The organism is Saccharopolyspora sp. ASAGF58 (assembly GCF_012277335.1).
Lineage (GTDB): Bacteria > Actinomycetota > Actinomycetes > Mycobacteriales > Pseudonocardiaceae > Saccharopolyspora > Saccharopolyspora hattusasensis.
The window spans coordinates 572,917-630,587 of the sequence record NZ_CP040605.1 but is presented as its reverse complement, the minus strand read 5'-3'; the positions used below and the strand labels follow the sequence as shown (position 1 = coordinate 630,587).

51 protein-coding genes (2 of these 51 only partly in view) are annotated in these 57,671 nt (G+C 69.4%); 40 read left to right on the top strand and 11 right to left on the bottom strand.

Going from position 1 to position 57,671, the window contains the following annotated elements; genetic code table 11:
* The 12 genes from FDZ84_RS02630 to FDZ84_RS02575 form a co-directional block, all read left to right on the top strand.
* Positions 1 to 55 carry the end of a DUF397 domain-containing protein gene (locus FDZ84_RS02630; RefSeq protein ID WP_168584552.1) on the top strand. The gene continues 170 nt to the left of window position 1, outside the view, so 55 of the gene's 225 nt are visible here — the last part of the coding sequence; its start codon lies off the left edge, out of view; it ends in the stop codon at positions 53 to 55.
* 177 nt (positions 56 to 232) lie between these two features.
* On the top strand, positions 233 to 631 hold the full coding sequence (locus FDZ84_RS02625) for a hypothetical protein (RefSeq protein WP_168584551.1): 399 nt from the start codon (positions 233 to 235) through the stop codon (positions 629 to 631).
* Between the two features lie 19 nt (positions 632 to 650).
* On the top strand, positions 651 to 1,217 hold the full coding sequence (locus tag FDZ84_RS02620) for a DUF3558 domain-containing protein (RefSeq protein WP_168584550.1): 567 nt from the start codon (positions 651 to 653) through the stop codon (positions 1,215 to 1,217).
* Positions 1,218 to 1,228: 11 nt separating this feature from the next.
* Positions 1,229 to 2,458 (top strand): PPE domain-containing protein, encoded by a 1,230-nt coding sequence (locus FDZ84_RS02615; RefSeq protein WP_168584549.1) that lies wholly within the window; start codon positions 1,229 to 1,231, stop codon positions 2,456 to 2,458.
* A 76-nt stretch (positions 2,459 to 2,534) separates the two neighbouring features.
* Positions 2,535 to 3,311, top strand: a complete 777-nt coding sequence (locus FDZ84_RS02610; RefSeq protein WP_168584548.1) for an ESX secretion-associated protein EspG — start codon at positions 2,535 to 2,537, stop codon at positions 3,309 to 3,311.
* 58 nt (positions 3,312 to 3,369) lie between these two features.
* Positions 3,370 to 4,392: an ABC transporter permease gene (locus FDZ84_RS02605; protein ID WP_168584547.1), complete on the top strand. Its 1,023-nt coding sequence runs from the start codon at positions 3,370 to 3,372 to the stop codon at positions 4,390 to 4,392.
* 355 nt (positions 4,393 to 4,747) lie between these two features.
* Positions 4,748 to 5,065 carry an integration host factor, actinobacterial type gene (mihF, locus tag FDZ84_RS02600; protein ID WP_168589747.1) on the top strand — a complete coding sequence of 106 codons (318 nt, stop codon included), beginning with the start codon at positions 4,748 to 4,750 and terminating at the stop codon, positions 5,063 to 5,065.
* Positions 5,062 to 5,664: a guanylate kinase gene (gene gmk / locus FDZ84_RS02595; RefSeq protein ID WP_168584546.1), complete on the top strand. Its 603-nt coding sequence runs from the start codon at positions 5,062 to 5,064 to the stop codon at positions 5,662 to 5,664. The genes mihF and gmk overlap by 4 nt, the downstream gene beginning before the upstream one ends.
* Before the next feature lie 80 nt (positions 5,665 to 5,744).
* Positions 5,745 to 6,038 carry a DNA-directed RNA polymerase subunit omega gene (gene rpoZ, locus FDZ84_RS02590; RefSeq protein WP_168584545.1) on the top strand — a complete coding sequence of 98 codons (294 nt, stop codon included), beginning with the start codon at positions 5,745 to 5,747 and terminating at the stop codon, positions 6,036 to 6,038.
* Positions 6,035 to 7,285, top strand: coding sequence for a bifunctional phosphopantothenoylcysteine decarboxylase/phosphopantothenate--cysteine ligase CoaBC (gene coaBC, locus FDZ84_RS02585; RefSeq protein WP_210435400.1), 1,251 nt, complete (start codon positions 6,035 to 6,037; stop codon positions 7,283 to 7,285). Before rpoZ ends, coaBC begins: the two co-directional genes overlap by 4 nt.
* An 81-nt stretch (positions 7,286 to 7,366) precedes the next feature.
* Positions 7,367 to 8,566, top strand: coding sequence for a methionine adenosyltransferase (gene metK, locus FDZ84_RS02580; RefSeq protein WP_168589745.1), 1,200 nt, complete (start codon positions 7,367 to 7,369; stop codon positions 8,564 to 8,566).
* A gap of 223 nt (positions 8,567 to 8,789) precedes the next feature.
* Positions 8,790 to 9,488 (top strand): TIGR02206 family membrane protein, encoded by a 699-nt coding sequence (locus tag FDZ84_RS02575; protein ID WP_168584544.1) that lies wholly within the window; start codon positions 8,790 to 8,792, stop codon positions 9,486 to 9,488.
* Positions 9,489 to 9,512: 24 nt separating this feature from the next.
* On the opposite strand, the gene FDZ84_RS02570 is transcribed toward FDZ84_RS02575, so the two are convergent.
* Positions 9,513 to 9,971, bottom strand: coding sequence for a tRNA (cytidine(34)-2'-O)-methyltransferase (locus FDZ84_RS02570; protein ID WP_168584543.1), 459 nt, complete (start codon positions 9,969 to 9,971; stop codon positions 9,513 to 9,515).
* A gap of 205 nt (positions 9,972 to 10,176) precedes the next feature.
* Positions 10,177 to 10,698 (bottom strand): LacI family DNA-binding transcriptional regulator, encoded by a 522-nt coding sequence (locus tag FDZ84_RS02565; RefSeq protein ID WP_246868746.1) that lies wholly within the window; start codon positions 10,696 to 10,698, stop codon positions 10,177 to 10,179.
* A gap of 1,098 nt (positions 10,699 to 11,796) precedes the next feature.
* Between FDZ84_RS02565 and FDZ84_RS02560 the strand changes: the two genes are divergently transcribed.
* Both FDZ84_RS02560 and FDZ84_RS02555 read left to right on the top strand, forming a co-directional pair.
* Positions 11,797 to 24,489 carry a protein-glutamine glutaminase family protein gene (locus tag FDZ84_RS02560; protein ID WP_168584542.1) on the top strand — a complete coding sequence of 4,231 codons (12,693 nt, stop codon included), beginning with the start codon at positions 11,797 to 11,799 and terminating at the stop codon, positions 24,487 to 24,489.
* Between the two features lie 373 nt (positions 24,490 to 24,862).
* Entirely contained in the window at positions 24,863 to 26,890 is a 2,028-nt protein-coding gene (locus tag FDZ84_RS02555) for a primosomal protein N' (RefSeq protein WP_168584541.1), read from the top strand.
* A gap of 6 nt (positions 26,891 to 26,896) precedes the next feature.
* Here the strand turns inward: FDZ84_RS02555 and FDZ84_RS02550 are convergent, their stop codons facing one another.
* The 4 genes from FDZ84_RS02550 to FDZ84_RS02540 form a co-directional block, all read right to left on the bottom strand.
* Positions 26,897 to 27,097, bottom strand: a complete 201-nt coding sequence (locus FDZ84_RS02550) for a hypothetical protein (RefSeq protein WP_168584540.1) — start codon at positions 27,095 to 27,097, stop codon at positions 26,897 to 26,899.
* A 66-nt stretch (positions 27,098 to 27,163) separates the two neighbouring features.
* The gene (locus FDZ84_RS38495) at positions 27,164 to 27,523 is read right to left on the bottom strand and encodes a transposase (protein ID WP_246868745.1); all 360 of its coding nucleotides are present in this window, start codon (positions 27,521 to 27,523) and stop codon (positions 27,164 to 27,166) included.
* The gene (locus FDZ84_RS38490) at positions 27,520 to 27,735 is read right to left on the bottom strand and encodes a hypothetical protein (protein WP_246868744.1); all 216 of its coding nucleotides are present in this window, start codon (positions 27,733 to 27,735) and stop codon (positions 27,520 to 27,522) included. Before FDZ84_RS38490 ends, FDZ84_RS38495 begins: the two co-directional genes overlap by 4 nt.
* Positions 27,736 to 28,306: 571 nt before the next feature.
* A complete protein-coding gene (locus tag FDZ84_RS02540) occupies positions 28,307 to 28,687 on the bottom strand; it encodes a GNAT family N-acetyltransferase (protein ID WP_246868743.1) in 381 nt (126 codons plus the stop codon).
* A gap of 21 nt (positions 28,688 to 28,708) precedes the next feature.
* On the opposite strand from FDZ84_RS02540, the gene FDZ84_RS39915 reads away from it, so the two are divergent.
* A complete protein-coding gene (locus FDZ84_RS39915; RefSeq protein ID WP_256413654.1) occupies positions 28,709 to 28,843 on the top strand; it encodes a hypothetical protein in 135 nt (44 codons plus the stop codon).
* Here the strand turns inward: FDZ84_RS39915 and FDZ84_RS02535 are convergent.
* Positions 28,831 to 29,883, bottom strand: coding sequence for a polysaccharide deacetylase family protein (locus tag FDZ84_RS02535; RefSeq protein WP_168584539.1), 1,053 nt, complete (start codon positions 29,881 to 29,883; stop codon positions 28,831 to 28,833). The two genes, FDZ84_RS39915 and FDZ84_RS02535, sit on opposite strands and share 13 nt — an antisense overlap.
* Positions 29,884 to 30,068: 185 nt before the next feature.
* On the opposite strand from FDZ84_RS02535, the gene FDZ84_RS02530 reads away from it, so the two are divergent.
* The 16 genes from FDZ84_RS02530 to FDZ84_RS02450 all read left to right on the top strand — a co-directional run bounded on the left by FDZ84_RS02530 (position 30,069) and on the right by FDZ84_RS02450 (position 45,066).
* Positions 30,069 to 31,670, top strand: a complete 1,602-nt coding sequence (locus FDZ84_RS02530; RefSeq protein ID WP_168584538.1) for a putative glycoside hydrolase — start codon at positions 30,069 to 30,071, stop codon at positions 31,668 to 31,670.
* 286 nt (positions 31,671 to 31,956) lie between these two features.
* Positions 31,957 to 33,750, top strand: a complete 1,794-nt coding sequence (ggt, locus tag FDZ84_RS02525) for a gamma-glutamyltransferase (protein WP_168584537.1) — start codon at positions 31,957 to 31,959, stop codon at positions 33,748 to 33,750.
* 212 nt (positions 33,751 to 33,962) lie between these two features.
* Positions 33,963 to 34,508, top strand: coding sequence for a peptide deformylase (gene def / locus FDZ84_RS02520; protein ID WP_168584536.1), 546 nt, complete (start codon positions 33,963 to 33,965; stop codon positions 34,506 to 34,508).
* A 1-nt stretch (position 34,509) separates the two neighbouring features.
* Positions 34,510 to 35,442 carry a methionyl-tRNA formyltransferase gene (gene fmt / locus FDZ84_RS02515; RefSeq protein ID WP_168584535.1) on the top strand — a complete coding sequence of 311 codons (933 nt, stop codon included), beginning with the start codon at positions 34,510 to 34,512 and terminating at the stop codon, positions 35,440 to 35,442.
* The gene (locus FDZ84_RS02510; RefSeq protein WP_168584534.1) at positions 35,439 to 36,851 is read left to right on the top strand and encodes an RsmB/NOP family class I SAM-dependent RNA methyltransferase; all 1,413 of its coding nucleotides are present in this window, start codon (positions 35,439 to 35,441) and stop codon (positions 36,849 to 36,851) included. Before fmt ends, FDZ84_RS02510 begins: the two co-directional genes overlap by 4 nt.
* Before the next feature lie 48 nt (positions 36,852 to 36,899).
* Positions 36,900 to 37,358, top strand: a complete 459-nt coding sequence (locus FDZ84_RS02505) for a nucleoside deaminase (protein ID WP_168584533.1) — start codon at positions 36,900 to 36,902, stop codon at positions 37,356 to 37,358.
* Positions 37,359 to 37,536: 178 nt separating this feature from the next.
* The gene (locus FDZ84_RS02500) at positions 37,537 to 37,944 is read left to right on the top strand and encodes an OsmC family protein (protein ID WP_168584532.1); all 408 of its coding nucleotides are present in this window, start codon (positions 37,537 to 37,539) and stop codon (positions 37,942 to 37,944) included.
* A 105-nt stretch (positions 37,945 to 38,049) separates the two neighbouring features.
* Complete coding sequence (locus FDZ84_RS02495) at positions 38,050 to 39,444, top strand: amino acid permease (protein ID WP_168584531.1); 1,395 nt, start codon at positions 38,050 to 38,052, stop codon at positions 39,442 to 39,444.
* A gap of 139 nt (positions 39,445 to 39,583) precedes the next feature.
* Entirely contained in the window at positions 39,584 to 40,264 is a 681-nt protein-coding gene (rpe, locus tag FDZ84_RS02490; protein ID WP_168584530.1) for a ribulose-phosphate 3-epimerase, read from the top strand.
* 75 nt (positions 40,265 to 40,339) lie between these two features.
* Positions 40,340 to 41,362 carry a bifunctional diaminohydroxyphosphoribosylaminopyrimidine deaminase/5-amino-6-(5-phosphoribosylamino)uracil reductase RibD gene (gene ribD / locus FDZ84_RS02485; RefSeq protein WP_168584529.1) on the top strand — a complete coding sequence of 341 codons (1,023 nt, stop codon included), beginning with the start codon at positions 40,340 to 40,342 and terminating at the stop codon, positions 41,360 to 41,362.
* A gap of 23 nt (positions 41,363 to 41,385) precedes the next feature.
* The gene (locus tag FDZ84_RS02480; RefSeq protein WP_168584528.1) at positions 41,386 to 42,033 is read left to right on the top strand and encodes a riboflavin synthase; all 648 of its coding nucleotides are present in this window, start codon (positions 41,386 to 41,388) and stop codon (positions 42,031 to 42,033) included.
* The gene (locus FDZ84_RS02475; RefSeq protein ID WP_168584527.1) at positions 42,033 to 43,331 is read left to right on the top strand and encodes a bifunctional 3,4-dihydroxy-2-butanone-4-phosphate synthase/GTP cyclohydrolase II; all 1,299 of its coding nucleotides are present in this window, start codon (positions 42,033 to 42,035) and stop codon (positions 43,329 to 43,331) included. Before FDZ84_RS02480 ends, FDZ84_RS02475 begins: the two co-directional genes overlap by 1 nt.
* Complete coding sequence (gene ribH, locus FDZ84_RS02470; protein WP_168584526.1) at positions 43,328 to 43,825, top strand: 6,7-dimethyl-8-ribityllumazine synthase; 498 nt, start codon at positions 43,328 to 43,330, stop codon at positions 43,823 to 43,825. The genes FDZ84_RS02475 and ribH overlap by 4 nt, the downstream gene beginning before the upstream one ends.
* A 41-nt stretch (positions 43,826 to 43,866) precedes the next feature.
* Positions 43,867 to 44,268, top strand: coding sequence for a PH domain-containing protein (locus FDZ84_RS02465; RefSeq protein WP_371812759.1), 402 nt, complete (start codon positions 43,867 to 43,869; stop codon positions 44,266 to 44,268).
* Positions 44,269 to 44,557: 289 nt separating this feature from the next.
* The gene (locus tag FDZ84_RS37610; RefSeq protein WP_210435831.1) at positions 44,558 to 44,917 is read left to right on the top strand and encodes a hypothetical protein; all 360 of its coding nucleotides are present in this window, start codon (positions 44,558 to 44,560) and stop codon (positions 44,915 to 44,917) included.
* Positions 44,908 to 45,066, top strand: a complete 159-nt coding sequence (locus FDZ84_RS02450; RefSeq protein WP_168584075.1) for a hypothetical protein — start codon at positions 44,908 to 44,910, stop codon at positions 45,064 to 45,066. Before FDZ84_RS37610 ends, FDZ84_RS02450 begins: the two co-directional genes overlap by 10 nt.
* A 116-nt stretch (positions 45,067 to 45,182) precedes the next feature.
* Here the strand turns inward: FDZ84_RS02450 and FDZ84_RS02445 are convergent, their stop codons facing one another.
* A complete protein-coding gene (locus tag FDZ84_RS02445) occupies positions 45,183 to 45,557 on the bottom strand; it encodes an FKBP-type peptidyl-prolyl cis-trans isomerase (protein ID WP_168584524.1) in 375 nt (124 codons plus the stop codon).
* On the opposite strand from FDZ84_RS02445, the gene FDZ84_RS02440 reads away from it, so the two are divergent.
* Together FDZ84_RS02440 and FDZ84_RS02435 are read left to right on the top strand one after the other, a co-directional pair.
* Positions 45,558 to 45,953 carry an aminotransferase class IV gene (locus tag FDZ84_RS02440; protein ID WP_246868742.1) on the top strand — a complete coding sequence of 132 codons (396 nt, stop codon included), beginning with the start codon at positions 45,558 to 45,560 and terminating at the stop codon, positions 45,951 to 45,953.
* Positions 45,954 to 46,122: 169 nt separating this feature from the next.
* Positions 46,123 to 46,491: a hypothetical protein gene (locus tag FDZ84_RS02435; RefSeq protein WP_168584523.1), complete on the top strand. Its 369-nt coding sequence runs from the start codon at positions 46,123 to 46,125 to the stop codon at positions 46,489 to 46,491.
* Between the two features lie 481 nt (positions 46,492 to 46,972).
* Here the strand turns inward: FDZ84_RS02435 and FDZ84_RS02430 are convergent, their stop codons facing one another.
* Both FDZ84_RS02430 and FDZ84_RS02425 read right to left on the bottom strand, forming a co-directional pair.
* Entirely contained in the window at positions 46,973 to 48,130 is a 1,158-nt protein-coding gene (locus tag FDZ84_RS02430) for an MFS transporter (protein WP_168584522.1), read from the bottom strand.
* Positions 48,123 to 48,878: a DeoR/GlpR family DNA-binding transcription regulator gene (locus FDZ84_RS02425; RefSeq protein WP_168584521.1), complete on the bottom strand. Its 756-nt coding sequence runs from the start codon at positions 48,876 to 48,878 to the stop codon at positions 48,123 to 48,125. Before FDZ84_RS02425 ends, FDZ84_RS02430 begins: the two co-directional genes overlap by 8 nt.
* A 135-nt stretch (positions 48,879 to 49,013) precedes the next feature.
* Here FDZ84_RS02425 and FDZ84_RS02420 point away from each other — a divergent pair, with 135 nt between their 5' ends.
* Together FDZ84_RS02420 and FDZ84_RS02415 are read left to right on the top strand one after the other, a co-directional pair.
* Positions 49,014 to 50,036: a dihydroorotate dehydrogenase gene (locus FDZ84_RS02420; protein WP_246868741.1), complete on the top strand. Its 1,023-nt coding sequence runs from the start codon at positions 49,014 to 49,016 to the stop codon at positions 50,034 to 50,036.
* 506 nt (positions 50,037 to 50,542) lie between these two features.
* Entirely contained in the window at positions 50,543 to 51,622 is a 1,080-nt protein-coding gene (locus FDZ84_RS02415; RefSeq protein WP_168584520.1) for a glycoside hydrolase family 172 protein, read from the top strand.
* On the opposite strand, the gene FDZ84_RS02410 is transcribed toward FDZ84_RS02415, so the two are convergent.
* Positions 51,594 to 51,938, bottom strand: a complete 345-nt coding sequence (locus FDZ84_RS02410; RefSeq protein ID WP_210435399.1) for a hypothetical protein — start codon at positions 51,936 to 51,938, stop codon at positions 51,594 to 51,596. The genes FDZ84_RS02415 and FDZ84_RS02410 overlap by 29 nt on opposite strands.
* A 136-nt stretch (positions 51,939 to 52,074) precedes the next feature.
* Between FDZ84_RS02410 and uvrC the strand changes: the two genes are divergently transcribed.
* The 5 genes from uvrC to gap form a co-directional block, all read left to right on the top strand.
* Positions 52,075 to 54,117 (top strand): excinuclease ABC subunit UvrC, encoded by a 2,043-nt coding sequence (gene uvrC / locus FDZ84_RS02405; protein WP_168584519.1) that lies wholly within the window; start codon positions 52,075 to 52,077, stop codon positions 54,115 to 54,117.
* The gene (gene rapZ / locus FDZ84_RS02400; protein WP_010310747.1) at positions 54,110 to 54,988 is read left to right on the top strand and encodes an RNase adapter RapZ; all 879 of its coding nucleotides are present in this window, start codon (positions 54,110 to 54,112) and stop codon (positions 54,986 to 54,988) included. Before uvrC ends, rapZ begins: the two co-directional genes overlap by 8 nt.
* Positions 54,985 to 55,953 (top strand): uridine diphosphate-N-acetylglucosamine-binding protein YvcK, encoded by a 969-nt coding sequence (yvcK, locus tag FDZ84_RS02395; RefSeq protein ID WP_305852028.1) that lies wholly within the window; start codon positions 54,985 to 54,987, stop codon positions 55,951 to 55,953. Before rapZ ends, yvcK begins: the two co-directional genes overlap by 4 nt.
* Complete coding sequence (whiA, locus tag FDZ84_RS02390; RefSeq protein WP_168584518.1) at positions 55,944 to 56,930, top strand: DNA-binding protein WhiA; 987 nt, start codon at positions 55,944 to 55,946, stop codon at positions 56,928 to 56,930. The genes yvcK and whiA overlap by 10 nt, the downstream gene beginning before the upstream one ends.
* 336 nt (positions 56,931 to 57,266) lie before the next feature.
* Positions 57,267 to 57,671, top strand: partial view of a type I glyceraldehyde-3-phosphate dehydrogenase gene (gap, locus tag FDZ84_RS02385; RefSeq protein WP_168584517.1) — the beginning only. Its footprint extends 606 nt past the window's final position; the window shows 405 of its 1,011 coding nt (coding positions 1-405); its start codon is at positions 57,267 to 57,269; its stop codon lies off the right edge, out of view.

Genomic DNA, 57,671 nt, shown 5'->3' with positions numbered 1-57,671 from the left:
TGCGACCTGGTCTTCCTTCGTCGATGGCCTCCGTGCGGGGCGGTTCGATGCATAGACGGCCTTGATCCGAAACCCCTCGGCGGCATCCGGGTGAGAATTCACCCGGATGCCGCAGTCTGTCTTCATCAACTCTTGCCTGCATAGCCGCTCGCGTGCGCTAACGTTTGCCACGCTGGCAAGTGGATGACCGTCGCCCTCGTCGCGACGGCACGCGGACGAGGGGAGTTCAGCGGTGGCAGTGGGGGATGGCGGCTTCTGGGGTCAGATTGGCCAAGCTGTCGACCGCATGGCGGACAACGTTGTGTTGGCCGCTGCGCAGAACGCAGGCGGTGCGATGCGCATCGACCCCGACCAGGTCGACGCTGTGGCAAATTTCTTCCAAGACGAAGCGGAGAATATGCAGAACCGTGCCGACAAGGTTCAGAAGCTTTCCGTGTTGAAACCGGCGGGCAAAGACCCGGTCAGTCAAGAGGCGACGAAGGTATACCGTCAGGTTGGCGCCGGTGATGGCCAAGCCTATATGGAAAATTACCTGAAGTTGGCAGATGTCTTTCATGAGACGGCTAAGAACTTGCGGGCGAGCGCCAAGCAGACCCGAACCGATGATCAAAACGCCGCCGAAAGCCTCTGAGTCTCTGAGGAGCGTAAACGTGCGAAAGAGCCTTGCTGCGGGCGCAGTCCTTGCCAGCCTGTTTCTTGCTGGTTGCAGTGCTGGCGGTGGTTCGACGCCGCCCAGCACCGGGGACGCAACGGCGACGCAAGCAACGGAGTCGAGCAAGCCGGCCTCTGCCCGAACTGCTCCTGCGAAGTCGCTTGACGTTACCGACAGTTGTTCCCTCGTCACTGAGCAGCAAGCAAAGGCTCTCGGTGTTGACCAGCCTCTGAAAGTGCGTGACGAGGATGGCCTGGTTGGTTGTGATTACCAGAGGGGCGAGGCTGGCGCGCTCGGCTGGGGGGCGCATGTCGCAATCGGTAAGACCACCTTCAGCTATGAGGTGGATTCGCGCGACGAAGCGACGAAGATGACAGATATCGAAGGCTATCCGCTTGCGGAGTACGACTCGGGGTTGGGCTGCGTGTTGTTCGCGGATGTGTCCGACAGCGGCCATCTGATGGTGAACATCCTGCGTACGAGCCCGGATGACCCGGGGATCGACATGTGCCAGCAGGCGGAGAAGTTCGCCGAGGCTGCGATTAAGAATTTTCCTAATGCGTGAGGGGGCAGGGGATGACTGGTACCAGGCAGATAGAACCCTCGGACTTTGAAGGCGCGTCGCTCGATCAGATGCGCAAGTGGGTTAGCGAAGGCGCTGGGTCTGACCCGCTGTTCGATCAGTCCGAAAAGTGGAGAGCGGAGGATCAGTACCTCCGGGACCTCAAGGTTCGAGTCGAGGACAAATTGAAGGCCGTTGGTGCGGTCATGCAGTCTGAGTCCGGCGAGGCGATGCAGAACCAGGCCATGCCGGTCGTGCTCTGGACTGAGGTCACTGCGGACAGTGCCATGGTGCAGTCACAGCAGTTGGCCTCCCAGGGTGATGCCTTCAGCAGGGTGCAGACGTCGATCCCTGGTAAGGGCGAGGAGCAGGAAGTTCCTGACGACTCTTGGTTCGAAGAGGGCTGGGATAAGTTCTGGACCGGCTCGACCGACGCCGAGGACGCCAAGGCGCATAACGAGAAGCTGCGCCAAGAGGCTGTGCAGGCGTTCCAGAACTACGACAGCGCATCCCAGAGCACCGTCGCCGCGAGCGCTGTGTTCACGCCGCCGCCGGACGGGGGCATGAACGTCGCCGTCACCGGGTCGCAGCATCCGCACGTTGGGAGCGTTCCGCAGGTTTTGCCGCGTAGCACCTCGAGCCAGTCGGCGTTTCCGGTGGTGGCGGACAGGATGGGGCCGCCGGGGCCGGGCACCGGTACGACCACCGGCCCCGCGAACACCAGCAGCAGCGGGTACGTCAGCAACACGAATCCCGTGTGGCAGCGGCCGGACACGTCCCGGACTCCCGGTCCGCAGCCGCGCGTTCCGGTCGGCGATGGTGGTCGGAGCTACCCCGGCGGGCCTGGTGGCCCGGGCGTGCCTGGTGGTCCCGGTGGTCGGCCAGGGCTCGGCGGCGGTGGCGGCGGTGCCGGCGGCCGCGGTGGCGGCGCCGGTGGTGTTGGGGGCCGGGGTGGTCTCGGTGCCGGTGGTCGTGGGGCCGGCGGTCCCGGTGCCGGTGGCCGGGCCGGGATCGGTGGTCCCGGTAGCGGCGCTCCCGGGTCCGGTCCGGGTGGCGCTGGTGGTGCCGGTGGTCGCGGCGGTGCCGCGGGGGCCGGTGCGGCCGGTGCTCGCCCGCAGGGCAAGCAGGGCGAGGAGGACCAGGAGCACGAGATCCCCGACTACCTCAAGGGCGACCACGGCTTCTTCGACGACGAATTGCCGAAGGTCGCGCCGCCCGTCTTCGGTGAGTGGGACCAGAACTAAGCAGTAGGCGACAACAGAAAACGCCGTGGGCGGCACCGGTTCGGTGCCGCCCACGTACTGGCCTGGGGAGAAACCGGTGAAATTCGAGCTGTCCAAGCAGGCGTTCTACGAGGCGTGGAGGCACTTCAAGCTGGGGACCAAGCCGTTGGTGCTGAACGTGCTCCCGGAAGGCATCTTGCAGTCCGAACGCCGCGAGGCGCAACGGCGGGCGTGGGAGGAGCTGCGCGCGCTCGGGTTCGGCAACGAGATGCGGGAAGACGACATTTACGGCGTTTTTCTGCCGCTGCAGCGCTACGAGCGGGCCTTCGACGTCACCTTCAACGACCGCAAGCCCGACGGTGCGAAGCGGGAGCTTTCCGGGCTCGTCGCCAACGTCCGGAATAACGCGACGCTGGCGGTGCAGGCCGAGCAGAGTGTCCGGCTGCAGGCCCTGCCCGCCGACGCCATGGTCCGGGCCGCGCTCAGCGTGCTGCCCGACGACGTCAAGGCCGGGCCCGGGCGGGCCGTGTCGCTGCGCAGCGAGGCGATGGGGCAGGCCGCCAAGGCTGCCGGGAAGTCCGACCGCGCGATGGCGGAAGGCCTTGCGCGGCAGGGGATCCGGCGCGACGACGCGCGGACGCTGGTGGAGATGGCAGGGGGCGAGCGAATCGCGTGGGTCCAGTACGGTGCGTCCGTCATGGACGGCCAGGGCAAGCGGCACCGGGCCCCGATGGTCACCAACTTCTTCGCCACGGTCAAGGGCTGGTATCTCATCGAGAACAGCCGCCGCAGCGCGGAAGCCTGGACGACGGTCGCCCCGGTCGACAAGCAGCGCATGGCCACCCGGGTCCAGGACCTCATGAAAACCATCTGACCTGGGGAGTCCGTCACCTCACGAACCCGCCGACCACGGGAGTCCGGTCGGTGCGCGAATGACCACTTACAGTCGTCGCATGGCGTCCGCTGAGGTGCAGCGCGGGTGGTGGCGGGCCTTCCGGGAGTCGCCGTTGCTCCCGGCGACCGTTCTCGTGCTCATCGTCGCCGCGGCCGCTGCGCTGTTCGCCGGCTCCTACACCTTCGCGATGGCCAATCCGACGCCGCACAGCGTCCCGCTGGCAGTCGTCGGCACCCGGCACGATCCCGCGCTCGTCGCCGAGATGGAGCAGGCCGCGGGCACCGCCTTCGAGCTCCACCAGTCCAACTACGACGAGGCGCTGCAGGCCGTAGCTGAGCAGCGGGTGTTCGGCGTGCTCGATCTGCGTGGTGACCTGTTCCGGCTCGATGTGGCCAGTGCTTCGGGTGCGTCCGTCGCGCAGCTCCTTGAGCAGGTGGGGCAGAAGGCCGGGGCGAGCCTCGGCATGGCGGTCGTCGTCACCGACCTCAAGCCGTTGCAGCGCGGCGACCCGCGCGGGCTCGCGCTGTTCTACGTGACGCTGGCGGCGATCGTCATCGGTTTCGTCGGCGCCATCCAGCTCAACGTGCACGCCAAGGCGCTCAAGCCCGCCGAGCGGATCGGGTTCACGGTCGCCTACTCGCTGCTCGGCGGCTTCGCCATCATCGCCGTGGTGGACTGGCTGCTGGGCGCGGTCCGCTTCCCGGTCGTCGAGGCCTGGCTGATCCTGGCGCTGACCATGTTCACCTCCGGGATGGTCTTCACGATGTTCAACACGCTGCTGGGCCGGTGGGCGATGGTCCCGACCTGGGGGCTGATGGTGCTGCTCGGCAACCCCTCGTCCGGCGGCGCGGTGTCCTGGCCGCTGCTGCCATCACCGCTGGGCCTGATCGGCGCCTGGCTGCCGCCCGGGGCGTCGGTGAACGCGATGCACACCGCCGTCTACTTCGGCGGCTACCAGCACGTCTTCCCGTTCCTGGTGCTGGGCGCGTGGGCGCTGGCGTCCTGCGTCGTCTTCTGGATCTGGCGCGACCGCCACCCCGGCGGCCGACAGGCCGCCTGAGCGTTACGGAACTTCCGCGTAGCGGAATTGTCAGAGTTCTTGATCACTTCCCGGATGAGGGGCATTTCACCCCGGTTTGACCTGCGAGGACGCCCCCGGCGTGGCTCAACTGTGCGGAAATCGGACACATTCGAAGAGTTTTGGCCGAGATTAGTGCACTTCAGCGGCTTTGTTGGTAGTACTTGCAGCGGCCCCATGCTCGTGCGTGCCTCGTACGAGCGGCGCTAGGCGGGCCTGGGCGGCGAGCCGGATGAATCCTGCTCACGAAAACGGGGACCCAAGTGGAACCCGGCGGAGCGGACTCGGTACCGTCGCCCGCACCGATCAAGAGAAACCCCACATCACGGAGGACATGGTGGCCCTTCCCCAGCTGACCGAGGAGCAGCGGGCAGCAGCTCTGGAAAAGGCGGCTGCCGCCCGTCGCGCCCGAGCTGAGCTCAAGGAGCGCCTCAAGCGAGGCGGAACCACGCTGGCGGAGGTCCTGGAGACCGCCGACAACGACGAGGTCTTGGGCAAGATGAAGGTCTCCGCCCTTCTCGAAGCCCTTCCCGGTGTCGGCAAGGTCCGCGCCGCGCAGATCATGGAGCGGCTGGAGATCGCCAACAGCCGTCGGCTGCGCGGGCTGGGCGAGCGGCAGCGCAAGGCGCTGCTCTCCGAGTTCAGCGGCGAGTGATCGACGCACAAACCGGCGCTGAGCCGAGGACCGTCCGTCAGGGCGAGCCTCGGCTCACCGTCGTTTCCGGGCCCTCCGGCGTCGGCAAGTCCAGCGTGCTCAGCGAGGTGCGCAGGCAGGCCCCGGAGATCTACTTCAGCGTTTCCGCGACCACCCGAGTGCCCCGCGCCGGCGAGGTCGACGGCGAGCACTACCACTTCGTCTCCACCGCGGAGTTCGAGCGGATGATCGCCGCCGGCGAGATGCTCGAACACGCCCGCTACGCGGGCAACCTCTACGGCACCCCGCGCAAGCCGGTCGAGGAGGCCCTGGCGGCCGGCCGGCCGGCCGTGCTGGAGATCGAGCTCCAGGGCGCCCGCCAGGTGCGGCAGGCGATGCCGGAGGCGCAGCTGGTGATGCTGCTGCCGCCGTCCTGGGAGGTGCTGGTGGACCGGCTCACCGGTCGCGGCACCGAGCCCGCCGAGGTGGTCGAGCGGCGGTTGGTGACCGCGCGCGAGGAGCTGGCGGCCGAATCGGAGTTCGACGCGACGGTCGTCAACGCCGATGTGCAGGCAGCGACCAGCGAATTGCTACGATTGATTCTTGGCCGCGAGCAGTGACCGCGCCTTTCGCGCTGAGCTAGCGCCGACCGCGCCACTGCCGCCCCAGCAGACATCCACGAGGAGCAGGAGCCACTCACGTGAGCACCCCTAGCGCGCTGGCTGCGCTCAACAGCAGCCCGTCGACCAACACCGTCGAGGGCATCACCTACCCGCCGATCGACGACCTGCTGGAGCAGGTCAGCTCCAAGTACGCCCTGGCGATCTACGCCGCGAAGCGGGCGCGGCAGATCAACGACTACTACGCGCAGCTCGGCGAGGGCCTGCTGGAGTACGTCGGGCCGCTGGTAGAGCCGGGTCCGCGGGAGAAGCCGCTGTCGATCGCGCTCCGCGAGATCCACGCGGGCGTGCTCGAGCACACCGAAGGCGAGTGACGACCGAACACACCGAGGGCCGCCCGCGGGTGGTCCTCGGCGTCAGCGGTGGCATCGCCGCCTACAAGGCGTGCGAGGTTCTGCGGCGGCTGACCGAGTCCGGGCACAGCGTCCGGGTGATCCCGACCGAGGCCGCGCTGCGGTTCGTCGGCGCGGCGACGTTCGAGGCGCTGTCCGGGCATCCGGTGGAGACCGGCGTGTTCGCCGACGTCGAAGAGGTCCCGCACGTGCGGCTCGGGCAGCAGGCCGACCTGGTCGTCGTCGCGCCCGCCACCGCTGACCTGCTGGCCCGTGCCGCGCACGGGCAGGCGAACGACCTGCTCACCTCGACGCTGCTGACCGCGCGCTGCCCGGTGCTGATGGTGCCGGCGATGCACACCGAGATGTGGGAGCACCCGGCGACGCGGGACAACGTGGCGCTGCTGCGCAGCCGCGGCGTGGTGGTCGCCGAGCCCGACAGCGGGCGGCTGACCGGCGCGGACACCGGCAAGGGCCGGTTGCCCGACCCCGCCGAGATCGTCGACCTGGCCCGGCTGCTGCTGGCCGAACCGCGCGCGCTGCCGCGCGACCTCGAAGGCCGCCGCGTGGTGATCTCCGCCGGTGGCACGCGCGAGCCGCTGGACCCGGTGCGCTACCTCGGCAACCGCTCGTCCGGCCGCCAGGGCTACGCGCTGGCCCGGGTCGCCGCGCAGCGCGGCGCGGACGTCACGCTCGTCGCCGCGCACACCGCCGACCTGGTCGATCCGGCCGGGACCAGGGTGATCCGGGTGGGCACCGCCGAGGAACTGCGGTCGGTGATGCTGGCGGAGTCCGACGGCGCAGACGTCGTGGTGATGGCCGCGGCGGTCGCCGACTTCCGGCCGGTGTCGCAGGTCGGGCACAAGATCAAGAAGACCGGTCAGGACCCGGAACCGCTGGCGTTGACCAGGAACCCGGACATCCTCGCCGAGCTCGTCGAGGCGCGGAACGCGGGCAAGCCGGCCGCGTCGGTGATCGTCGGGTTCGCCGCCGAGACCGGGGATCCGGCCACCAGCGCCCTGGAGCACGGCCGGGCCAAGCTCGCCCGCAAGGGCTGCGACCTGCTGGTGGTCAACACCGTCGGCGACGGGCAGGCATTCGAGGTCGAGGACAACGCGGGCTGGCTGCTGGGCGGCGACGGCACCGAGGAGCCGATCCCGTTCGGCGCGAAGTCGCGGTTGGCGGCCACATTGTGGGATGCCGTGAACCGGCAGCTGCCCCGGCAGTAGGCTGACCTTGCACGCCGGGCCACCGCTGTGGGTCTTTCTACGCGAAGAAATCCAGGGAGAGTTGTGAGTCAGCAGTCGGACCTGCGCACCGGTCGCAGGTTGTTCACCAGTGAGTCCGTGACCGAAGGCCACCCGGACAAGATCTGCGACGCGATCAGCGACTCGATCCTGGACGCGTTGCTGGCTCAGGATCCGCGGTCGCGGGTAGCGGTCGAGACGCTCGTGACCACCGGTCAGGTGCACGTCGCGGGCGAAGTCACCACCGACGCCTACGTGGACATTCCGACGATCGTGCGGGAGAAGATCCTGGAGATCGGCTACGACTCCTCCGCGAAGGGCTTCGACGGCAACTCCTGCGGCGTGAACGTCGCCATCGGCTCGCAGTCGCCGGACATCGCCCAGGGCGTGGATGTCGCGCACGAGTCCCGCGTCGAGGGCGTGATCGACGAGATCGCCAAGCAGGGCGCCGGCGACCAGGGCCTGATGTTCGGTTACGCCTGCGACGACACGCCGGAGTTCATGCCGCTGCCGATCGCGCTGGCGCACCGCCTGTCGCGGCGGCTGACCAAGGTCCGCAAGGACGGCGTGCTGCCGTACCTGCGGCCGGACGGCAAAACCCAGGTGACCATCGAGTACGCGGGTGACCAGCCGGTGCGGTTGGACACCGTGGTGCTGTCGACGCAGCACGCCGCCGACATCGACCTGGAGTCGATGCTGGCCGTCGACATCCGCGAGAAGGTGGTCGGCCCCGAGGTGGCGAAGCTCGACCTCGACACCTCCGAGACCCGCCTGCTGGTGAACCCGACCGGCCGGTTCGTCGTCGGTGGCCCGATGGGCGACGCGGGCCTGACCGGCCGGAAGATCATCGTCGACACCTACGGCGGCATGGCCCGCCACGGCGGTGGCGCGTTCTCCGGCAAGGACCCGTCGAAGGTCGACCGTTCCGCCGCATACGCGACGCGGTGGGTGGCCAAGAACGCGGTCGCGGCGGGCCTGGCGAGCCGCATCGAGGTGCAGGTCGCCTACGCGATCGGCAAGGCCGCCCCGGTGGGCCTGTTCGTGGAGACCTTCGGCACCGAGAACGTCGATCCGGCGCGCATCCAGGCGGCGATCAACGAGGTCTTCGACCTGCGCCCGGCCGCGATCATCCGCGATCTCGACCTGCTGCGGCCGATCTACGCCCAGACCGCGGCCTACGGCCACTTCGGCCGCAACGATCTTGACCTGCCGTGGGAGCGCACGGACCGCGCCGAGGCCCTCAAGGCCGCCGCGAACGTCTGATCCTGCGCCGCATCGCCCGGAGGAGGCACCCCCGACACCCCGTCGGAGGTGCCTCTTCGCCGTCCAGGGGTTTCTGCAGTTTCATTGAACCGTTTCAATTGAAACCGTGGGAGATCCGCTGGTGGTGGTTGTGGACCGCAATTTCAATGGAAATCGGACCTTCGATTTCCATTGAAATTGCGGGGACCCCGGTGCCTACGCTTGGGGGGTGGGGCCGCCTCCGGTGGATCGTTTCGTTCCCTACGGCCCGTCGCACTGGGTGCTCATGGCGCTGATCGTCGTCGGGGCCGTCGTGCTCGTCGTGCTCGGGCGCCGGAACCGCGATCCGCGGACCGACGTGGTGTTCACGCGCACCTTTGCAGTGGTGGTCGCGGCGTTCGATGTGGCGATGCTGGTCTACCGGTTGCTACCGGCGCATTGGAACATCGGTGAATCGCTGCCGCTGCAGCTCTGCGACCTAGCCTGGTTCGTCGGTGCAGTCGCGTTGTGGACCCGTCGGCCGCTGGCCCACGCGCTCCTCTACTACTGGGGGCTGACGCTGACCCCGCAGGCGATGATCACGCCCGCGCTGGACGCCCCGGACTTCCCGTCGCCCGACTTCATCGAGTTCTGGGGCCAGCACCTGCTGGTCATCTGGGCTGCGGCCTACCTGACCTGGGGCGTCGGGTTGCGGCCGAACTGGCGCGGCTACTGGTTCGCCGCCGCGATGACCCTCGGCTGGGGCGCGGCGATGCTGGTCTTCAACTCCTGGGCGGGCACCAACTACGGCTTCGTCAGCCGGAAGCCGGACAACCCGTCCCTGCTGGACGTGATGGGCGGCTGGCCCTGGTACCTGGCGGTCGAGGTGGTCATCGCGCTGGTCGCGTGGGCTCTGCTGACCTGGCCGTGGACCAGGACCCCGCGCAAGGTCGTGAGTGCGTGAACCGGTTCTAGCCCGTTCACGCACTCACGAGGGCATCGCGAAGCCCTGCTGGCGCCACGCCTCGTAGACCGCGACCGCCGCCGAGTTGGCGAGGTTCATCGAGCGGATGCCGGGGAGCATCGGGATCCGCACCTGCAACGTCGCCTCTTCGAGCACGTCCTCGGGCAGCCCGGTGGATTCGGGCCCGAACAGCAGCACGTCGCCTGGCCGGTAGGACACCGTCTCGTAGGAGCGCTCGGTCTTCGAGGTGAACGCGATGACCCGCTGCGGGTTCAGCGCTCGCCAAACTGATTCGAGGTCGGCGTGCACGTGCAAGGCCGCACGGTCGTGGTAGTCGAGACCGGCCCGGCGCAGCTTCGAGTCCTCGACGGAGAAGCCGAGGGGTTCGATCAGGTGCAGCGCACAGCCGGAACCGGCCGCCATCCGGATCGCGTTGCCAGCGTTGCCCGGGATCTCGGGATGGTAGAAGACCACGTGAAACACCCGAAATCGTTTCACACCGCGTCCGGCAATGGCAGCCCGGGGAGGCCCCCGCCGGTGATGGGGGCCGGTCGGTCACACCAGCCCGCCGGCGCGGACGTTCAGCTTCCGCGTCGATCGCCTGTCGCCGTGCATTCCGACGGGGGCCGCGCTTCGCGCCCCGCGAGCCTCCGGAAGGCGGCTTCGCCGCGTAACTTTGCGCGGGTCGTCACGGCGGTGTTGTGGGCATATCGCGCGCGGGTGCGGGTGCATGCAGCAAGACGCCAATCGGTACGCCGCGGGCCTGCAGGCGCTTGGTCGTCGGGTCGTTCTCGTCGGGTTCGACGACGATTGCGCCGTCGATGTCCAGGGAGTCCAGCGGCGGGTCGGACTCCACCGGCGGGACCAGGACCAGCGCGAACCCGTGCAGCAGCGAGGTCTCGGCGGCGGACGCGGCGACCTCCATGAAGAAACCCAGCCGGGACGGGCCGCCAGCCACCGCGACGGGCATCGACGACACCAGGCCGATGGTCCGGGACTGGCCGTGGCGCAACCGTTGCGCGCGGAGGCTCGGGTGGTAGCCGAGCTCGGCGGCGACCTTCGCCACCCGCTCCCGCGTCCGCGGATCGACCTTGCCGATCCCGTTGAGTGCGTGGGATTCCGTCGTCCGGGACACCCCGGCCGCCCGTGCCACGTCGGCGATCGTCGGTCGCACCGCTCCCGGCATCACCATCTCCTCACGCTCGGACACCCGGCGGATCTTGCCCGACCGGGCCGATGTTTGGCCAGACCAGGCTGTTTCCATGCTCGTCCTGCGTGGGCGGTGCGGGTGGCCGCCCCCCCTGCGGGAATTACGGTCGCCGCCTGGACTGCGGGATCCCCGACTCATGAATGCAAATTCGCCACGCCGGGGACTTGCCTCGCCAAGAGCCCGGACGGGGTGGGCACAGCCTGAGAACCCGAGGCGGTGGCGATCTCGGCCAGGAAGGTCACTGGCCGCCGCACCGCCTCCGGAGCCGCGGAAGCTGCGGAACCTGTGGAAGCCGCGGAGCCTGCGGAAGCTGAAGAACACCGTGACCGCACGGTGGGGCACGGTGCCGCCGACGATGACCCGCCCGATCCGATGGGACCGCGTCGCCGGGTAGTACGACCAGATGATCAAATACGCTATCGCGATCCGTGTGGGCACCGCCTCCACCGAGACGATCGTGCGGCGGCTTTACCGGTCTCCGGCATCACCGGGAAACTAGCCCGTCGTAGGGTGATGGCCAACGGCGGCCACTGCGGCGCCCCTGGCGTGATCACGGCTTACGAGAAACGACTCGCAGGCCCAGTGGTCGGCTCCGAGCCTCGGAGCCGGAGCGAGACCGATGCCCATTTTCTTCTATTGTCCGGGCTAAAGGGACACACTTTCGGGCTTCCGTGGCGGAATGTCGTGTTGTCTGGCAGTGTCGTTCCGATTTCGCGTGCGCTACGCCGAATGCACGCATGACGAGAAGCGGGGGGCGATGCTTGGTCAGGAACGTTGGTTTCTGCTGGCCGCCCCACAGTTCCGGAGGCCCCGGACGAGGTGTCTTGGCTGGAGTTGCCAAGCGTGCTCAAGACGAATCGCCCAGGTGGGGCCGGAGACCTCTACTCGTGTGACGGCTGTGCGGGGCGGATCCCCTCGACACCCCACCGCAGGCCCGCCTTGCGGAGGTCCTGGTGCTCTGCAATGAACTCCGCGATCAGCGATCTCGGCCGCGAAGAAAGCCGACGCCGCCTTGAGAATCGCGTTGTCACGCTTGAGTTCCGTATTCCCCCGGCGTAGCCGTTTCCTAGTCTCTGGTTTGAGGGTGGGGTGGGTGTGATGTTTTCGTCGATCATGGTGCCGGAGGGGGTGCGGCGGCTTTTTCAGGTGTTGACCGGTGAGGATATGACGAATGCGGATGAGGGTGCGTTGTTCGCGGTGGCGGAGATGTTGGAGTCGGGTGCGGCGGGGCTGGGTGAGGTGCGGGCGTTGGTGGCGGAGTTGGTGGGGAAGGTGCGGACGGAGTTTTCGGGGAAAGCGGCGGACCGGTTCGCGGACGGGTTGGGGATTTTTGATGGGTTGTTGTCCTCGGGACAGGCGGGGTTACTGGATTTAGCGGCGTTCGTGCGGAAGACGTCGCAGCAGGTGCGGTATCTGAAGCTGGTGACGATTTATAGCTTGCAATTGCTGTGGATAGAGATGGCGTGGGCGATGCAGTTTGCGGGGGCGACCGCTGGCGCGTCGCTGTTGTGGCTGGCGGCGCGGATGGCGGTGATGCGGTTTTTGTTGACGAGCTGGTGGAGGCAGTTGTTCATGCGGTTGGCGATGATGGCGGCTGGTGGTGTGGTCTTCAACGTGCTGCCGGACGTGCAGGCCCAGCTAACGATGCGGGGTGAGGAAGCGGCTGAGAACTGGGATAGGACGCTGACCGAGCAGGCGGCGGGGATGGGGGCGTTCTCGGCGTTGGTGTCGCTGCCGATGTCGGCGCTGGGCGGTCTGGTCAGCAACGCGTTGACGAAGGTCCTGGTGAAGGGCCTGGGCGATGACGTGGACGCGGCGATCCTGGAGGCGGCGGCGAAGAAAGCGGTGGCCGAGCACGCGGAGTTGTATCCGGTGTCGGCGATGGCGAAGTTCGCGGACGCGGTGGGCAAGAGCCTGGATAACTATGCGGGGATGTCGGTGGGGGCGATGTGGCTGGCGCGGTTCGGGCATAGCGTGGGGGAGGCGTTGGCGGGCTCGTTGTCGGAGTTGTTCGGGGAAGCGTTGTATGCGGCGGCCACGGGCCAGAAGGTGACCTGGAACCCGTTTAGTTTGACGGCGGGTTTCTTCGAGACGGTGTTCAGCGGTGTGGGCAACCTGGCGGGTTTGGCGTTGCGGGGCAAGCTGCACCCGGAAGGCCCGAGCCCGTACCTCGAGGGCACCGGCGGGGGCGGGGGCGGCAGCGACGATGGTGGCGGGTCCGGTGGGGAGAAGACCCCGCTGCCGGGGGCAGGGTCCGGGTCACAGACAGGGGACATCCCTGGCACCCCAGACAAGGACGACAGCACGTTCATCCCATCCGATACCTCACAATCGGCTTCCTCCGATGCCTCGCGATCGGATGCCTCGGATGCATCGCGATCGGATGGCTGGGCTGGCTCGGATTCCGGGGCCGGCTCGGATTCCTCGAGTGTGTCTGATGTGGACTCAGTGTTCTCGGATACGGGGTCGGTGGATTCGGCTGCGGTGTCGGTGCCTTCTGGTGACGGCCTGGTGGTGCCCGGTTCCGCTGTGGTGTCTGCCGTTGTTGTGGGCGGCACAGACGGTAAGGACGGCACGGACGGCACGGACGGCACGGACGGCACGGACGGTAAGCGGGGCGCCGATGGCAGTGTGCCGGGCAGGGACGCGATCGGTGGTGTTCCGGTGGTGCCCGGTTCCGGGCAGCACCGGCCGGGCACACCACCACCCGCATATTCCAGTGGGGTACCGGGTGTTGATCCGGACCGGCCGGGCACACCGCCGCCGCCGTACAGTCCGGAGCCCGGTGGCGATCAGGCCGTGCCCGGGAAGCGGCCGCTGGAGGTGCCTGCCTCGAAGACACCGGACTCCCCGACAGTGACCCCGCATGCTTCCGATGTACCCGCGGATCCCCCGCGCCCGGAGACAGTCAGGCCCGGGTCTGTCGACGAATCTGACGATCGGGTGCCTGCGGATGCCGCGCGCCCGGGGACTGTCGGGTCCGGGTCTGTTGTGGACTCCGGCAGTGGTGTGCCCGCGGATGCCGCACGCCCGGAGACTGTCGGCTCCGAGTCTGTTGTGGACTCCGATGGTCGTGTGCCTGGGGCGTATCCGGGGTCGCCGGGTGGGGTGACCGGCCGTGATGGGGATCCCGGTGTGGACTCGGTTGCGGGGCGTGGGGATTCGCATCGCCAGGACGGGGCGGTGGTGTCGGCGGATTCGGTGACACTGTCCGGGGAGGGGTCGCCGGCGGCGCCGTCTCTGGATCGGGATCCGGTGGCGGTGTTGCCGGCGGGCTTGCCGGCGAACGTGGTGCGGGTGCCGGTGTCCGCAGAGGTGGTTGCTGGTGGCGGGTTGGCGGAGTTCGTGCGGGGCGCGGATTCCACGGGTGGGGCTGTGCTGCTGGTGTCCCCCAGCGATCCGAACGCGGGTGTGGTGGTGACGCGGGGTGAGGGGTTGGCACTGGCGAAGGAGATGGGCCGCAACGTTGTCGCGATGATGCCGGGACAGGGCGGGCGCGAGCCGCGGTTCATGGTGTTCCCCGCGGATGGTTCTCGTCCCAAGCCGCTGGCCGGGCCCGGTGCTGTGGTCCTGACCGGCGGGGGTAGGGGCGTGGCCGGCCTGGCAGAGGCCTCGGCAACGGTCCCGGCCGCCTCCGGTGACAAGACGGTGGCCCGGGGTAAGGCACCGGCTACCGGGACGGGGTCCGCTCAGGAGAGGTCGGTGGCTGGGGAGGGACAGCCCGCGTCGACCACGCCCGGTGCCGGGTCGGGCACGGTACGGGATACCAGTCGGATACCGGTGGGGCAGTGGACGCAGGAGGAACTCGTCCGCGCGATCGCCGAGGCGAAGAAGCTGGACCTGTCCAGCAGGGAAAAGGCGACGGCGGGGCAGATTGTGTGGCTCGCGCATGACGTCGCGGGGTTGGCTCGCGGGGGTGCCGTCGTGCCGTTGGAGGATGTGGTGGCGCTGGTCGCGGCCAAGTACCACGAGCTTGGCCGGGAGCACCGGGCCGAGGTGGTGGAGTTTTCCCGGGCACTGGCGGACAGGCTGGGTACGCGGCGCAGCAGGCCGATCATCCACGCCGGAGCCGGGCCGGCACGGCTGTCCGATGTGGATTCCGCCCCGGTGCCCTTCGGTGAGCTGAAGCCGTTGAGGGGGGCGGTGGATGCGTGGGGGTCTGAGCTGCGTGGCGGGGAGGGGTCGTTGCCGGATGTGGTGGATGGCCGGAGTGTGGTGCTGGGCGCGGAGGATTTGGCGGGGGTTTCCGAGGATGGGCAGGCGGCGCTGGACGCTTTCCAGGCAGCGACGGAAGTGGCAGCGGAGCCGAGGCTGGCCGACGTTGATGGTCACAATGTGGTGGCGTTCCTGCGGATGCTGGGCTGGTGGGGCGTTGCGGACCATGCGGTGGTGATGAGGAGGCGGAAGACGACGTGGAGAGCCCGCACGCGGTCGTCGGATCTGGACGGTCGGGAGTTGGTCGAGAAGCGCATCGACGCCTGGTATGTGATGGGCGAGGACGCGCCAGGGGCGAGGCCGGATAGTGCCAAGCGGCCGGAGGATTTGTGGGACCCGCTGACCCGGGGGGCGCCGGGTCAGTTGTGGACGGTGCCGGAGCATCTGAATCCGGACCGGGTTTTGCCGCCGGGTACCGCGTTGGAGAAGATCGGCGAGTCGTTTGAGTTCTTCGTGCATGTGGTGGATCCGGCTGGTGTCAGGGTGGAGTACGGGCTGGCGGATCAGGGCCTGTCGCTTCGTGGCCGCGAGGTCGAATGGGAGGGGTTGTTCGCGGCCCTGAACGATGAGGGTCCGGCGGAGTTGATGAGTATGGTCAACCCGGGGGTGCGCCGGGACCAGTATCTGGCTCAGGCGTTGGGGGTGGACGAAACCACGGCGCGGGTGTGGCGGATATGGTCGCACCTGCCCGAAGAGTGGCATGCCGAGGCGTTGCGCCGGGCGATCATCGGGTCGGTGGTCAGCACCTACGGCGGGCGAGAAGCGGTCAAGACACTGGTCAAAGACCTGCTGCCGGACGGTCCACCGTACGACGAGCGGTTGCAGGTCCTGGGGCAGTTCATGGTGCGCCTGGCCGATCGCCGCCGTCGGCTGGAGAGGTCGGGCGAGGAAGGGCGTGCCCAACCGGGTGCCCCCCGCAGCACGGCTGAGTACCGCGCCGAGCTCCTGAAAGAGGTGGCCAGGCTCGGTGGCCTGGACGAGGTGGTGCGTGCCGGGAGCAGGCCCGACATCCGGGTGCCGGTGCGCGAGCTCGGCGGTCCGGCACCGCAGCGTGCCGGTGAGCTGGGCAGGCGGCCCAGTCCGCGGGAGCTGAACGTGCTGCGTGAGTTGGTGCATGCCCTGGACGGTCGTGAGTTTGACTACCTCAGGCGCTTCTTCGGTGACGACTGGACGATCGCCCAGACGATCGGCGTCGAGGAGGAAGACGTGAACGCGTGGGAACATGGCCGTCCCGGCGATCGTGCGGTGGCGCGTGGGATCTTGCTGGACACGATTGTCGCGGCGTTCGGCGGCCCGGAAGGGGCGGTCGCGGTGGAGGACCGATTGCGGGAGCTGACCCGCCTGAGGCGCGTGCGGATGTTCGCGCACGGGCAGCCGAAGGAGGCAGCTACCGCCGCGGACAGGTTTTTCGGTTTGTCGACCACGGAGGATCGGTGGGATTGGACTCCGGGCGACGCGGTGGACTACGTCGCCGGAGATCCCGAAGTCCCGGATAAGGAATTGGTGCGCCACCTCGGTTGGAAGCGAGCGGCTGCGGTGACCGCAGTTTCCCAGTCCATGGCTCAGGCCTGGCTGGACGGCAGCCGCCAGCCCTCCCCGGAGCATCTGCGGCGGATGCGCGAGGCTGCCCGGCCCTGGAACTCGGAGCTGGTGCGCTACCTCGGCCCGGGCCGGGCTCTCGAGGTGACCGACGCCGGGTGGTCTGTAGAAGAGCAATATGTATGGGGGTGGCTGGCGGGCGTCTCGAAGCCCCCCGCGGAGCAAGCCGGGAAGCTGCGCCTGGATGTTTTGCGGGCTATCCGGGATGGGCTCGTTCCGCCAGCGTGGTTCAGGCGGTTGGGTTGGAGCGAGAACTGGATACGGGAGGCTGAGCGCCGTCTCGCGTGGGCCGATGCCACGCAGGGAGAAAAGTTCCCGTCCGACGCATGGGAACAGTGGAAGAAGGTGAATGCCCCAGTTCCGCCTTTGCGGCCCGAATCGCAAAAGGCCATCGATGGGCTGGGGAAGTCGCTGAGGGCTTCGGTCAATTACATCGTTGTTCAGGTCCTGCTGGGCAATGAGGACGCGAGGGCCATGGTGGAGGGCTCGGGCATCGTGATTCCCGACCCGGGTCCTGAGGCGGCCACGGAGTTGCTGGAGAAGATCGCCGATAATGTCCGCGCGGCGAAGGGCTTGCTGCATTCTGGTGTGTTGCGGCGGGTGGTGGGAGGTGCGGCGAGTGAGCGGTTCCAGGCCGCGACCGGGGGTGTTGTCCCGCAGCCCCGGCTGACCGGTGGCCCCGACGCGGTGCAGGGGTTCATGAGGCAGAGGGCGGGGGACGACGTTCATTTCCTTGTGCTGAGGGTGCCGCAGGCGACCTCGCAGGATGCCCCGTCGGCGACCCCGCAGGGTGTCCCGCGGGCAGAGTATGTGACGGGCAAGGATGCGGATAGGTTCCTGGCCTCTGGTGCCTTCTTTGAAGGCGGGCCGGCGCATTATTTCGTGGACGCGGTCCAGGGTGATGGCAGAAGGATCGATTCCGCGTCGACGTTGGAGTGGGACGTGATGGCGGCCGCGGGCGATGCCTTGGCTTGGTCGGCTCAGCCTGACCGACTGGGCCTCGCGGGGGCCGCCGACACCGTGAAGATTCTGGGTGGGTCGGCTCAGACGGCGTGGCTGGATGGCCGGTTGCCGCCAGCGGCGGAGTTGCTTGATTTGCCGAAGTCCGAGCGGCTGGACCGTAACCTGACCAGGGTTGTGGAGCTGGCCGAGCTGGCGGGCCGAATGGAACAGCATCTGGAGACGATGCCGCCGGGATCCGGTCAGGACGGTACGCGTGCACTGGTCGAAAGTGCGAAACGCATCGTACGACAGGGAGCCTGGACCTCAACGGATTTGCGGTGGGTCAAAAAGAGGTTGCCTGGGATGCGGAAGGCCGAGCGCGAGCTGGCGCGCTCGTTGCGTCGTACTGCTGCGGATCGGGAACTGCGAGGGTTGAGCGATGAGGCCGATGCGGGGTTGGAGGAATTGTCCGACGAGGCAAGGGAAAAATTGCGGGACGACGCATACGAAAAATTGGGGGCGCCACTTAACGGCTCGTCGCGGGCTGTAAGCGTGATGGCCTATAACATGATGCGTGGCGTCGGGGACGGTGAGATCGCGCAGGTACAGGCGACGCTGGGCCGTATTTGGGTGGACTTGATAGCTGTGAGTGCGGGCGCGGGGCCAGAGCCGGCGAGTGACCGGGGTGGGGGGCCCGAATCGGTCGGTGATGCGGGCGTGGTGCCCGCGCGGCGTGGGGATGTGCGGCCGGAGTCCACTGAGGGTGCGTCGGCTGATGCGGCGACCGGTGACACCGAGAGCGAACCCGATGCGGCGGAACTGCAGCAGCTGCGGGATCGGCTTTCCAGGTTGAGGGGCGACGACGGGGTGCCGTCTGCGAGCCCAAGGTCCGACGGTGGTGTTGTCTCGGCGAAGGGCGGCGCTGTTTCGCAGGATGGTGTCGCTGTTTCGCAGGATGGTGTCGCTGCCTCCGTGCCGAACAGACCGCAGGACGAAGGTGCAGCCGTCGAGCGGACCATGCCATCTCGCACGGTGGATGAGTTTAAGGCTCGGTGGGACGGCTATTTGGCTGCCAATGAGGAGTTCGGTGATCAAGTTGGATTGCGGGCGGCGGTGGCCGTGCAGCTGTGGATGGGTGAGCGTCCGGAGGGGGTTGCCGGTCGGGGGCCGTCGGTCGACGAGCAAGAGCGTCTGTGGGATTCGATCACCCGTGCGGTGGGACTGGAGATCGAGCGCCGTGTCGAATTCAACGGCGTGATCAATGCACTTCGTAGTGACTTTGTTCAGCCGACGGATACCACGGTAGAGCGGTGGGCGGAGCGGATCGGAAAGGCTGCGGATCGGGTGGAGCAGTGGGAGGCGTCCGCTGACCCGGCGTCGGTAAGTACCGTCCACGGAGTGGCGGCGGTGATGCTGGGGCCGATGCCAGAGGCGGAGCCGGGCACGGTGGATAACGACGTGTACGAAGCAATTTTCTTAGTGAACAACGCAATACGCCTAGTGCTGACCGAACTGCTGACGGGTGTGGGGGAGACACGGGAGATAGCGGATGGACGCGACATCGCGGAGTTGATGAACGCGCTTTATGACGACTTTGCGGCACTGCTTGATATTCCATCAACAGATCCTTCGTGGCGGCGTAGTCGGACGAAGACCGCTTCGTGGTTCGATCCCGAGCGGGTTCCCTTGCGACCTGACCAGTGGGAGAATCTGCGGCAGGCTGAGCCGGACTTCTCGGTTCGGTCCGAATTGTGGGAAGTGTCGGGTCACAGCACCCCAAGGGTTATCGTGGGCACCGAGCAGTTGGTGCGATACGACGTGCGGCGGATCAAGGTGGAGGGGCGTTGGGTTCAGGAGTACACCCTCAAATTTTTCCTGGAAGCCGACTCGCTTATGGGGGCCATCGATCGCGCGACGTGCGTTGAGAAGGTACGCGCCGCGGCCGATCGGTATTTCAACCGGGGTTACCGGTTTCCGTCGGGCGAGGAGTTCCATGTGCGGGTCGAGTTCCCGGACGATCCGGAAAATGCGCACCAGGCGATCTCCCAGGACAGCAGCATGCAGGCAAGCCTGCTGAACATGGACCTCGTGGGTTCCGATGCGCAGCTCGCCCGGATCTTGGGGCTCTATCTGGGAATTCTGGATGAAACCCCGCAACAGCGTTGGCCCGGGCAGGATGCGCGGCCTGTGTTCCATCGGGACGACATGCCGGTGTCCAAGAACCAGCGGATCGCGATACCGCGCCGGAACCGGGTGTATGGCGACGAAAGCGTGATGTGGTGGGGTAGTCGTGGTGGTCGGCTGTTACCGCGGCATCTGGCGCAGCTGGAAGAGAGCACGCGGGCGTACGGGTTCCGCCCGGGGTCGGCGGATGCGGGTTCGCCGACGCTTGCCGCCATCCGGCCGGAGGATTTCGGGTCGGTGGCGCAGTGGCGAGCTCGAACGTTGGACAAGCTGTTGTCGCAGAACGACATTGATGTCGACTCGGTAATGGATGCGTTGCGCTCGGTGCGAGGAAAGCGGGTCGCAGTCGAGGGACTGTACCGGGCGTTCCAGGCGCATACCGGGCGGAAGCTGGATTCGGTGTTGGCCGATGTCCTCGGCGGGGAGGATGCCGCGTACGCGGCACAGTTGTTGGGCATGCAGCCTGATTCCCCTGACACCGGTGACCCCGAGCCGCCGTTTACCTCGGTGCCGCCGGGACTCGGTTACAAGACGCACCACCGTCGGGATGTGTTCGAGTACGCGGCTGCGGTTCGTGGGCACGTGTCCACAGGTTCGGGGGCGTCCGATCCTGCGGTGCGGAAGCAGTCTTTCGAAGCCGCGATGCGCCTGATGCGTGCGCTGGACCGTGACCTACGCAAGATTTGGGCGGTGCAATCGGCTTACAAGACCCAGTTCGGCTCGGACTTGCGAACAGACTTGATCCAGCTGCGGAGTGATTATCACGAAGCGATCGGGAACGTTATGGGTGACGTCATTTCGCGGCCCACTTCGATGGAGCAGATAATCGAGTGGCACCGGAAGCTGAAGAACACCACATTCGAAAATTATTCCCTTGGCGAGACGCCGGTTCGTTATGATCACCCCGAAGACGGCTGCTACCTCCGGGCGCACGCCTGGGTGATGGACCTGGTGCGAATGGGCGCCTCTCCGATGAAAATCTTCGTTGCCCGCGACCTGCCCAAGCTGGGCTTTTATTCCCCATATGCAGAAGCTGCGTTGCCGGGCAAGCCCGCGAAAGTGGAACATCGCTATCACGTCGCGCCGATGGTCACGGAGCATACCGATTCCGGGCCGAGGTCGTGGGTGCTGGACTGGGCCCTCAGTGCCAACAGCGGCGATCACGATGCGCGTCCGCTGACGATTGACGAGTGGCTCCGTCAGATGGGTGTTTACGCCCATGACGAGACCGTTACTGAATATCGCGGTACGGCGGAAGAGATAAAGCAGCAGTACATCGACGACTGCAGAACCGGGCCGTCGCGCACATATGACGACGGGTGGATGTTTCCCCAAGGGCGGGCTATCGTCTTGCTCGCGCCCGCGCACAGCTGGTTACCGCATCCAGAGAGATCGCCGGCAATCCCGAGGGATCTTTTTGAGGCCGATTTCCGGTTTCGGGATGACGAAAGCCGCCTCATCGAGATGAACCGCACGGCCGAGCGGCGTGCCGGGCAGCGCCTGGAGGAGGCGCCAGGTGTGTCCGCCGCGGCTGGTTCTCGTTCCAGGCCGGTGGGCGGGCCCGCTGCTCCGGTGCCGGCCGGTCTGGCGGACTCCTCGGCTGCTGTTCCGGCCTCCGGTCCGCAGGCGGTGTCCCCGGAGGCGACATCGCCTCGGGTGGCTTCGGCAGCCGGGGGCCCGCAGTCTGCGACCACCACACGCGATGGCGAACCAGCACGGCTGTCCGATGTGGATTCCGCCCCGGTGCCCTTCGGTGAGCTGAAGCCGTTGAGGCCTCCGGTGGATGGGGGGTCTGAGCTGGGTGGCGGCGACGCGGAGTACGCGCGGGGTGGGTCACGGGGGTCGCTGCCGGATGTGGTGGATGGTCGGCGTGTGGTGTGGTACGCGGAGGATTTGGCGGAGGCTTCTGAGGAGGGGCGCGCGGCGCTGCACGCTTTCCAGGCAGCGACGAGAGTGCCTGCGGAGCCGAGGTTGGCCGATGTTGATGGTCACAATGTCCTGGCGTTCGCGCGGATGGCGGACTGGTTGGGCGTTGCGGGCCATGTCCTGGTGGTAATGGAGCGGAAGACGACGTGGAGAGCCCGCAGGGGGCGCTCGTCGGATCCGGAAGCACCGGTGTTGGTCGAGAAGGGCATCGACGCCCGGTATGTGAAGGGCGAGTACACGCCAGGGGCGAGGCCGGATAGTGCCAAGCGGCCGGAGGATTTGTGGGACCTCCTGACCCAGGGGTCGCCGGGTCATTTGGGGGAGGTGCCGGAGCATCTGGATCCGGACCGGGTTTTGCCGTGGGGTACCTGGTTGGAGAAGATCGGGGAGTCGGTGAAGTTCTTCGTGCATGTGGTGGATCCGGCGGGTGTCAGGGTGGAGTACGGGCTGGCGGATCCGGGGCTGTGGCGTCGTGGCCGTGAGGTCGAATGGGGTGGGTTGTTCGCGGCTTTGAAGGATGAGGGGCGGCCTGCGGTGTTGATGGATTTGGTCAACCCGGCGGTGCGTGAGAGCCGGTATCTGGCTCAGGCGTTGGGGGTGGATGAGGCCACGGCGCGGGTGTGGCGGATGTGGTCGTACCTGCCCGAAGGGCATGCCGAGGCGTTGCGGCGGGTGATCATCGGGTCGGTGGTCAGCACCTACGGCGGGCGGAAAGAGGTCAAGAGTCTGGTCAAAGAGCTGGTGCCGCCCGGTGAGCGGTACAAGGAGCGGTTGGGTGCTCTGGGGCGGTTCATGGTGGGCCTGGCCGATCGCCGCCGTCGGTTGGGGGGGTGGGGCGAGGAAGGGCGCGACACCCGCAGCGCGGCTGATTACCGCGAGGAACTGCGGCAAGAGGTGGTTAGGCTCGGTGGCCTGGACCAGGTGGTGCGTGCCGGGAGCAGGCTCGACATCCGGGTGGAGGTGCCGGTGCTCGGCGGTCCGTCACCGCAGCGTGCCGGTGTGTCAGGCCGGCAGCCCCGCTGGCGGGAGCTGAACGTGCTGCGTGAGTTGGTGCACGCCCTGGACGGTCGTGAGTTCGACTACCTCAAGCGCTTCTTCGGTGAGGACTGGGACGTCGCCGCGGCGATCGGCGTTCTTCCGGAAGACGTGCGCGCGTTGCGTCTTGGCCGTGGCGGTGATCGTGCGGTGGTGCGTGGGATCTTGCTGGACGCGTTTGTCGCGGCGTTCGGCGGGCCGGAGAGGACGGTCGCGCTGGATAACCGATTGCGGAAGCTGGGCCTGGGCCCCCTGACGGGCCTGCGGACGGCCTCGCAGGGGGAGCTGGCCCATCTTCGCCATGTGGTGGAGTACGTCGCCGGGGGTGCTGTTCCCGCCGGAGCCTCGGATCAGGAATTGGTGCGCCACCTCGGTCCGGCCCGGGCGGCCCTGGTGACCACAAATACCGAACCCACGGTTCAGGAGTGGCTGGACGGCAGTAGCCACCCCAACGAACTCGCTCTGCAGCGGTTGCGCGAGGCTGCCCGGCTCCCGAGCTCGGAGCTGGTGCGTTACCTCGGTCCGGGCCGAGCAATCGAGGTGACCGACGCCGTCGAGGTGCCTGTAGAAGAGCAATATGTATGGGAGTGGCTGGCGGGCGTCCGCGAGCCCCACGCGGAGCGAGCCGGGAAGCTGCGCCTGGATGTTCTGCGGGCTATCGCGGATGGGTTCGTCCCGCCAGCGCCGTTCAGGCAGTTGGTGTGGAGCGAGAACTGGATACGGGAGGCTGAGCGCCGTCTCGCGTGGGCCGATGCCACGAAGGGAGGCGAGTTCCCGTCCGACGCACGGTCACAGTGGACTGCGGTGAACGACGTCTTCCGGAGCGTTCGCGCTCGTCGGGCTGACCCAGTTCCGCCTCTGCGGCCCGAATCGCGAGAGGTCATCGATGGGCTGGGGAAATCGCTGAAGGCTTCGGTCAACTACATCGTTGTTCAGGTACTGCTCGGCAATGAGGTTGCGAAGGCCATGGTGCGGGGCTCGGGCATCGAGATTCCTGCCCCGGGTCCTGAGGCGGCCACGCGATTGCTGGAGCAGGTCGCCGACAGCCTCCGCGCCGCGGAAGGCATGCTGCACTCTGGTGTGTTGCGGCGGGTTGTGGGAGGTGCGGCGAGTGAGCTGTTCCAGGACGAGACCGGGGGTGTTGTCCCGCAGCTTCGGCTGACCGATGGCCCCGCTGCGGTGCGGGAGTTCATGGGGCAGTGGGCGGGGGACGACGTTCATTTCCTTGTGCTGAGGGTGCCGCCGGCGACCTCGCAGGATGTCCCGCGGGCAGCGTATGTGACGGGCAACGGCGCGAATAGTTTCCTGACCTCTGGCGCCTTCTTTGAAGGTGGGCCGGCGAACTATTTCGTGGACGCGGTCCAGGGTGATGGCAGAAGGATCCATCCCGCGTCGACGTTGTCGTTGGGCGTGATGGCGGCCGCGGGCGATGCCTTGGCTTGGTGGGCTCAGCCTGGCCGCGCCTCCGCGGCCCCCAGCGACGGCGATGGTTTCGCAGCGCCCGCGTCGCTGGGGGAGGGTTCGCAGCCGACGGCCGCCGACATCATTCTGGGGGGGCCGCAGGTGGCGTGGCTGGATGGCCAGTTGCCGCGAGAGGTGGGGTTGCTTGATTTGCCGGAGTCCGGGTGGCTGGATCGTAACCTGGCGGGGATTGCGGAGGCCGCCGAGTTGGCGGGCCGAATGGAACAGCATTTGAAAGCGATGCCGCGGGGATTCGATCCGGACCGTAAGTATGCACGAACCGTCGAAATTGCGAAACGCATGGTACGGCAGGGAGCCTGGACCTCAGAGGATTTGCAGAGAGTCAAAAAGAGGTTGCCTGCGATGCGGGAGGTCGAGAAGAAATGGCGCGACTTGGCGTCCCGGACTGCCCGAACAAACAACGCTTAGCTCTGTACGCCCTGGTCACGTGCCCGGGTCTTGATGTTGATTCCGCTGTCGTCGGTGTGGACCAGATGACCGGCCGTGATCGCCTCCGGTGAGGAGAGCTGATCCGCTACTTCACGCTCGAATCGGACGATCGGGATCGGCTGATCTGGTCGGCGCGTGGCGTCGGGAACCACCTGGGCCCTTGCGGTGCAGGGCTGACGGCCCGTGAGTGTTTTTGGTTGCTATAGCACCCAAAAACACTCACGGGCCCTGAAGCCCCGCCTGCGCCCGGGTGGTCCCCGCCACCTATGTCCGGACGAGGTCCTGACGCCCGGGGAGTCCGTTCTGACGTGCTGTTGACGGCCGGGTCCGGGTGCTCTGGTAGAGAAGAGACATGGCAGGTGCGCAACCCCGGAAGCGGAAGGGGGAGACGGCAGAGCGGACCGCGGCGGCGACCCGACCGGTGGCCCGCGTGCTGGTCGACGTCCCGCTGCCAGTGCACCTGGACCGCCCGTTCGACTACCTGGTGCCCGACCGGCTGGACGCCGAGGCGGTGCCGGGCTGCCGGGTGCGGGTGCGCTTCCGGGGCAAGCTGGTCGACGGCTACCTGTTGGAGCGCAACGAGACCACCGACTTCCAGGGCACCCTGTCCTGGGTCGAGCGGATCCCCTCCCCGGAACCGGTGCTGAGCCCGCAGCTGCTGGAGTTGGCCCGCGCGGTGGCCACCCGCTACGGCGGGATGCTCGCCGACGTGGTGCGCCTGGCGATCCCGCCCCGGCACGCCGCGGCGGAGAAATCCGCCCCCCGCGAACCCGGACCACCGCCGCCCAGGCCCACGGCCGGAGCCTGGGCCCGTTACCAGCACGGAACGTCCTTTTTGGACGCCGTGGACGCGGGGCGCTCGGCTCGGGCGGTCTGGCAGGCACTACCCGGCGAGGACTGGCCCACCCGCCTCGCCGAAGCCGCCGCCACCGCGGCGGCGGCCGGACGCGGCGCGCTGATCGTCGTACCCGACCACCGAGACCTGCAACGACTGCAAGACGCCTGCACGGCGCTCCTCGGGGAGGAAGGCGTCGTCGCTCTCGCCGCCGATCTCGCCCCATCGATGCGCTACCGCCGCTGGCTTGCCGTGCTGCGCGGCGCGGTGCGCGTCGTGATCGGAACCCGCGCGGCGATGTTCGCCCCGGTCCACGACCTGGGCTTCGCAGCGGTCTGGGACGACGGCGACGACCTGCACAGCTACCCGCAGGTGCCCTACCCGCACACCCGCGACGTGCTGACCCAACGCGCACACGCGGCGGGAGCGGCGCTGATCGTCGGAGCATTCGCCCGAACCGCCGAAGCGGCACTGCTGGCCGAATCCGGTTGGGCGCACGAACTGGTCGCGCACCGCACGGAAGTGCGGGCAGCGGCGCCGCGGGTGACCGCGATCGGCGAAGACGACACCCAACTGGCCCGCGACCCGGCGGCGCGCGCAGCGCGGCTGCCGTCGGTGGCTTTCGAAGCGGCGCGGGCCGCGCTAGGCGCGGGAGCACCGGTGCTGGTGCAGGTGCCGCGGCGCGGCTACGTGCCGGCGCTCGCGTGCGGCGACTGCCGCGAGCGAGCGAGATGCCGCCGGTGCGCGGGGCCGCTGGCGCTGCCGGGAGGCAGCGAAGGCGGAGCGCCGAAGCCGGCGGCGTGCAGCTGGTGCGGAGCCGCGGAAGCGGCGTTCAAGTGCAGCTCCTGCGGCTCGCGGCGGCTGCGCGCCGTAGCGGTCGGCGCCAGCCGCACCGCAGAGGAGCTCGGGCGAGCGTTCAGCAACGTGTCGGTGCGGACCTCCGGTGCGGGCGAGATCTTGGCGAAGGTCCCGGCGAAGCCGGCGCTGATCGTGTGCACCCCAGGTGCCGAGCCGGTCGCCGAAGGCGGCTACGGCGCGGCGCTGCTGCTGGACGGCCGAACCCTGCTGGGCCGCCCCGAGCTCCGCGCGGCCGAGACGGCGCTGCGGCTGTGGTTCGCGGCGGCAACGCTGGTCCGGCCCGCCCGCGATGGCGGGCGAGTGGTGGTCATGGCCGACTCGTCGCTGCAACCGGTGCAAGCACTGGTGCGCTGGGACCCGGCGTGGTTCGCATCCCTGGAACTCGCCGAGCGAGCGGAGCTCGGCTTCCCGCCGGCCCGCCGCGTCGCCGCGGTGGACGGCACGCCGGAGGCGATCGAGGCCCTGCTGGACTCGGCGGACCTGCCTTCGACCGCCGAAGTCCTCGGCCCGGTGCCGCTGGGCGAGGTCGACGAGGACGGAAGTTCGGGGCGGGAACGCCTGATCGTCCGCGTCGACCGGGCGGACGGCCGAGCACTGGCGGACTCCCTCCACGCGGCCCAAGCCGTCCGGGCGGCCCGGAAGGCCGCAGAACTCCAAGTCCGCCTGGATCCCCTGGAAATGCTCTAGGGCTGATCATTGGGCTTCCAGAGCCAGACTCAGCACCTCGGCGGCGACGGCAGCGCTGCGGTTTCGGCCGAACGGCTCGACTTGCACGTTCGTCACCAGCGTGTCGTCTTGCCGCGAACCGTAGCGGTAGCCAGCGAACTCCACGGTTCGGTAACGCCTCATCTCCTTCGGTAGCTCAAGGACGTTTCCGGTGCCGTGCACGTCCACGAGATCCTTGAATTCGGCAGCATTTGCTGCATTGGGCGGCTCTTGACATCTGATGGGATCTTGTAATCACGTTGCTACGCATGGTGTACACGTCGCGATGACGGTGTGTCGCCATTCGGGGCGAGTGGATCGGGAAGCGACGCAGCGCGAGCGGCGTTGCTGGTGGGTGACGATGTTGAACCCGAACGCACCCCGGTAGCCGAGTTTGACCAGCCGGTTGACATTTTCGGCGGCCGCGTTGCTGAGCCCGGTGAGCACGCCACGGGCGATCTCGGCACGCGAGGTGGAGATGGTCTGCGCCAGGGTCTGAATCTCCGGGACACTGTCGCCGATCGTTCCGCAGAAGACGAAGAACGCCTCGAACACCCTCCGAACCTGGTGGCCGGTCGTGGCCACACCGGTCTGGTTGGGCGACAGACCGATCACCGCGCGCAGCAGTTCGTTGGCCCGCCACGTTCGGCGGCACGGGTTTCGGCTTCGATGTCGGCTATGAGGCGCCAGACCGCGTAGGCGCCGTCGCCGCCTCCGGCGTGCTGGCCAGAGGAGAACGCGATGGCTCTGGTCGGCAGTTGGGTGGTGAGCATGGCGAGGATCAGCAGGTTGAACAGGACGAACGTGCTGAGCCGGATCCAGAACATCGGTGGTTCTCCTTCGGTTGGGCGGGGGGTGTCAATTTCGCGAGAAATTGACGTTCACCCGGGTGACGGTCAATTTCTCGCGAAATTGCGCCGCCCCCGGGTGATCACAGGCGGGTGGGGGTGTGCCAGCAGCGCATGCAGGTGTCCTCGCGGATCCAGTGCACTCGGACCGGTCGTGCAGCTCCGCTGCGTTCGCCTCCGCTCCGCAGAACGCCTTCACCCGCTCGTCGCGCGAAACTTTCCTTGCTGCGATGGGAACGCGTTGGCGGCCTCCCGTGACCGGGTGACAGACTTAGGTCTGGTGGCCGGATGTAAGCAAGGCCTGTCACGAATTCCGTGTAAGCCACGAATGGAGTTGATCTCGTTGGGTTTACAGCACGATCGTCCACATGAGACCGACCGCATTCTGGTGGGGCGAAACTGATACGCCGGGACTAACGGCGCGACCAATCAAGATCCAAATGAAGCACGCTCCAAGCGCGTGTATTCGAACGGTGACACCTTCGGGGTGGGGTTCGTGTCGTCGAGCGCGGATTCTGGCGGACCATCAAGACGATGACCCCGCGCTGTCTCACGGTGCGACTACCGGCTTGCGGAAGAAGATGCGGAAGAAGACGCGGTGGTAGCCGTCCTGTTCGGCGCGGCCCGTTTCGGTGTAGCCGTGGCACCGGTAGTAGCCGAGGTTCTCCGTCATGACTTCGTTGGTGTAGAGCCGGATTTCGGTCATCCGCCGCCTAGCCGCCTCCCGGTCGGCCAGCGCCAGCAGGTCGCACCCGAGACCCCGGTCTTGGGCGTCGGGATGGACCGCGACGTTCTCCAGCAGCATCACGTCGCCTTCCGGCACGAGCACCAGCATCCCCAGGATGCGATCGCCGTCCTCTGCGACCCAGACCTGGTGCGTGCGCAAGGCAGCCGAGTAGTCGGCGGTCATCGGGGCCGGAAGCCGGTCCATGCGCTCCGGAGGTCGTGGCGGGTGATGGAGAAGGTCAGCCTGCGCTACATTCGGACGTTCTGCCACGACTGGCCGGGCGGTCCGATCGAAGGTGCTGCGCGGGGCGACGTCGAATACGCGGCGACCCGCGAGGAATGGCTGGCTCAGTACTCGTAGAGCCGCGCGCCGACCGCGGCCGACGGCGCGGTCTTCCGGTCGGCCGGGGCGGAGATCCGGTTCGGATCGCCGTCTGAGGTGTAGCGGCGATCCGGGGCGGCGGCGAGCTTGTCCAGCCACGCCGTGGAGCCGTACTGCGCGTCCTGGCCGGTCGTGCCTTGCGAGCGGATCCGGGGCACGTTGGCCGGGTCGAAGTCCGCCGACCACGGCGACGGCGCGGGATTGGAACCGACCAGCATGACGCTGTCGTGGTGGTAGTCGACCCCGTCGGCCGAGCCGTCCGCCGCCAGCCGCTCGTTCTTCGGGTGCACGCCCAGCGGCAGGGCGATCGACCGGACCTGCACGCCCGGCACTGCACCGGTGATGAACCGCTGCATCCCGGCGATCTGGTGCCCCACCTTGGCATCCGGGGTGCGGCCGAGGTTGGCGTGGTCGAGCGTGTGGTTGCCGATCTCGAAACCGTGCTCGTGCAGCCAGGCCAGGGTGCGCCGACCGGTGGGTTCCCCGAACGGCGGATCGTTGACGTAGCAGGTCGCCACCGGGCGGAAACCGGGATGCGCGGCGGAGACGTCGAGCAGGATGCGGATGCCGGTGTCCGCCGCCGGCTCGCCCGCACCGTCCAATGTGAACTGGCCGATCGATCCGTCGTCGAAGGTAAGTACCACCGGGTGCTTGCCGACCGGGACGTCGATCCGGCCGGTGGCGTATTCGGTTGCGGTCACCGGCACGTAGTCCTCGCCGGCCAGCCGTTCCAGTTCCGCGCGGAAATCCTCCGGCGTGCGGTCGTAAACGCTGCTTGGCGTGGGGACGATCCGGTGGTACATGAGCACCGGGACGTCGCCGAGCTCGTTGGCGCGCACCGATTCCGGTGCCGGCAGCGGGGGTGGTGCGGGCGGTGGCGCGGGCGGTGGCGCGGGCGGTGGCGCGGGCGGTTGGACGACCGCGTTGGGTTGCGCCGGGCCGGTTTCGCCGCTGCACCCCGCGCAGACCGCGAGCAGGACCGCCGCCGTCGCCACGACGCCGACGCGAACGTTCCGCATTGCTGACCGCATCCCCACCAACGTAGAAGACCGGCTCCCCTGCTGTGTATACGCCAAGTGGTCATTGATCTTCCGCGCTCCGGCTGCGAGGATGGAACTGTCGGTCATCGCGGCCGGCGAGAACTTGATCGAGCACGAATTTCGTGCACCCGCGCGAGTTCGCCTGAAGTCGGGAGGCGAAAGCGATGGCGGATGCTGGTTCCAGCACGGCCCGCGCCAAGTCAGTGCCGGCGGACATGCCCAAATCTGTCGTGGTCGTGGTGGGCAGCCTGGTGGTGCTGCTCCTCGGCTTCCTGCTGCTGAGATCCATGTCCACGGAGGACGTTGAAATCGCAGGGCTACCGGACCATCCGATCATGCCGGCCGAGGTGGGTTCGATCCAGATCCGGACCGGAGGCGCCGATGGGGTGCGCGTACTGATCGACGGCAGTGAAGTCCCGACGGTCGACCAGCAAGGCGCACGAGCGGTGCAGGCGGCGGGCGTGCCGGACGGGCCGCACGAGTTGCGCGTCGTGGTGCCGCGCAGCCCGTCCTGGCTCGGTTCGGTCACCACCAGCCGGGTGTTCACAGTGGACAGTGTGCCGCCTGCGCTGCAGGTCGAGGACTCGCTGCGGCCGGACGGGCCGGACAAGCCGGTGACGGTCACCGGGACCGTGCAGGACGCCACCCGGGTGGAGGTGGCCGACAAGCCCGTGATGCCCGATCCGCAGGGCGGGTTCAGCGCGGTCGTCGACCGGCCGGACCGGGAGGTCCAGGTGGTCGCGACCGACGCGGCGGGCAACCGGGCCGAGCGGACCATGACCGTCCATATCAGACACTCCGGGATGCGCGCGGTGCACCTGACCGGGCTGGCCTGGACCAGCGGCTCGCTGCGCGAACCCGTCCTGGAGATGGCCCGGCAAGGCAAGATCGACACCATCGAGCTGGACCTCAAGGACGAGAGCGGCGAGGTCGTCTACGACTCCGCGGTGCCGATGGCCCACCAGATCGGCGCGGTCAAGGGCTACTACAACGCGAGGCAGGTCCTCGACCATTTGCACGGCCTGGGCGTGCGGGTGGTCGGTCGGCTGGTCGCCTTCAAGGACCCGGTGCTGGGCGCGGCGTCCTGGAACGGCGGGCACCCGGAGCGGGTCGTGCAGACCGCCGCCGGGCAGCCCTGGACCAGCGGCGCCTACGGCAGTTATGCGTTCACCAACTTCTCCGATCCCGTGGTCGTCCGGTACAACATCGACCTCGCCGCCGAGGCCGCCGAGCTCGGCTTCGACGACGTCCTCTATGACTACGTGCGGCGGCCCGACGGGCACATCGAGCAGATGCGCATCCCGGGCCTGACCACCACGCCGGAGGCCGCGATCGCCGACTTCCTGCGGCAGACCCAGACCGAGGTGCGGTCGCGGGGCGCGCTGCTGGGCGCGTCGGTGTTCGGCATCTCGGTGGACCGGCCGACCGAGATCGCCCAGGACATCCGGCAGATCTCGCGGTACGTGGACTACGTCTCGCCGATGGTGTACCCGTCGCACTGGGCTCCGGGGGAGTTCGGTGTCGGCAACCCCAACTCGCAGCCCTACGACATCGTGGCCCGTTCGCTGGCGGCGTTCGCCAAGGCGGTCGAGGGCACGGACGTGCAGATCATCCCGTGGCTGCAGGACTTCAGCCTCGGCGTCAGCTACGGCCCGGGCGAGGTGGCGGCGCAGATCAACGCGGCGCGGGCCAACGGCATGAACTCGTTCCTGCTGTGGGCCCCCAACTGCCGCTACCACGACGCAGCCCTCAACCCGACGGGTTGACCGCGGAGGACGGCGGTTCCCCGGGGCTGGTGGTTCGCTCGGAGGCCGGTGCTTCGTCCCGGGGCTGGCGGTGCCCCGGGGCCGGCGGCGATTTCGCGCGAAATCGTCACCTCTGCCGCACGCGGGCCGGCGATTTCGCGCGAAATCGCCGGTGCTCGCCCCGCTGGCAGGCCGCAAACTTCTCGCGAAATCGGCCTGCGGCGAGGCGAACGCTTGTCATGGCGCCGCTGTTGTATTGGGGGCGCAGACTGGGCAGAGTATGGCCTTGTCGATGTTGGAGGTGGCGATGCCCGCGAGGCCCGTTCGACTCACCCTGGGTGTGATCACCGCGTGCGCCCTTGTCGCGCCGATGGCGCAGGCGGTCCCGGGCGGGCCACCTGAGCCGCCCAAGCAGGCCGAGGCGACCGGCTTCGGCGGTGCCGTGTCCAGCGTCGACCCGTACGCGACGCAGGCCGGGATCGAGGTGCTCCGGCGCGGCGGCACCGCCACCGACGCGGCGGTCGCGGTCGCTGCCGCCTTGGGCGTCACCGAGCCCTACTCGGCCGGCGTCGGCGGCGGGGGCTTCTTCGTGCACTACGACGCCAAGACCGGCGCGGTCGAGACGATCGACGGGCGGGAGACCGCGCCCGCCGCCGCCCGCGAGGACATGTTCGTGGAGAACGGCAAGCCGATCCCGTTCGACCAGGCGGTCACCAGCGGGCTCGGCGTTGGTGTGCCCGGCACCCCGATGACCTGGCAGGCGGCACTGGACCGCTGGGGCACCAAGGACCTCGCCGAGGTGCTGCGCCCGGCCGAGCAGCTGGCCCGCAAGGGCTTCGTCGTCGACGAGACGTTCCGCCAGCAGACCGAGGAGAACCAGGAGCGCTTCAGCGCCTTCCCGGCGACCCGCGACCTGTTCCTGCCGGGTGGGAAGCTCCCCGAGGTCGGGAGCGTGTTGCGCAACCCCGACCTCGCCCGCACCTACCAGGCGCTGGCCACCGAAGGCATCCGCGCGCTGTACAACGGCGAGATCGGCGCCGACGTGGTCAAGGCGGTGAACCAGCCGCCGGCCGACCCGGCCGCGAACCGCCAGGTGCGTCCCGGTGGCATGACGGTCGACGACCTGAGCGACTACCGGACCAACGAGCAGGCGCCGACCCACGTGACCTACCGCGGGCTCGACGTCTACGGCATGGGCCCGGTCAGCTCGGGCGGCACGACCGTCGGCGAAGCGCTGAAGATCCTGGAGCGTACCGACCTCGCCGGCGCCGACAAGACCGCGTACCTGCACCGGTTCCTGGAGTCGAGCAAGATCGGCTTCGCCGACCGCAACCGCTGGGTGGGCGACCCGGAGTTCAACGACGTGCCCACCGACGAACTGCTCAGCGAGGAGTTCGCGGCCTCCCGCGCCTGCCTGATCAGCGACGATGCCGTGCTGCAGACCCCGGTCGCGGCCGGCGATCCGCGCAACCCGCAGGGCTGCCAGGCGGGCACCTCCGGCGCCGTCGACCCGTACGAGGGGCCGAACACGACGCACCTGACCGTGGCCGATGCCCAGGGCAACGTGGTGGCCTACACGCTGACCATCGAGCAGACCGGCGGTAGCGGGATCGTGGTGCCCGGTCGTGGCTTTCTGCTGAACAACGAGCTGACCGACTTCAACTTCACCCCGGTCACCCCCGGCCAGCCGGATCCGAACCTGCCTGGTCCGGGCAAGCGCCCGCGCAGCTCGATGAGCCCGACGATCGTGCTGCAGGACGGCAAGCCGCTGCTGGCGGCGGGCAGCCCGGGTGGCGCCACGATCATCACCACGGTCCTGCAGGTGCTCACCGGTCGCCTGGACCGCGGGCTGTCACTGGTGGACGCCATCGCGGAGCCCCGCGCCTCGCAGCGCAACGCCGCGCAGACCGAGGCGGAGCCGGGATTCCTGGCCCAGCCGGAGGCGGAGAAGCTGAAGGCCATCGGCCACCAGTTCAAGACGACCGGCGAGATCGGCTCGGCGACGGGCGTCGAACGGCTGCCTGATGGCCGCTGGGTCGCGGCGGCCGAGCGCGAACGACGCGGCGGCGGCGCGGCGGCCGTGGTGGTCCCGACCCGCTGAGGCCCGGCAATTCGCCCGGCAGCTACCCGTGAGCACTTTTGGGCGCCATGGCACCCAAAAGTGCTCACGGCATTTGAACAGCGAAAACAGGTGCGCGACGGCCGGTGGCGCGGCGTCGCTACGGCGGAACTCCCACGCAGGCGACCTGGACCGGGCGACGACTAGACTCGTCGGGTCGCCAATCGTCGACGTCGACATCCCAGGGAGTTCAAGTGACCGTCCAGCCGATCAGACTCTTCGGCGACCCCGTGTTGCGTACCAAGGCCGATGAGGTGGTCGACTTCGACAAGGAGCTGCGCACCCTCGTCCAGGACCTGTGGGACACGATGCAGGATCGGGGCGGCGCCGGGCTGGCCGCGCCGCAGCTGGGCGTCGGCCTGCGGGTCTTCACCTACCACTGCGACGGGTTCGCCGGGCACTTGGTCAACCCCACGTGGACGGCGGTCGACGACGAGGAGCAGTTCGGCCAGGAGGGCTGCCTGTCCATCCCGGGCATGTACTGGGACTGCCTGCGCGCCAAGCACGTGGTGGCCCGCGGCTGGAACATGCACGGCGAACCGGTCGAGGTCGAGGGCACCGACCTGCTCGCCCGGTGCGTCCAGCACGAAACCGACCACCTGGACGGCGTGCTGTTCGTCGACCGGCTCGACGAGCAGACCCGCAAGGCCGCGCTGCGCGAGATCCGCCAGGCCGCGTGGTTCGACGGCAACGCGCCGGTGATCAAGGAAAGCCCGCACCCGCTGTTCGGGGGTCGCTGACATGCGCGTGGTCTTCGCCGGCACGCCCGCCCCCGCGGTCCCCGCGCTGCAGGCGCTGCTGGATTCCGACCGGCACGAGGTCGCCGCGGTGATCACCCGGCCGGACGCCCCGGCCGGGCGCGGCCGCAAGCTGGTGCGTTCCCCCGTCGGGGCCCTCGCCGACGAGCACGGCATCGAGGTGCTCACCCCAGCCCGCGCCGCCGCCCCGGACTTCCTGCAGCGGCTGGAGGAGCTGGCCCCGGACTGCTGCCCGGTGGTGGCCTACGGCGCGCTGCTGCGGGAGAAGGCGCTGGCCATCCCGAAGTTCGGCTGGGTGAACCTGCACTTCTCGCTGCTGCCCGCGTGGCGCGGCGCCGCCCCGGTGCAGGCGGCCATCAAGCATGGCGACGAATTCACCGGGGCCAGCACCTTCCGGCTGGTGCCCGAGTTGGACGCCGGGCCGGTTTACGGCGTGGTGACCGAGCAACTGCGCGCCACCGACACCGCCGGTGAGCTGCTGGACCGGCTCGCGGTCTCCGGTGCCGGCCTGCTGGCCGCCACCCTGGACGGCATCGAGGACGGCACGCTGCGCGCCGAGGAGCAGCCGAACGACGGCGTCAGCTACGCGCCGAAGGTGACCGTCGAGGACGCCAAGGTCGACTTCGCCGCCCCGGCCGCCGCGGTGGACCGGCTGATCCGGTCGGTCACCCCGGACCCCGGCGCCTGGGCGCTGCTGCGCGACGAGCGGTTCAAGCTAGGCCCGGTGTCCATCGTGGACGACGTGGAAGACGGGCCGGCCCCCGGCGAGATCCGGGTGGAGCGGCGGCGCGTGCTGGTCGGCACCGGGACGTCGGCGGTCGCGCTGGGCGAGGTGCAGGCGGCCGGGAAGAAGCGGATGGCCGCCACCGACTGGTCCCGCGGAACCCGTATCGAGCAAGGAGAACGGCTCAAGTGAACGATCGCCGCCGCCGGCCGTCCCGGCCGGCAAAGGCCCGCCCGCCGCAGCGCAAGTCCACCCCGGCCCGGCCGGCGGATATCGACCCGGCGCGCATCGCCGCGGTGGAGACGCTGCGGGCGGTGCGGGAGCGCGACGCCTACGCCAACCTGGCGCTGCCGCCGCTGCTCAAGCAGCGCCGCATCACCGGCCGGGACGCCGCGCTGGCCACCGAGCTGACCTACGGCACCTGCCGGGCGCAGGGCCTGCTGGACGCCGTCATCGACGAGTGCAGCAACCGGCCGCTGGCCGAGCTGGACCCGAAGCTGCTCGACGCCCTGCGGCTCGGGGTCTACCAGCTGCTGCGCACCCGGATCCCGGCGCACGCCGCCGTAGCATCCACTGTGGACATCGTGCGGTTCGAGAACGGTTCCAAGCTGGCCGGTTTCGCCAATGCCGTGATGCGCCGCGCCGCCGAGTCCGATGAGCAGGACTGGGTCGACAAGCTTGCCCCGGCGCGCGCCGAGGACCCGGTCGGCCACCTCGCGATGCGGTACGCGCACCCGCGGTGGATCGCGCAGGCCTTCGCGGATGCGCTCGGCGTCGACGAGCTGGAGGCGGCGCTGGCCGCCGACGACGCCCGGCCGGCGGTGCACCTGACCGCGCGCCCCGGCGAGATCAGCGCCGACGAGCTCGCCGCGATCACCGGCGGCGACCCCGCGCCGTACTCGCCGTACGGGGTGCGGCTGGAGGCGGGCGCGGGCGACCCCGGCGACCTGGAGCCGGTGCAGGAGGGCTTCGCCTCGGTTCAGGACGAAGGCAGCCAGCTGGTGGCGCTCGCGCTGACCCGGCCGGAGGTCGAGGGCTCGGACCTGCGCTGGCTGGACCTGTGCGCCGGGCCCGGCGGCAAGGCCAACCTGCTCGGTTCGCTGGTCACCCTTGACGGCGGCTCGCTCGACGCCGTCGAGCAGGCGCCGCACCGCGCTGACCTGGTACGCAAGGCCACCGATGGGCTGTCGGTGTCGGTGCACGTGGCCGACGGCCGCGACCCCGGCCTGGAGCCCGGCTTCGACCGCGTGCTGGTGGACGCTCCGTGCACCGGGCTGGGAGCGCTGCGGCGTCGCCCGGAGGCGCGGTGGCGGCGGCAGCCGTCGGACGTCGGGGAGCTGACGAAGTTGCAGCGCGAGCTGCTGATCTCGGCGATCAAGCTGACCCGCCCGGGCGGCGTGGTCGCGTACGTCGTGTGCTCGCCGCACCTGCCGGAGACCGCGGGCGTGGTGTCCGACGTCGTGCGCCGCACCGGGGTCGAGCAGCTGGATGCGCGCCAGTACTTCCCGGACGTGCCGGGCCTGGGCGAGGGGCCGGGCGTGCAGCTCTGGCCGCACCGGCATGGGACCGACGCGATGTTCTGCGCCCTGCTGCGGGTGTGACGATGATGTGGGCTGGTGCCTCGGGGCCTTGGTGATGGAGGGCGAGCAGTGTCCGAAGTGGACTACTGGCGTTGGTTGGCCGTTGCGGCCGACGAGGCGAAGGCGGGGCTCGCCGAGGGCGGAATTCCCATCGGTGCCGCGCTGATCGGTGCTGACGGGCTAGTGCTCGGGAGCGGCCACAACCGCCGGGTGCAGGACGACGACCCGTCGGTGCACGGCGAGACGGCGGCCTTCCGCAACGCCGGACGGCAGCGCACCTACGCCGGGACCACGATGGTGACCACGCTGTCGCCCTGCTGGTACTGCAGCGGATTGGTGCGCCAGTTCGGGATCGGGCGGGTCGTCATCGGCGAGGCCCGGAACTTCCACGGCGGCCACGACTGGCTGGCCGGGAACGGCGTCGAGGTCGTGCTCCTCGACGACCCCGAGTGCACCCGGCTGATGGCCGACTTCATCGAGGCCAACCCCCGCCTCTGGTACGAGGACATCGGCGAGGACGCGCAGTGACCACGGCAGCCCGGAGACGATCAGGTCGCGCGGCGATAACAGCGGTGCAACCCTTCCTCGGGCGTAGTGGTCATGACCTCAGTCCTGATTGGAACAACGGGGCCGCCGAAATGGTTAACGTTTCACGGTTCCGCACCGAGGCTGGACCGGCAACTGCAACCGACGTCAGGTGGTACGAATGTCTTCCACTCCGGTCGAAGTGACCCGGACCGGTCAGCACACATTCACCGCGACCAACCCGCGCGGCGGCGAGGTGACGATCGGCCGCGAGGACGCTCCCGACGCCTTCACCCCCGGCGAGCTGCTGCTCGCCGCCATCGCCGCCTGCTCCGCGGTCACCAGCGAGAACCTGCTGGTCCGGCGGCTCGGCGAGGACGCGAAGGTGACGGTGCACGCCGACCGGACCAAGGTCCCGGAGGACAAGCACAAGTTCGCGTCCGTCCAGGTCAGCTTCGACGTCGATCTCAGCGGGGTCGAAGACCACGGCAAGCTCGTCGACGCCATGCAGCGCGCCATCGAGAAGTACTGCACCGTCAGCCGCTCGGTCGCGGAGGGCACCCCGATCGAGCTGTCGCTCCCGCGCTGACTGCACTACGAGTGTGCAAATGGGCGATCCCAGAACCGGGATCGCGTCGTAAGGTGCTCGTCGCGCACCGACACCTGGTGCGCGACGAATGGGAGGCACAGGACAGTGGCACAGGAGACCGCACCGGCACGGCAGACCGGGTTGCGCAGGGACCTCTCCGGACGTCAGGTCGGCATGATCGCCATCGGCGGCGCCATCGGCACCGGGCTGTTCCTCGGCTCCGGCCTGGCGATCTCGATCGCCGGGCCGGCAGTGATCATCGCCTACGCGGTGGCCGCGTTCGCCGCGCTGACGCTGGCCTACGCGCTGGCCGAGATGATCGTGGTGCACCCCGAGGCCGGTGGGTTCGGGGCGGTCATCCAGCGCTACCTCGGCGGGCTCGCGGGTTTCGTGTCCCGCTGGATCTACTGGGCCGCGCAGGTGGTCAACATCGGCAGCGAGGTCATCGCGGCGGGGCTCTACCTGCAGTTCTGGTACCCGCAGCTGCCGCTCTGGATGCCGGTGGTGGGCTTCTCGGTACTGATGCTGGCGATCAACATCGCAGCGGTGCGCTTCTTCGGCGAGTTCGAGTACTGGTTCGCCATGATCAAGGTCGTCACGATCGTGGTGTTCGTGGTGCTCGGCGTCGTCTACATCGTCTTCGGCCTGCCCGGCCAGCAGCCCGTCGGCGTCGGCGCGCTGACCGAGCACGGCGGGTTCCTGCCCAATGGCATCGGCGCGGTGTGGCTGGCGCTGACCGTCGTCACGTTCTCGTACCTGGGCACCGAGGCGGTCTCGATGACCGCGGCCGAATCCCGGAACCCCGGCCGGGACGTGCCGCGGGCGGCGCGCCGGATGGTGCTCCGGCTGGGGCTGTTCTACGTGCTCGGCATGCTGGTGGTCGTCTCGATCCTGCCGTGGAACGAGGCGTCCTCCTCCGGCGAAGTCACGGAGAGTCCGTTCGTGCGGCTGTTCAGCCTGGTGGGCATCCCTGCCGCGGCCGGGATCATGAACTTCGTGGTGCTCACCGCGGCGCTGTCGGCGATGAACACCAACCTGTACCTCACCGCGCGGATGACCCACTCGCTCGCCCTGGACGGTTACGCGCCGAAGTGGTTCGCGGAGGTCAGCGCGAACGGGGTGCCGCGCCGGGCTCTGGTGCTTTCCGCGGTCGGGTTGGCGCTGGCCGCGTCGCTGTCGGTGTTCGCCGAGGACACCGCGTTCCCGATGCTGCTGGGTCTGGCGCTGTTCGGCGCTCTCGTGGTGTGGTTGATGATCTTCGCCACCCAGTTGGTGTTCCGGCGTCGGCGGGCCCTGGAGGGCCTGCCCCCCTCGCCGGTGCAGCTGCCGGGGGCGCCGGTGACCACGGTGCTGGCGATGCTGTTCGTCGCGGCCGTGCTGCTGACCACGCCGTTCACCGAGCAGTTCAACACCGCATGGAAGGCGGGCGTGCCGTTCCTGTTGATCCTCTGCGCGGCGTACTACATCATCCGCCGCCGGACCCCCGCGGGAACCGAGTGAGCGAGGGGCGCCCGCGCCCCGGTTGCTCGGTCGCGGGTGCCCCTCACCCTTGGGCCGATCGGGTGAGGATCGGAGCGCTAGGGCGCTCCGGGAGGCGCGAGACCTGGGATTTACACTCGCGCATGTGTCGAACCAGCCGATGATCGCGCCCTCCATCCTTTCCGCCGATTTCGCCCGCCTCGCCGATGAGATGGCCGCCGTGAACGGCGCCCCCGGCCAGCGCGCCGACTGGCTGCACGTGGACGTGATGGACGCGCACTTCGTGCCCAACCTGACCCTGGGGCTGCCGGTGGTCGAGTCGCTGCTGAAGGCGACCGACATCCCGATCGACTGCCACCTGATGATCGAGGACCCGGACCGCTGGGCCATCGGCTACGCGGAGGCTGGTGCCCACAACGTCACGGTGCACGTGGAAGCCGCCAAGGACCCGATCGCCATCGCCAAGGACCTTCGCGCCGCCGGCGCGAAGGCGGGCCTGTCGGTCAAGCCGAACACCCCGCTGGACCCGTACGTCGAGGTGCTCAAGCACTACGACACGCTGCTGGTGATGTCGGTGGAGCCGGGCTTCGGCGGCCAGAGTTTCATGGCCGAGGTGCTGGACAAGGCCCGCAAGGCGCGCGAGCTGGTCGACACCGGCCACCTCAACCTGCTGGTGGAGATCGACGGCGGCATCAACGCCGACACCATCGAGCAGGCGGCGGAGGCCGGGGTGGACTGCTTCGTGGCGGGCTCGGCGGTGTACAACGCCGACGACCCGGCCAAGGCGGTCGAGGCGCTGCGCGCCAAGGCGGCCCCCAACTTCGCCCACGCGCGCCAATGACCACGTTCCCCCGCAATTTCCATTGAAATCGAAGGTTCGATTTCCATTGAAATTGCGGGGATGGGAGGGGGAGCGATGGTCGCTCGTGCCGAGGAGCAGGCGATGCGCACCGCGATCGCGGCGAGCGAGCAGGTGCGCGGCACGACCAGCCCCAACCCGCCGGTGGGTTGCGTGGTGCTGGATGCCGGCGGCGAGGTTGCCGGCGTCGGTGCGACGCGGCCGCCGGGCGGGCCGCACGCGGAAGTCGTCGCGCTGCGTGCGGCGGGGGAGCGCGCCGCCGGTGGCACCGCCGTGGTCACGCTGGAACCCTGCTCGCACACCGGCCGGACACCACCGTGCACGGATGCCCTGCGGGCGGCCGGGATCGTGCGCGTGGTGCACGCGGTTTCCGATCCCAATCCGCAGGCCGCCGGCGGCGCAGACGTGCTGCGCGCCGCGGGCATCGACGTCCATAGTGGACTTCTGGCCGGTGAGGTGGAGCGGGGGCCGTTGCGGGCCTGGCTGCACTCCGCCCGCACCGGGCGGCCGCACGTGACCTGGAAGTACGCGGCCACATTGGACGGTCGCTCGGCTGCGGCCGACGGCACCAGCAAGTGGATCAGCTCCGCCGAGTCCCGGGCCGAGGTGCACCGGATGCGCGCGCAGATGGACGCGATCGTCGCGGGCACCGGCACGGTCCTCGCCGACGACCCGCACCTGACCGCCCGCGCGCCGGACGGCACGCTGCCGGCCCGGCAGCCGCTGCGCGTCGTCGTCGGCGACCGCGAGATCCCGCGCGGTGCAAAGGTCTTCGACGACGCGGCGGAAACGATCCAGCTGCCCGGCGGCGACCCGGCCGCGGTGCTCGCCGCCCTCGCCGACCGCGGCATCGTCGACGTCCTGCTGGAAGGCGGCCCGCGGCTGGCCGGGGCGTTCGTGGCGGCGGGGTGCCTGGACCGGGTGCTCGCCTACATCGCCCCGCTGCTGCTCGGAGCCGGACCGGCCGCCCTCGGCGAAGCGGGAGTGGGAAGCATCTCGGAGGCATGGCGGTTGCATGTCGAAGAGACGACTATGAGTGGCCCGGACGTGCGGGTCAGCGCGGTCCCGCTGGACCGCTGACCAGTATTGCTAGGAGGCAGCAGGTGTTCACCGGGATCGTCGAGGAGCTCGGCACCATCGAAGCGGTCGAACCGTTGGCCGACGGCAGCCGGTTGACCATCGCGGGGCCGGTGGTGACCGAAGATGCCAAGCACGGCGATTCGATCGCGGTCAACGGCGTCTGCCTCACCGTGGTGACGGTGGGAGACGGTCGGTTCACCGTGGACGTGGTGGCCGAAACGCTGCGCCGCTCCTCGATGCAGGGCATCGCGCCGGGCGACCGGGTCAACCTGGAGCGCGCGATGGCGCTCGGCGACCGGCTCGGCGGGCACATCGTGCAGGGCCACGTCGACGGCACCGCGGTGCTGCGCGGCACCGACGCCGACGGGCTCACCCGCTTCGACCTGCCGCAACGCCTGTCCCGGTACCTGGTGGAAAAGGGCTCGATCACCGTCGACGGGGTGTCGCTGACGGTGGTGGACGCCGGCGAAACCGGGTTCAGCATCGCGCTGATTCCCACCACCAAGGAGCTGACCACGCTGGGTCGGCGCGAGCCGGGTGACGAAGTGAACATCGAGGTGGATGTGCTGGCCAAGCACCTGGAACGGCTCGCCGCAGCGCAACTGGTCCACCAGGACCATGGTGCGCAGGCCCGTTCGGGGGACAATGGCGGCGTCAGGGAGACGCGGTGATGAACCCCGAGGACGAGGTTGCGAACACGGTGAGCACGAACAAGTTCGACAGCATCGAGCGCGCGTTGGCCGACATCGTGGCCGGGCGCCCGGTGGTGGTGGTCGACGACGAGGACCGCGAGAACGAAGGCGACCTGATCTTCGCCGCGGAGAAGGCGACGCCCGAGTTGGTGGCGTTCATGGTCCGCTACACCTCCGGCTACATCTGCGTCGGTCTCCCCGGCGAGGACTGCGACCGCCTCGACCTCCCCCCGATGTACTACTGGAACCAGGACCGCAAGGGCACGGCCTACACGGTCACGGTCGACGCCGCCGAGGGCGTGAGCACCGGAATCTCCGCCGCCGACCGCGCGAAGACGCTGCGCGTGCTGGCCGAGGAGGCGTCGACCGCCAAGGACCTCACCCGGCCCGGCCACGTCGTGCCGCTGCGCGCCCGCGACGGCGGCGTGCTGCGCCGCCCCGGGCACACCGAAGCCGCGGTTGACCTCTCCCGCCTCGCCGGGCTGCGCCCCGCCGGTGCGCTGTGCGAGATCGTCAGCCAGAAGTCCGAGGGCGACATGGCCCGCCGCGACGAGCTGGAGGTCTTCGCCGAGGAGCACGACCTGGCGCTGATCACCATCGCCGATCTGATCTCCTACCGCCGCCGCTTCGAGAAGCAGGTGGTGCGCGTCGCCGAGGCCCGCATCCCTACCGGGCACGGCACGTTCCGCACCTTCGGCTACGACAGCACCATCGACGGCATCGAGCACCTGGCCCTGGTCTACGGCGAGATCGGCGACGGCGAGGACATCCTGGTGCGGGTGCACTCCGAATGCCTGACCGGCGACGTGCTCGGCTCGCTGCGCTGCGACTGCGGCCCGCAGCTGGACGCGGCGATGGCCAAGGTCGCCGAGGCCGGTCGCGGCGTGGTCCTCTACATGCGCGGCCACGAGGGCCGAGGCATCGGGCTGATCCACAAGTTGCAGGCCTACCAGTTGCAGGACGACGGCGCGGACACCGTGGACGCCAACGTCGCGCTGGGCATGCCGGTCGACAGCCGCGACTACGGGCAGGGCGCGCAGATCCTGTGCGACCTGGGCGTGAAGTCGATGCGGCTGCTCACCAACAACCCGGCCAAGCGCGTCGGGCTGGAGGGCTACGGGCTGCGGATCGTGGACCGCGTGCCGCTGCCGATCCGCCCGAACCCGGAGAACATCCGCTACTTGCGCACCAAGCGCGACCGGATGGGCCACGTGCTGGACAATCTCGACGATGGCGAAGACTCCTCGATCAATGGCGAGACTGGAGTTACGGCATGAGTGGCGAGGGACGGCCGCGGATCAGCGTGCCGAAAGCGGGCGACCTGAGGTTGGGCATCGCCGCGATCCGCTGGCACGAGCGGCTAGTCGAGCAGATGCTTTCCCGCGCCCTGGCGGCGGCGAAGGAGGCGGGCATCGCAGAGCCGACCGTGGTGCGGGTGCCCGGCTCGATCGAGCTCCCGGTGGTCTGCCAGCAGCTGGCGCACCAGCACGACGCGGTGGTCGCGCTCGGCGCGGTGATCCGCGGCGGCACCCCGCACTTCGAGTACGTCTGCGACTCGGTCACCCAGGGCCTGACCCGGGTGGCGCTGGACGAGTCGACGGCCATCGGCAACGGCGTGCTGACCTGCGACACCATGCGGCAGGCCGAGGAGCGGGCCGGGTTCGACGACTCGGTGGAGGACAAGGGCTTCGAGGCGACCGCGGCGGCGCTGGAGACGGCACTGGTGCTGCGGGAGCTGCGCGGCTGGGACGGAGAGCGAGGATTCCTGTGAGTGCGGAGCGGGTGGAGGTCCGGCCGCGGAAGGTGCGGCGGGTGGCTATCCCGATCGCGGTTGCGTTGGTGCTGGTGTTCGCGGTCGCCGGCGTGCTGCTGCGGAACACCCCGACCGGCGCGTTCTTCTCGGTGTCCGACCAGGTGTCGATGGTGCTGCTGGGCGTGCTGCTGGGTGCCGGCGTGCTGCTGCTGACCCGGCCCCGGTTGCGCGCGGACGCCGACGGCGTGGAGGTCCGCAACATCATCGGCACCCAGCGCTACTCGTGGCCGCTGGTGCAGGCCTTCAGCTTCCCGGACGGCGCCTCGTGGGCCCGGCTGGAGCTGCCGGAGGACGAGTATGTGCCGATCATGGCGATCCAGGCCGCCGACGGCGAGCAGGCGATCACCGCGATGCGCCGGCTCCGCGAACTCCGCCGCCAGGCCGGTTCCGCCGCCAACTGACGATCGACTTCGAAAGCTCCCGGTTCCGGGTGGAATCGGGAGCTTCTGCCTTCAGTCCGCCGACGCGGCGTCCTGGGTGGCGCGCAGGGCCGAGCGGAGGCGGTTGCGGGCACCGAGGAGGTGCCCGCGGAGGTTCGTCACCGCCGCTTCCTCCTGACCGGTTCGGGCCAGCCGCAGCAGGTCGGAGTGAGCTTCGGCGGCCGGGTGCAGGTCGACGTCCTGGGCGTCGGTTCTCCGCGACCAGATCCGCGACGATCGCCTCGGTTTCGGCGTCCGGGTGGGCGACCGGGTGGGCGACCGCCATCCGGGATTCCCCGGCGGGCAGCCCGCGAAGGCGCTGGGCGCACTTGATCCGCCCGATGCTCGGCCCCAGCGCGGCCACCACGCGATCGGCCTTCTCCTGCACCGCCTGGGTTTCCGCGGTGCCGCCGCGCCCGGCCCGGACGGCTTCGCCCAGCGCCAGAAACACTTCGGGGAGCGCGGCGGCGCAACCCGACACGACACCGGTACCGCCTGCCGCCAGCACGTCGGCCAGCTCCCGGTCGCTGCCGCTGTAGCCTCGAAGCCCTCCGGTGCCGCCGCGACGTGTTCGCGCACCTGCCGGGATGCGGAGCCGCTGAGCTGCTTTCGGTTCCGCTGGTGGCGTTGACGATCGCGACGCTCGGGTGGCGGTGGGCGTTCACCGGTCTGACCAGCTCGTTCGTGCTACCACTGCTGATCGTCGGAGAAGTGGCGCTGACCGGTGCGGCGGTCTACGCGTTCCCGCTACCGCCGGTCCGCCGCCTCCGCATGGGCTGACCGGCTGCGGCCCGCGACACACGAGGTGGCGATTTCGCGCGAAATCGGCGTTTGCCACGCCTGGCAAGTGGCGATTTCGCGCGAAATCGCCAGCCCCCGCTCGCGGGCCGCGGTCGTCAGCTGGCCGCGACCAGGTCGCAGACGAAGACCAGTGTCTCGCCGGGCTTGATGACGTTGCCGGCACCGCGGTCGCCGTAGGCGAGGTGCGGCGGGATGGTGAGCTTGCGGCGGCCGCCGACCTTCATGCCCTGCAGGCCCGTGTCCCAGCCCGCGATGACCTGGCCCTTGCCGAGCTGCACGCGCAGCGGCTGGCCGCGGTTCCAGCTCGCGTCGAACTCCGCGCCGGTGCTGTGCGAGACACCCACGTAGTGGACGTCCACCACGGTGCCTTCCACGGCCTGCTGGCCGTCGCCGACCGTGATGTCCTCGATCTGCAGGTCGGCCGGGGGGTTCCCGGTCGGCCGCTCGACCTTCGGCTTCTCGATGCTCACGTGCGTTCTCCTCGATCGGTGGTGCGCAGCGTCGTGCAAGGCTGCCGGTGGATTCTCTCGAACAACCCGGAGCGGACCGCACGCGCCCGACCCGAAGCCGCACCGATGAGCGAATGCGCCGAGTCCGGCCAGGGCATCACCCAGGACTCGGTCGCCGCGCTGGCCGCCGACCTGGGCGTGACTGTGCGGCGGGTGAACCTGCTGCGCTCAGACCTCTACGCGGCCGACGAGATGTTCCTCTGCGGCACCGCGGCCGAGGTCACCCCGGTGCGTTCGGTCGACAACCGCGAGATCGGCGAGCCCGGCCCGGTGACGCGCAAGATCCAGGACGCCTTCACCGCCGCGGTGACCGGCGCCGACGAGCGCTACCGGCACTGGCTGACCCATGTCGGCTGAGCACGGCACGCCCTGTGCGACGCAGCGGTGTCTGCGGCCAGGTGAGCCGCCGCGCGGGTCTCCTGAAGTCTTGACGCTGGTTTTGTAACGGTGTTTTATAACGGCGTTGTGAGACTTAAGGGGGCTTCATGCAGGTGTTGTCGTTGAGTGCGCCCAGCCAGCGGGCGTCGTGCTGCTGACCATCGTGACCATCGAGTTCGGCGGCTGGTTCCTGACCAAGATCGTGCGCGGCCAGGTGCCGATGACCGAGTTTCAGCGCAACTTCGCCCGCGCCGGGCACGCGCACGCGGGCGTGCTCGTCACGCTCGCCCTGGTGTGCCTGGTGCTGGCGGACGCCACGCAGCTGACGGGCGCGCTCGGCTGGGTCGCCCGGCTCGGCGTGCCGGTTGCGGCGGTGCTGATGTCGTTGGGTTTCTTCGTGTCTTCGGCGGGCCGCGACGTGCACCGGCCGAACGGGCTGATCGCGCTGCTGTGGCTCGGCGCGCTGTCGCTGGCCGCCGGCGTCGTGACGCTCGGGATCGGCCTGCTGGTGGCCTGAACCTGCCGTCATAGGGCGTCATAGGGCGTCAATAGGGCGGTCTTATCCGCGGGCCCGCAAACCCGTATTGGACCGGTCGGGGCGCCGCCGCCGAGGATGGCCGAGGCGGACAGGAGCCGTGAGCGAAGGATTTCCTGGCGTACTGAGACGAGTTCTGGCGCGTAAGCGATCACTGCCGACTACCAGAGGAAAGCCTCGTCGAGCAGACCCTGGAGCTGATGAACCGCGGAGCCCGGCTCGGCCACGGCTCGGCCCCCGACGCTTCGAGGTCCGCAATTTCCATTGAAATTGCGGAAGTTGTCCACACCCTTCGGCGTGTCGTGGCTCGACACGCCGAAGGTCCGCAATTTCCATTGAAATTGGACCTTCGATTTCAATGGAAATTGGACCTTCGATTTCAATGGAAATTGCGGACTGACTGGCGGTTGGTACCTCTCCGGTACGGTTTCATGAATACCCCGGTTTCAGTTGAAACTGGGGCTCAGCGGGGGCGGAGTGCCCGGGCGGAGAGGGCGACGAAGATCGCCAGGAGCGCCGGGACCGCCAGGCCGATGGTCAGGTCCGTCCAGCTGGAGATCAGGCCGATCGCCACCGGACCCGCGAGCAGGCCGCCGTAGCCGAGCGTGCTGACCTGCGCAAGATCCCGGCCGCTGCGGCTGGGATCGCGGTTGCCCGCCGCGTTGAATACCTGCGGGATGATGCACGACAGGCCGATGCCGAACAGGGCGAACCCGATGATCGCCGCCACCGGGTGCTGCAGCAGCAGCGCACCGCCCAGGCCGACGCCCGCGACCGCGCCGCAGCCCCGCACCAGCACGACCGGCCCGAGCCGGGCGACCAGGAAGTCGCCGAGGAAGCGGAAGGTGGCCATCATCGCGGAGAAAACCGCGTAGCCGGTCGCCGCGACCGCCGGGCTGGTCAGCAGCACGTCGTGCAGGTACAGCGGCGACCAGTCCGCCATCGAGCCCTCGCCCAGCGAGCAGAAGAACGCCAGCACGCCCAGGAACACGATCCCCGGCGAAATCCCGCGTTGCCGCACCGAACTGCCGGGAACGCGCTCCTCCGGCGGCAGCAGGCCGCGCCGCGCGATCACCGACACCACGCCCAGCGCGGCCGCGACGAGCGCGAAATGCGCGCCCACACCGATTTCCGCGTGCGCCGCGAGCGCGCCGACTCCGGCGCCGAGCAGGCCGCCGACGCTGAACATCGCGTGGAAGGTGCTCACGATCGGCCGCCCGTATCGCCGCTGTACCTGCAGCGAGTGGGTGTTCATGGCCACGTCGACGGTCCCGTGCCCGACGCCGAACACCAGCAGCCCGATCACCAGCACCGGCAGGCTTCCCGCGAAGCCGGGCAGCAGCAGGCTCGCCGCCATCGCGATCCCGGCCGGGCCCAGCACCCGCGCGCTGCCGAGGCGGTCGGACAGGTGCCCGACGACCTGCATCGCCAGCACCGAACCCGCCGCGACCGCGAACAGTGCCAGGGTCACCTGCGCGTCGTCCAGCCCCAGGTCCTGCTTGATCGCCGGGATCCGCGCGGTCCAGGTGCCCAGCGCCGCTCCGGTGATCACGAAGTAGACCGTGACGGCCCAGCGGGCCTGCCGGGGGACCGCGACGGTCTTCTCGGTGGTCTCAGACAACGCGCACCTCCACGCCCGCCGCCGCCAGTTCCGCGCGCGCGTCCGCCGGGGCGGACCGGTCGGTGACGACCACGTCGAGATCGGTGATCGGGCAGACGAATCCCAGGCCGGTGCGGGCGAACTTCGCGCCGTGGCAGACCGCGACGACGCGCTGGGCGCCGGATACCGCGGCTTGCTTCACCGGCACCTCTTCGAGGTCGTGCGCGGTCAGGCCGTGCTTCGCGGACAGGCCGCAGACGCCGAGGATCGCGGTGTCCACCCGCAGCGCGCGCAGCGAGGCCTCGGTGAGGTGGCCGGTGAACGACAGCTCGCCCGGCTTCGCCCGCCCGCCCGGCATCAGCAGGTCGACCTGCGACGCGTTGCTCAGCGCGTTCGCCGAGTGCAGGTCGAGCGGGATCGCGGTGATCCGGCGGTGGGCGAGCCGCTTGGCGACCTCCAGCGTCGTCGTGCCGGAGTCGATGATCACCGACTCGCAGTCCGCGATCAGCTCCTCGACGGCGACGGCCAGCCGCCCCTTGAGCTCCGCCTCGTCGCGCTCGCGGACCGGGAACGGCGCGGAGTGCCCGCGCAGGAAGCTCACCGCGCCGCCGCGGACCCGGCGCAGAACCCCCTGCTCGGCGAGTTGGTCGAGGTCGCGGCGGATGGTCATCTCCGACGACCGGGTCGCCTCGGCCAGCTCCGCGACGGTCACCCGCTCCGCTTGCCGCAACCGCTCGATGATCAGCAACGTGCGTTCCGAACTTTCCACGTGTTCTATCGAACAAGATTCATGTTCAACTGGCAACCCTTCGCGCGATCTGAACGTGCGAACCCGGGGCCGTGCACCGCTCCCGGTGAGGGACAATGGAGTCGATGGCGTGGAGACGTCGGGTAGGAGGAGATCGTGAGCGTGGCCCAGGAGCGCAACCTTCGGTTGGTGCGAGACGTCCCGTCCGAGCTCGGCGTGCGGCTCGGCGACATCAGACTGCGCAACCGCCTGGTGACCTCGTCCAGCCTGCTCGGCTATGGCGTGGCCAACACCAAGCTGGTGCCCTACGGCATGAGCCCGATCTCGCAGTTCGTGCCGCTGGCCCGGTTCGGCGCGGTCACCACCCGCACGGTCACCGTCGAACCCCGCGAGGGGCACTTCACCACCCGCGACGTGTGGCCGCTGCACGAGCTGCCCTCGCTGATCAAGCGCTACGGGCAGGCGCTGCGGCAGGTCGACGGCGGCTGGCTCAACGCCTTCGGCTGGTGCAACGTCGGCATCGACGCCTACCTGCGCGACTACTACCCGCGCACCCGCGAGCAGAACACCATCATCTCCGTCGGCGGCTTCTCCGCCGAGGAGTTCGTCACGCTGGTCGACAAGGTCAACGCCGCGGTGCCGGTGGGCGAGATCGCCGCGGTCGAGTTCAACGTCTCCTGCCACAACGTCAACTTCGACTTCAACCAGATCATCGAATCGGTGCTGGCCGAGGCGGTGCCGCGCAGCAACCACCCGGTGATCCTGAAGCTGTCGCCGGACTACGACTACCTGGGCCACGCCCGGCTGGCCGCCCGGCACGGGGTGTCGGCGCTGACCGCGATCAACACCGTCAAGGGCCTGCGGCTCGACCCGAACACCGGGCAGCCGCTGCTGAAGAACGGCTTCGGCGGGCTTTCCGGCCGCGCGATCAAGCCGATCGGCCTGCGCGTTGTCAAGGAACTGCGCGACGCCGGGGTGACGCTGCCGATCATCGCCACCGGCGGCATCCGCAGCTTCGACGACTGCCGCGAGTACTTCTGGGCCGGCGCCGACGCGGTCAGCCTGGGCAGCGCCAGCTGGTTCGCCAGCTACCCGGGCTACGCCCTGTCCCCGCTGTACGCGGCCCGGATCTGGAACCTGCTGCGCCGCATCGAGAACTACACGCCCCCGGAGCGCTGACCGCCGCGTTGCTCGCATCGGGTGCTGGCCCTCGTCGGCCTCGTCGTGCTCGGCGTGGCGGCGGGGATCTGCTGGGGCCGACCGAAAGGCGCCGCACCGCAACGGAATCCGGCCGCCGGAGCCACGGGAGAGCCGGACGGCCCGGATCCCTACGGCCCGCTCGGCGGGGCCGACTGGCGGGGCCGACTGGCGGCAGATGCTGGCCGAACGGGGCTGCGACCCGGACCCCGGACTGCCCAAGCGGACTGCTCCCGGTGGCCGTGATGCTGGACGGCGACGAACTCACCGCCGAATCGTGGAGCTGGCGGGAATCCGACGACCACTACCGCCCGAGCCTCTTCGTCATCGACAGATTTCCACTGGCAGGAAGGCGCTTTCGCGCCGGTATCGCGGGAAGTCCAAGAAGCGCCCTGAATCCGTGCGGCGATCGGTGAACACGCCCGTCCTGCCGCCACTGCGTGGTAGAACTTGATCAGGAGCATAGTCGCTACCACTGGGGAGGAATCGTGTCCGGATACGGGGAATTCGGCAGCAGCCTGCGGGATCTGCCCAGGCTACGGCAAACTCGGCGCGGCCGGGTCTCCAGCTGGGACCGCACCGGCGGCAACACCGACAACATGCGCGTCGAGCCGGGCGAGACCAGGGAGCTGGCCGACATCGCCGGACCCGGCGTGATCACCCACATCTGGTGCACCGTCGCCGTCGACCACGTGGGCAAACCGGCCGAGCTGGAAGGCGACTACCTGCGCCGGCTCGTCCTGAAGATCACCTGGGACGACTCGCCGCACCCGGCCGTGCTGGTGCCGCTGGGGGACTTCTTCGGCATGGGGCACGGTCGCAGCGGCAACTTCGCGTCCGCGCCGCTGCAGATGAGCCCGCAGGACGGCAAGGGCTTCAACTGCTGGTTCGCGATGCCCTTCGCCGGGCGCGCCAGGTTCGAGCTGATCAGCGAGATGAGCGTCAAACCGGTGACGTTCTACTACTACGTCGACTACGAGACCTACGGCGAGGCCGACCCGGAGCTGGGCTACTTCCATGCGCAGTGGCGGCGGCAGAACCCCACCGACGGCGTCGAGCAGGGCGACCAGAGCAACGAGGAGTTCCTCTTCGGCGGCACCAACACCGACGGCGCGGGCAACTACGTGCTGCTGGAGGCCGAGGGTCGCGGGCACTACGTCGGAACGGTGCTCAACGTGCACAACCTCCGCCAGACCACCGACTGGAACTGGTACGGCGAGGGCGATGACATGTTCTTCATCGACGGCGAGCCCTGGCCGCCGCGGCTGCACGGCACCGGCACCGAGGACTACTTCAACACCGCGTGGTGCCCGACCCAGCAGTACCAGGCGCCCTACCACGGGCTGACCATGCCGGGCGGACCGAACTGGAGCGGGCAGGTGTCCTACTACCGCTTCCACGTCGAAGACCCGGTGGTGTTCGAGAAGTCCATCAAGGCGACCATCGAGCACGGGCACGCCAACAAGCGCTCCGACGACGTCTCGTCGGTCGCCTACTGGTACCAGACGCTCCCGGCGCTACCGGTGACCCTCGCGCCGGTCACCGACCGCCTCGTCCGCCCCTTGTAGCGGCTGTTTCCAAGCTGGTGGGCCAAGCGACCGTCGGCGCGCTGTGCTCGGTGATGCCCCACTCCGGCACCGGTTCCCACACCGGCGGCAGATCCGTGAGCAGCGTGTCCGACAGGATGTCCGCGCGGGTCGCGGAGTGTCCGATGAGGACAGTCGAGTCGGGCGGCAGGGCGTTGCCGTGCGTGTGGTCGCCGTGCAGGTGGGTGTTCACCGCGAACCGGATCGGCGCGTCCCCGCCCGCGGCGCGCACCGCGTCCAGGAACCGGCGGGTGCGCTGCGCGGTCGCGCAGGTGTCGACTGCGTTCTCGTCGTTCACGGCTGACCTCCCGGCAAGGTGCGGATCCCGGCTATGAGCGATCACCGAGAGCCCCACCCAGTGGGCCTGCCGGGCCGCCCGCGGTAAGCGGCGCACCGAGATCCGGGCAGTCGGTCCGCGCACGTAGGGTGGAGGCGTGGCCGACCCGTCCACCTACCGACCAGCACCAGGCACGATCCCGGACGCCCCCGGCGTGTACCGGTTCCACGATGCCGATGGCCGAGTGATCTACGTTGGCAAGGCGAAAAGCCTGCGCAGCAGGCTCTCGTCGTACTTCGCCGACCTCGCTGGGCTGCACCCGCGGACCCGGCAGATGGTCACCACCGCCACCGGCGTGCGGTGGACCGTCGTCGGCACCGAGGTCGAGGCGCTGCAGCTGGAGTACTCCTGGATCAAGGAGTACGACCCGAAGTTCAACGTCCGCTACCGCGACGACAAGTCGTACCCGGTGCTGGCGGTGACCTTGCACGAGGAGTTCCCGCGGCTGCACGTCTACCGCGGCCCACGCCGCAAGGGCGTCCGCTACTTCGGCCCGTACGCGCACGCGTGGGCGATCCGCGAGACGCTCGACCTGCTGCTGCGGGTGTTTCCCGCGCGCACCTGCTCCGGCGGGGTGTTCAAGCGGCACTCGCAGATCGGCCGCCCCTGCCTGCTCGGCTACATCGGCAAGTGCTCGGCGCCGTGCGTCGGCCGGGTCTCCGCCGACGAGCACCGGTCCATCGTCGGGGACTTCTGCGACTTCCTCGCCGGGCACACCGATCAGCTGATGCGCAAGCTGGACAAGGAGATGCAGGCGGCGTCCGCGGAGCTGGAGTTCGAGCGCGCCGCCCGGCTGCGCGACGATCTGGAGGCCCTGCGGCGTGCGATGGAGAAGCAGGCGGTGGTCCTCGGCGACGGCACCGACGCCGACGTGGTGGCCTTCGCCGAGGACGAGCTCGCCGCCGCCGTGCAGATCTTCCACATCCGCGGCGGCCGGGTGCGCGGCCAGCGCGGCTGGGTCATCGACAAGGTCGCCAATGCTGACGGCACGGAGACCGGCACCTCGGAACTCACCTCGCAGTTCCTCACCCAGTTCTACGGCGAGCAGGCGTCGCTGGCCGACCAGGCCGACGCCGGGGGCAGCCCGGTGCCGCGCGAGGTGCTGGTGCCGCAGTTGCCCGACGAAGGGGACGCGATCGCCGGCTGGCTCAGCGAGCTGCGCGGCAGCCGCGTCAGCCTCCGGGTGCCGCAGCGCGGCGACAAGCGGGCGTTGATGGAGACCGTCGAGCGCAACGCCAAGGAGTCGTTCCAGCAGTACAAGCTGCGCCGCGCCGGCGACCTGACCGCCCGCTCGGCGGCGCTGCAGGAGCTCCAGGAGGCGCTGGCGCTGGACACCGCGCCGCTGCGGATCGAGTGCATCGACGTCAGCCACGTGCAGGGCAGCGATGTGGTGGCGTCGCTGGTGGTGTTCGAGGACGGCGTGCCGCGCAAGTCCGAGTACCGCCGCTTCGAGGTCCGGGAGGGTGCCGAGGGCGGCGACGTCGGCTCCATCGACGAGGTGGTGCGCCGCCGCTTCCACCGCTACCTCAGCGAAACGGCCAAGTCCGGGACCCCGGCCGAGCCGACCGGATCGGGTCCTGTCGGCGCGGCGATCGACCCGGAGACCGGCCGCCCGCGCAAGTTCGCCTACCCGCCGAACCTGCTGGTGATCGACGGCGGCGCGCCGCAGGCCAACGCCGCCGCCGACGCGCTGACGGAGCTGGGCATCACCGACGTCGCGGTCATCGGGCTGGCCAAGCGGCTGGAGGAGGTCTGGCTGCCCGCCGACCCCGACCCGGTGATCTTGGCCCGCACCAGCGAGGCGCTCTACCTGCTGCAACGGGTCCGCGACGAGGCGCACCGCTTCGCCATCAGCTACCACCGCCAGAAGCGCGCCAAGCGCATGACAAGCTCCACATTGGACGCGATTCCGGGACTGGGCGAAACCCGCCGCGCGGCGCTGCTCAAGCACTTCGGTTCGGTGCGCAAACTGCGCCAGGCCGAGGTGCACGAGATCGCCGCGGTCCCCGGGATCGGCCGCCGCACCGCCGAGACCGTGCACTCGGCGCTGGCGGCCGGCGCGGAAACCGGGCGACGCCCGGTGCCGGACGACCGGGCAGCGCCCGGCGCCGACAACGCTGAAGGGGAGAGCAGTGACTGAGGAGCAGTCGGGCATCGAGGTCGCCGTCGTCAGCGGCCTGTCCGGGGCGGGGCGCAGCACCGCGGCCAAATGCCTGGAGGACCTGGGCTGGTTCGTGGTGGACAACCTGCCGCCGGAACTGATCGCGACGATGGTGGAGCTGGGGGCGCGCTCCAGCGGCGCGGTCACCCGCGTCGCGGTCGTGATGGACGTGCGCAGCCGCGCGTTCACCGAGGACCTGGGGGCGGTGATCAAGGACTTGGACGCCCGCGGCTACAAGCCGAAGGTGTTGTTCCTGGAGGCCACCGACGAGGTGCTGATCCGCCGGTTCGAGCAGGTGCGGCGCGGCCACCCGCTGCAGGGCGAGGGCAGGCTGGCCGACGGGATCGCCGCGGAGCGGTCGCTGCTGTCCAAGCTGCGCTCCGAGGCGGACCTGGTGCTGGACACCACGAGCCTGTCGGTGCACCAGCTGCGGTCCAAGATCGAGGACGCCTTCGGCACCGAGGCCAGCACCCGCACCCGGCTGACCGTGCTGTCCTTCGGCTACAAGTACGGGCTCCCGATGGACGCCGACCTGGTGATGGACTGCCGGTTCCTGCCGAACCCGTTCTGGATCCCGGAGCTACGCGAGTTCAACGGCCTCGACGACGAGGTCCGCAACTACGTGCTCGGCCAGGAGGGCGCGGAAGAGTTCCTGCAGAGCTACCAGCAGCTGCTGCGGCTGGTCGGGGCCGGTTACCACCGGGAGGGCAAGCGGTACCTGACGCTGGCGCTGGGTTGCACCGGGGGCAAGCACCGCAGCGTGGCACTGGCCGAGGAGCTGGCCCGCCGCTTGGCCGAGGACGACGGGATGATGGTCAAGACGGTGCACCGGGACCTGGGGCGCGAGTGAGCGCCCCGCTGCGCGCGGTCGCGCTGGGCGGCGGGCACGGCCTGCACGCGACGCTGTCGGCGCTGAGCCTCATCACCCCCGACGTGACGGCCGTGGTGACGGTCGCCGACGACGGCGGGTCCTCCGGCCGGCTGCGCCGCGAGCTGGGCATGCTGCCGCCCGGCGACCTGCGCAAGGCGCTCGCCGCGCTCGCCGCCACCGACGCCGACGGGCAGCTGTGGTCGACGGTGTTCGAGCACCGCTTCGGCGGCAGCGGGGCCCTCGCCGGACACGCGGTCGGCAACCTGGTGCTGGCCGGGCTGCTGGAAGTGCTCGGCGATCCGGTCGAGGTGCTCGACCACGCCTGCCGGTTGCTCGGCGTGCGGGGCCGGGTGCTGCCGATGTCGACGGTGCCGCTGGACATGGCCGCCGACGTTGTCGGGCTGGACTCTGACCCGGAAGCGGTACGCACGATCCGGGGGCAGGTGGCGATCGCCAGTACGCCCGGACGGGTGAAACAGGTCCGATTGCACGCGAACGGCAACGAGGAGCCTGCCGCCTGTCCGCAGGCCGTTCGGGCGGTGCTGGACGCCGATCTGGTGCTGCTGGGCCCCGGCTCCTGGTTCACCAGCGTGCTGCCGCACCTGCTGGTCCCGGAGTTGCACGAGGCGTTGGTGACCACTCCCGCGCGCCGCGTGGTGGTGCTCAACCTCGTCCCACAACCGGGGGAGACGGCGGGCTTCTCACCCGAACAGCACCTCGACGTACTCTCGCAGCACGCACCCCGGCTGCGGGTCGACGCGGTGTTGGCCGACGCGGACTCGGTGCCAACCCCGGATCGGCTCCGCGCTGCGGGGGCCGGAATGGGTGCGCAGACTCTGCTGGACAAGATCGCCGCGCCGGCCGTGCCGGGACGGCACGACCCGGGGGCGCTCGCGGCCAGTCTGCGCGCCGCACTGAAGAGGAGGACGGACCGGTGGCGATGACCGCGGCGGTCAAGGACGAGTTGAGCCGGTTGTCGGTGACGAAGACGTGCTGCCGACGGGCTGAGGTTTCCTCGTTGCTGCGCTTCGCCGGCGGGCTGCACATCGTCGCCGGCCGGGTGGTGATCGAGGCCGAGCTGGACAGCGGCTCCACGGCGCGCCGGCTCCGCAAGGAGATCCACGAGCTGTTCGGGCACACCTCCGACGTGCACATGATCACCTCCGGCGGGCTGCGCAAGGGCACCCGGTACGTGGTGCGGGTGGTCAAGGACGGGGAGGGCCTGGCCCGGCAGACCGGTCTGCTCGATCCGCGCGGCCGCCCGGTGCGCGGCCTGCCCACGCACGTCGTCTCCGGCGGCGCCTGCGACTCCGAAGCGGCGTGGCGTGGCGCCTTCCTCGCGCACGGCTCGCTGACCGAGCCGGGCCGGTCCTCGTCGATGGAGGTCACCTGCCCCGGGCCGGAGGCGGCGCTGGCGCTGGTCGGTGCCGCGCGGCGGATCGGCGTGGCGGCGAAGTCGCGCGAGGTGCGCGGCGCGGACCGGGTGGTGGTCCGCGACGGCGACGCGATCGGCGCGATGCTGACCCGGCTCGGTGCGCATGCCAGCGTGCTGGCGTGGGAGGAGCGCCGGATGCGCCGCGAAGTGCGGGCGACGGCCAACCGGCTGGCGAACTTCGACGACGCCAACCTGCGCCGCTCGGCGCGCGCCGCGGTCGCCGCGGCCGCGCGGGTCGGGCGGGCGCTGGAACTGCTGGGCCCGACGGCTCCGGACCACCTGACTGTGGCGGGCCGGCTGCGACTGGCGCACCGGCAGGCATCGCTGGAGGAGCTCGGCCAGCTGGCGGACCCGCCGATGACCAAGGACGCGGTGGCCGGCCGGATCCGCCGGCTGCTGGCGATGGCCGACAAGCGCGCCCGGGAGCTGGGTGTTCCGGACACCGAGTCCGCGGTGACGGCCGAGATGCTGGAGGCCGAGGCCTGACCTCCGCAATTTCAATGGAAATCGAAGGTCCGATTTCCATTGAAATTGCGGCCGCGAGGGCCGGAACCAGAACCGTTGCAGAGATGCCGATCACGGCTCGCGACGGTCGCGACGGCGCAGAGCCGGCCGCTTCGCAGCGCGTTCACCTGCGCTGATGCGGATGTTGTTGCGGTTCGTGGAGGGCCTGTTGTGCCTGCTGGGAGGCATCGCGGTTCGGGAGGGTGAGGTCGTTCGCCCGCCCGCGTGCGACGGCCTCGCTGGCAGATAGGGTGATGTCGAGACCATCAACCTCACCCGCCGCGTCGCCGGCCGGGTCAGTCACGAGGAGAGATCGGCGTGACCGTTCGCGTAGGTATCAACGGCTTCGGTCGGATCGGGCGGAACTTCTGGCGGGCCGCGACCGCCAGTGAGCACGACATCGAGATCGTGGCCGCCAACGACCTGGGCGATGTCGCGACCATGGCCCACCTGCTCAAGTACGACAGCATCCTCGGCCGTCTCGGCCAGGAGGTGAAGGTCACCGGTGAGGGCATCGAGGTGGGCGGCAAGCTCATCAAGATCCTCGCCGAGCGTGACCCGGGCAAGCTGCCGTGGGGCGACCTGGGCGTCGACGTCGTCGTGGAGTCCACCGGCTTCTTCACCAACGCCGCGGACGCCCGCAAGCACGTGGACGAGGGTGGCGCGAAGAAGGTCATCATCTCCGCCCCGGCCAAGGGCGAGGACCTGACCGTTGTGCTGGGC

Bases quoted from the DNA above. Each gene is read 5' to 3' on its own strand.
- FDZ84_RS02535 (WP_168584539.1), bottom strand. From the start codon at position 29,883: ATGCGGAACGTTCGCGTCGGCGTCGTGGCGACGGCGGCGGTCCTGCTC.
- FDZ84_RS02475 (WP_168584527.1), top strand. From the start codon at position 42,033: ATGAACCCCGAGGACGAGGTTGCGAACACGGTGAGCACGAACAAGTTC.
- rpe (WP_168584530.1), top strand. From the start codon at position 39,584: ATGATCGCGCCCTCCATCCTTTCCGCCGATTTCGCCCGCCTCGCCGAT.
- ribH (WP_168584526.1), top strand. From the start codon at position 43,328: ATGAGTGGCGAGGGACGGCCGCGGATCAGCGTGCCGAAAGCGGGCGAC.
- ggt (WP_168584537.1), top strand. From the start codon at position 31,957: ATGCCCGCGAGGCCCGTTCGACTCACCCTGGGTGTGATCACCGCGTGC.
- FDZ84_RS02560 (WP_168584542.1), top strand. From the start codon at position 11,797: ATGTTTTCGTCGATCATGGTGCCGGAGGGGGTGCGGCGGCTTTTTCAG.
- FDZ84_RS02540 (WP_246868743.1), bottom strand. From the start codon at position 28,687: ATGGACCGGCTTCCGGCCCCGATGACCGCCGACTACTCGGCTGCCTTG.
- FDZ84_RS38490 (WP_246868744.1), bottom strand. From the start codon at position 27,735: ATGTTCTGGATCCGGCTCAGCACGTTCGTCCTGTTCAACCTGCTGATC.
- FDZ84_RS02615 (WP_168584549.1), top strand. From the start codon at position 1,229: ATGACTGGTACCAGGCAGATAGAACCCTCGGACTTTGAAGGCGCGTCG.
- FDZ84_RS02555 (WP_168584541.1), top strand. From the start codon at position 24,863: ATGGCAGGTGCGCAACCCCGGAAGCGGAAGGGGGAGACGGCAGAGCGG.
- FDZ84_RS02605 (WP_168584547.1), top strand. From the start codon at position 3,370: ATGACCACTTACAGTCGTCGCATGGCGTCCGCTGAGGTGCAGCGCGGG.
- FDZ84_RS02530 (WP_168584538.1), top strand. From the start codon at position 30,069: ATGGCGGATGCTGGTTCCAGCACGGCCCGCGCCAAGTCAGTGCCGGCG.
- FDZ84_RS02500 (WP_168584532.1), top strand. From the start codon at position 37,537: ATGTCTTCCACTCCGGTCGAAGTGACCCGGACCGGTCAGCACACATTC.
- fmt (WP_168584535.1), top strand. From the start codon at position 34,510: ATGCGCGTGGTCTTCGCCGGCACGCCCGCCCCCGCGGTCCCCGCGCTG.
- ribD (WP_168584529.1), top strand. From the start codon at position 40,340: ATGGTCGCTCGTGCCGAGGAGCAGGCGATGCGCACCGCGATCGCGGCG.